We start from the raw sequence: 54,856 nt of genomic DNA on the forward strand, positions 1-54,856 counted from the left end.
GGTATCTTCGAATACATCGAGATCTTTTATAACCGCAAACGACGACACTCTGCTCTCGGCAATATCAGTCCAGCAGAGTTTGAGCGCAAATGCGCATAACAGTGTCTACTTTTTGTGGGTAGGACCACTCCACACGGTTACATTAAGCATCTAGGAACATGGAAAAAACAATTCAACAAATAACCAAAGCAGCTGAAGTGAAAGAATCTCACGCAGGTCATACTAAAATAATTAAAGAAGTCTACGAAGAACTTGAAGATATTTACTCAAAATTAGATATTGAAGAGGGTGAAGGGATAAAGTATCGAATTCAAAGAAGCCAAATTAGAGTTATTCTTGATGCTTTAACTAAAATGGTATCTTCTGTAATTACACTACTGGATTCAAAGCTGTATGAAGGTGTAGATCCGCTTGCTAGAGTTGTAATGGAGCACGCGGTAAATGTAATGTATATAGCTGAAAGTAAAGAAAATGAGCGACCAAAGCAACTAATTAAGCATTATATTGAGACAACTATAGATAAATCTGAGAACTGGCATAACTCTGCAAGAAGTAGAGGAGATACGGTAGCTAGTGAAATATCTCTAAAAAAGTTAAACCTTCTTGAAGAGCTAAAAAAAGGTCATTCAGGACTATATGAACGCGCTGTTGGTAAATGGCCTAATCCATTTAGAAGATTTGAAGCTTTAGGCCTAGAAGATGAGTATGCGACCCTATACTCAATGAGCTCTGACTCCATACACAGTCTTTCAGAAGATGTATATAACTTTTGTACTATAGAAAACTATCCTGATGAGTTGAAACCACATGTATTTAGAAACTTTAAGGCTTTGAATCTTTCTATGTCAGTGTACCTAGGGATGAAATCTGTGGCTTTCTATGCTTTAGCACTTGATAAAGTCATTACGTTATTAAAAGGTAAGTATGATGTTTTTCAAATACTAACAAAGCTAAATGAAGTAGCTTTAGAGCACGAAGGTGAAAATCTTGAAAGGTGGAGCTAACAAGCCGCTGTAGTCGTTCGCTAACGCTCACTGGGACAAAAATACGCAGGCTTCCAGTCGCTCCGCTCCTAGTGTTAGCCTGCGTATTTTAGCCCCTAAGCGGGGCGTTATGTTTCTGTGCTCTACCACCAACCACCTTCCTCCCCAAACGACAACTTGAAACTGTAGGAGAGAATTTCTTTGTCACTTAGAAAGCTAGGAATAAAGAAAACATTTATTATCTTCGGGATAATTTTGTTTATACCGCTGGCGATTTACACTTATCAATTCGGCCTAGGGATTTGGCCCACCCATGATGACTGGGCAAAGATGGGGAGCGCACTGGGAGGGATATATGCCCCGATACTCTCGGCACTAACTTTGTACATGATATACCGGCAGCTAAGATTGCAAGCAGTAATACACGTCGATCAAATGGATTGGCAGAGGTTTCAAACATCACGCCAGCATGGATTGTACTTGTGTGAAAAGCTCAAGGAATTAATCAAAATCCCGCTAAGCCAAAATAACTTCATGTATACCTTAGAGCAGACTGGGGTTTATGAGGAGCTATCCAAAGACAAATATCTTGAGCTTGTAGGTAGAGACGAAACATCAATGCTGATTCATCAGCTGATTGTGCTCTTGCGAAAACTTAGATTTTGCGAAACTGGCAAAGAAATTAGATATCACCTGAAGGGGCTGGCACTTGCATCGGTAGGCGCAGAAAATCTAAATGGATTTGAGGTGCGAATGTGTAGGTGGCACGATATTGCGTATGAGGGCTTCAGTAAAGATCTTTGCGTATTTACGGATCAGTCAGACTTGGACTTTCTTGCACAATTTAAAACATAACAAGTGGTTCAAATCGTTCGCTGCGCTCACTGGGACGGGCTAAAGCCCGCCCTTTAACCAAACGTTATACGTTTCAGGAGATTCGTCGATGAGCAGCATTGGAATTCTCGCCTACGGATCTTTGATCGAGGAGCCAGGCAAGGAGATTGAGCCGATCATTCTTGAGCGACGACAACGCATCGAAACGCCATTTTCCATCGAGTTCGCCCGTTCGAGTTCCACGCGCGATGGCGCACCTACCGTCGTGCCCGTTGAAAGCGGCGGTTGCCCCGTCTATGCCACTATTTTTGTCTTGGAGGCAGGCGTCAGCCTGGATAAGGCTGAGGATTTATTGTGGCGACGAGAGACGAGGAATGAGTGTTCTGATAAGCACTACTCCCCGCCGACCACGCCAAGTCCGAACAGAATGGTAGTGAAGACACTTCGGGATTTCGAAGGAATCGATGTTGTGCTCTACACGAAGCTTGGCGTGAACATCTCTGATATCAACGCCGAGAAGCTAGCTGATCTTGCTATTGAAAGCGCCAAGTCCGAAGCGGGGAGGAATAGAAAGGACGGTATCAGCTATCTCATTTCGGTAAAACGACAAGGAATCTCAACGCCGCTGATGTCGGGCTACGAAAAGGAAATTATGCGGAAGACCGGCGCTTCAGGACTAGACGATGCGCTGTCACGGTGTCGCGATGGAACCGTATAACCAGTCGCTCCAGCCGACCGCTCGCCCGCCGCGCGGTTTCGCGTCGGCTGAGCTTTATCGTTAGGTGTCTATATGGATTCAAATTTATTTCCGATAACAGTGATCGCTGCAATCTCTCTTTTTCTGATAAAAGAAATGGTCGAGTTGTATCGCAGAATTATGGCTGACAAGCGAAAGTCATCTGCTATAAAAAGACTATTATCCAGTGAAATAGAAAAAAACAACTGGGTTATAAAGTCCTTGCGGCGACACCTAAGAAGCGTCCAGGATGGGTGGCATGAAAGTGAATTCGTAGTCGTTAGCACACATCAAAGCGGGTATCGTATTGAAGAAAAGAGAAATGACGGCGGCAGCGGATATTCACCTCTTTTTCAAGTTTCTACCACAGTATTTGATAAAGTGGTATTTGAGCTTCCGGTATTAGATGAGGCTTTATTCAAACTAGCTGAAAATGCTTACGAAAGTTTGGCTGAAGTTAAGCATGTCAGTAACAGTTTGGTTGAGCATATTACTAATAAAGATGATCATATAGCTCATGATTTTATGGCTGGTTTTTGCGAGTATGCACTTGAAGAAATTGATGAAGCATATGAGCATCTATCGATTTTGTATAAGAAATGCACAGGGAAAGAGTTGAAATCTCATAAATTGAGATCATACACCTAACAATCGCAGTCACTGGGACAAAATTTCCACTGCGCTACAATTTTGCCCGTGCTGCGGGCGTTATGTTTCCGAGGGAGGTGTCTAGTTGGACGTAAGTTTGATTGTTGCACTCATTGGCATCATGGCTGGCGCTGCAGGTTACTGGATAGCTATGTTCTGGATGCAACCCATCCTTCGTTATCGTTCAATTCGAAACAGGGTACATTCGGATTTCATTTACTACGCTCAGGTTGTTAATGCAGATGGCCTAAATGAAGACATGCAAAAGATGTATCGAGAACGTATCCTCGCAAATAGAAAGGCGTCGACCGAGCTATCTGCCGCATATCTAGAGTTACCATCTTGGTATACATGGTGGTTGGAGCATCACAAGTTTGATCCCGCTAAGGCAGCGCAACATCTTATCGGCTATTCCAATACGCGAGAATACGATCAAGCTCATAAAGTTCAGGCCGCAATAAGGAGGCTTCTTGGGTTGCCACCAGAAACATAACAAGGCGCTGTTGTCGCCGCTATCGCGGCTGGGACGGCTTACGCTTCGCTCCAGCCACCCCAAAGCTTGTCGTTAGGTGCTTATGCAAACTTTCTACAAAGTACGACTTATGTTCGAGTGGGGTGGTGGCTCCATCTGGTGTGGTAATGATGCTGCACTCCAAAGATTTGATGTTGGACCTATCGAAGAAAAGCTATCGCTGTCAGAGGTCACGCTTCAAGAACTCGACACATTATCTACCTGGCACGATAAAGCACTTAATTGGGAATACCCGCCTGACCCAAGTCCTTGGAGTCAGGCGGAATTCAAGGAGTTTGAGGCGGCCGCACTGGCCATGCGGACAAAACTGCAAGCAGAGCTCGGGGCGAGTTTTGAGGTGATTTATGAGCCAATTCCGTGAATCAGCACCTAACAATCGCAGGCACAGCGACGGTTCTTTCGTTGCGGCTTCGCCTTCACTAAAAAACCGCGCGTGCTGCGGGCGTTAGGCGTTTTGAAAACCGTATACTCTACACCTGAAGGGGTTTTATCTAATGGCAATTTATGAGTTCAAAGTTGAAGAAGTAAATCGTGATGGTTACATAGCTTGGGATGCGATTGAGGAATCCACGGGAAATCGTATCGCCTTAAATACATCAGGAAAGCACAGCACTGGCTCTTACCCTGAAATTGGGAAGTACCTCGAGGATACATACGGTATCAACGTTGAACTGGAATATCAGGAAGATACCGCTGACGTATTTGACCAAGGAAAACAAGAATGGCGATTTGTCCGCGGAACTGATGAGATTGTAGTGAAAGATATTCTGCGTACAGTTTTTAGAATCGCTTGGGAGCGCTAAAGCCTAACCAAGCCATTAAGTTCGCGCACTTCGTGCGCCGGACCTCGTTTCACTCGGCCGCTTATGGCCCGCGTTAGGCTCTATAAGCATGGAGAAGCATTGATCACTGCGAGGCTATTGGTCGACAGAAGAGAGCGCAGGCTTCTAATTGTTGCCACAGGAGCTTTTCTTCTGTTGTGTTTAATCGAGGCAAGACTTCCTCTGCCAGTGAATTTATCGGGAACGGTTCTTGAACCACTTCTCTTAAGCGGTGCTGCACGCACCATAAGTGCCGGGGTTCTGGTTAGCCTTGTAGCGGCGTATGTCTTCTATCTTCTGATTGACTACTTCCCACGGTCAGCCAAGGAAGCCAAGTCGATTTTTGTACTCAATTCGTTGCTTGCAGCTGTGCTAGATTCTTATGATCGATGTCGTGTTTTCGGACACGAAACGGCTCTACCTCATGTTAAGAGGCATGTTCTAGAGGATGATTGGCTGGAGCAGGTGATCGTCGACATAAAGGATCGAAGAGCCAAATTTCTGCCGCTGAAGTTGGCCATGCAGACTGCGCACACTCGCCTAGATGACTTCAGGAATGCCTTGGTGTTGGCAGTCAATCTATCGCCAGAGCATGCGCTTCAATGGTTGGTCATCATAGATAAAGTAAGGCTCTTTGCCGAGAGCTACGGGGAGCAGCCAGAGGTGCCGGAGGATAAGGTACATCTGGCAGACAATGAGTCAGACGAAAACCCCCTCCGGTTGTACAAAGGAGATCTGAGGTTTCGTTTTATGGAACTTGTTGAAGAGTCTCAAAAATGGCTGCAACAGAATGACTCTAAAGCCTAACAAGAACAGTCACGGCGACGGCTTCTCCATTGCGACTTCGCTTCCATTACGCAGTCGCGCGTGCTGTTGGCGTTATGTGTAAGTAGAGAGTATGGAATTCAAAACAAATACAGAGCTATTTAAAGCCATTGAGAGCCTGCAGGAAGATCTGGCATCGTCCGGTCAAGCAGACGCGAGCGCTTTAATGTTGAAGGGTATATCGGGCTTAAATGGTCTCACAGATGGTTGGGCTTATTTACTTGAGCATTTGCATTCAGCTAAGCAAGAATATGGCGCCAGCTTTTCTCCGCAGCAAAGTCTGGCGCTTTCTAAAATCAAAAGCACGGTACATAAGATTGTATACCGTGCGTAAAACACATAACCAAGCGCAAGCACTACACAGCCTTCGGCTGTCGGACGCTCGCAAGCTCGCGCCGGTGTGCGCGGCGTTAGGCAGGAGTTGACGTGATCAAACCTCGCGATGAAAAGGAAGTGACTGACGACTGTGTCGTGCATGCTCACCCTGTTCCACCAGAAGAGCTCGCTAGATATAGCGTCGACCGAGATCCTTATTCTGAGGCCGATATAGCAAGCTATGTTGAGGGCCAGGCGCGTGATGAAGAAGTTCAACACGTTGAGCGAATAAAAACAGAGGTTGTGCTAGGTGATACATACGAAATGTGGGGTGTAACCACCGATAGTGACCGTTGGTGGGTCATAACGAATCTCACCAACCTTTATTCCCAAAAGCATTTTCCAAGCCTTGATTACACTCTGTCTTTTCATATTGGGCTTATGATGCGTCTGAGAAGCCGATCGGATAATGTCGACGCAGGCGAGCCCAGTCCATTCGATGAAGTGATTCGCCGCGAAGAGCAGGCTTCCCACAGGCATGAAACTGCTGTTGAGGCTGAGGATTACCAAACAGTCGGAATGTTGCTAAGGGAAGCACTAATTTCGTTGATTGGTGCGCTAAGGCGTAGAACTGAGATACCAGAGGAAATAGAGCGGCCGCAAGATGCCAATTTTATTGACTGGTCAAACGTTCTGATGAACCAGTTGTGCCCTGGGAGTAGCAATAAGAATCTAAGGCAACATTTGAAGAGTGTCGCGAAAGAATCGTGGCAGCTGGTGAACTGGCTCACGCACTCTAGAAATGCCAATAAGACAGCCTCTTCTATAGCAATTCATTCTTGCCAAACGGTGATTGGCCATTTCATCCAGATTTTGGAAAGGAGCCGGATTGATAAGAACGAGGAGTGCCCGGTTTGTAAATCACGGAACATTAGAACCCATTTCGATATTTCCATCGGTGACGATGGTGAATACTTCTCGAGTTGTGGGGTGTGTGACTGGACTGACTACCCAGACGTAGCGGGAGAATGAGCTGCAGCGACGAATTTATGCCTACCAGGCCAGTCACGGCGACGGCTACTGCATTGCGGCTTCGCCTCCATTCCGTAACCGCGCGTGCTGAGCGGCGTTAGGCTTAAGACAATATCGGAGATGTACTTTGAGTTTAGGGAAACAAGAAGGCATTAATGCCCAAGCTATTACAAAGCCCATACAGCTTTTGGCTGCATGGCTGGTCGGGCTGATCTTCGTAAACGGTACTTTTTTGATAACTGCTCAAGCCTTTAATTCAACAGAATGGCTCGCTGCGATATTAGTAATAGCATCAATTGTTAATGTTCCTTTATTCTTAGCTGCATTATTTTTACTGCAAACTAAGTTCAGGCCAGAGATACAGGAAGATCATTATTACAGTCAGTATATTAAGGATAAGCTCGGTCGTAATGTTACGGATAAATTGAAGAGCCCTGAGATAGTACATTTTACTGAAGCCACAGAAGATAACGTTGATGATGACTCTATCTGGTCGAAAGTAAAAATCATGTTCAACCCACACTTAAAACTGTCCGATGAAGTTCGCGCTAACCTTGAGAAAAGCGGCATCCCTATCACGGAAGAGTTTGGTGGCAAGCACTGGATTCCTGAATTTGTGGTATCCATAGGTAGATATCTTACCTACGAACAAATATCAACGATTTTAGAAAGCATTAAAAATCTACCTGAAGTTCGGATATCTTTTTCGGATGATGATGATGAGATATATCAATGGGATCGCACAGTACTGATAGGGTCATATTACTATGATGTAGATGAGAAATCGTATCCTATATCGAAGGCAATGGAATTATTGGAAGCATCGGGTGGTAATGTGAATGCGTTTTATCAAGAGCTTTTTGATCGTCAGCGTGATGAAGATGCCTAACAATCGCAAGCACGCGGAACAAATTTCCGCTTCGCCTCAATTTGTCCGGTGTTGCGGGCGTTATAAGGTAGAGCAATGAAACCGAAACAAGGGCGACAATATTGGAAGATTGTGGGCCGTGAAGGGTTCGAAACGCTCTTTGAACATAAGATTTACGTCGGGCAAATCACTGAGAATCAGCTACGAAACCTACTGCAAGTGCTGTTCGCTAAACTGGCCTTGACGGAAGGCGAAATAATAAAAAGCTATGCCAAGAAGGGCACCAAAGCCCACTCGAGCCATATCGATAAAGTACAGAAACTGGACGGGAAGAAATTCATGTATTCATGTGGCACCAACCCATACGTCACGGCAACCGCAGAGTATGAACCCGTCTTATAACAAGGCCACTAAGGTTGTTCCGGGCCGATGCCCCTCCACAGGACGCCCTTGTCAGGGCGCCGCTTATGGCTGCCGTTAGGCTTCAAAACCATTGAACATCATGCCAGAAATGAGAAAATTAATAGAAGAACATAAGGTAATGGTTCCTAGGTTCTTGTCACGTAACCTAGGCATGCCGAAGCATACATTTGATGTGATAGTGCAGGGAGAAAACATAAGCATACCCTCGCGGCTATATGGTGACGTTCCACCACCTTTGAACTGCTCTGACGCACAGCAATTAGTATGGTCGTGCCTTTATTCAAGAATGTCAGACGGTTTCGTAAGGGAGCGATTTTTGAGGGAATTTATTCATACCAATAGCCCGTATGTTGTTCCCTTTGTAATACAGCTATGTGGAGAGTATGTGATTGAGATTATCAGCATAATCCATAGCAATTTAGGTAAGTTAAACCGTGATATGTATATTGAGTTCTTTAACGAAAATCCAGGATTTATACATCTCACTAGGCAAAGGGCCACCAGCTATTGGAATTGCTTTTTTCAATACGAAAAACCACTTAATGAAAGCAGGCTTGCATTTGAAGTTCTCAGCTACTTTGAAGTACCTAAGCCTAACAAGGCGAGCAACCCGGCGCCGTAGGCGCGGGTTCTTTTGGCGTTAGCAGCTCCCTCCACCTACCTTGCTAAATGAGTAAAAAAGGGATAATTTATACTCATGAACGTTTTCGAGTTTGATGACAAGAAAAGTCAGGCGAATCGCTATAAGCATGGAATCGACTTCCATGACGCTCAAGCGCTATGGGAAGACCAAGACCTACTAGAAGTTCGGGCGAAATCATCTGATGAACCTCGTTACCTGGTTATTGGTCTTATAGGGATGAAGCACTGGTCTGCTGTTATCACTTATCGAGGTGAGAAGATTCGTCTTATTTCGGTACGACGCTCGCGCAAGAGAGAGGTAGAGTTGTATGAAAGCTAAAGATTTTGACACGAAATTTGATGAAGGTGCAGATGACATTATTGATGATCTGGACGTTAAGAGCGCACGGCGGGTAAACCAGGAAGCGAAACGTATTAACGTAGACTTTCCTGCTTGGGTAGTTGAGTCGCTTGATCGTGAAGCTGCTCGAGTTGGTGTTACTCGCCAATCAATTATTAAAGTTTGGCTGGTGGAGCGTTTGCGAGCTGAAGCTGCTAACAAGCCGCTAAAAAGTGACACCGCAAGCGGCGCACATTAGCGGGGCGTTAGAAGCCACAGGAGAGTTCATGCGATACATAAAAATTTTTAGCGCCATCCTTTTATTGGGAGTAGCTGGGTGTAGTGATAACTCGGCAGACGGGACACGACCTCAGGCATCAAGTGGCCCTGAACGGTATTCAGGAGGAACACTACAGCAAGCCACGCTTTCCGAGTGGCGGAGTGGCTCATCAAGGGATAGGCTTGCATCAAGTGCTGATTTTGCCGCCGTTGCTGCTAGGCAGCAGAATATGAACTTGAGAAATATGGATGAACTTCGACCTATAGCGGTAAACCTAGAGCGCTGCATTTCAGCGACGGGACGAGATGGAACGGCTGATAGCATGCGTGTATCGGAGGTTGCGGCTGCTTGCATAATTTTACAATCTCAGTAATGGCTTCTAACAAACCAAGGCAGCGGAAATATTTTGCTTCGCTGCGCTCAAAACGCAAAATATTCCCCTGCTTGGGGCGTTAGATTTACTCGCGGATAAGGAGGGAAGCATGCCAATGGCGAAGTACAAAGAAAAACTTCTGGATGAATTTGAGACCCGATCTGATGAGTGGACCTTTGCAGATTTCGAACGCAGACTTGGCGAGGTCCGGAAAGGTGCTAGCTATCATGATGCGAAGGGAATCATTAATGATGCTCATAGTGTAGGTAAGTGGCCGAATACCGTGAAACGATATTTGCTGACGAACTATAGAGCCCATGGAAACGTCAGCTCCGAATTCAGTGATACCTTCCGCGAGGTTTGCTCATCTGTGACCGACAGCGAAAAGGAAGCGTGGGGGGTAGAGTGAAATCTAACCAGTCGGTCAACCTGACGCCAAAAGCGTACCGCTTTTGGTTACCTCCGCTGGCGATCCGGCGTCGGTTGCCTCAGGGTTAGATTTATCTATGACATCTCCTCAGAACGAAGAAATATTTTCGTATCCGGACGCACTTCGTCAGTACGAACTGCTTATTCCGCATCTTGTTCGCGTATCTGATAGATCTAGTGGCGTTTACACCAGTACCCTAGGTATTGAAGGTACCAAGATCTATACACGGTTGGTCCTTAGTGCAATGACGATTGGTTTCATTCTTCCTGGAAACCAAGTCAATCACTCACAGCTATGGGACTTCTCATCCGTAGCTGTGTTAGCTAGGTCTTTGATGGAGGCAACGCACCGTTACTTGTACCTGATTGAGCCTAGTTTATCCTCCGAGGAATCTGATTTCAGACGGAAGCTTCATTTCTACCGCATCAACTGTGAGAAGTATCGGCTCTACTCAGAAAAACAGGATCACGAGATACTGAAAAGTTTTGAGGAAAATCTGCCAAAAGCCAAAGCGGAGATCACCTCGTCCTCGGTATATAGAGGTCTGGATAAAAACATGGCGAAAAAGGTTCGCTCAGGGAATGCGGATATGCACCTCACTGATGCTGAAGTGGCGAAGTTGACTGGCCTTATTGACGAACATTTTGGGTTTTATTATCGGCTGCTTTCTATACAGGCTCATGGCTCCCCGATGGCGACGAACTCGCAATCTAACACCAGAGGCCGAGGGCTTGAGAACGACGCTGAAAGTTTCTACTTGGCATTGGTTTTGCGCTTGCTATGCCGTTACTTAAGTAAATCACTGTTGTCTCAGGTGGAACTATTGTCTTTAGAAGACTCGGGGGCAGTGGCTTTTGCAAATACGGTGTTGTCCAGTGACGAGATCTAACAAGTGCAGGCACGGCGACGCCCATTACATTGCGCCTTCGGCTCCATTCCATGGGCGCGCGTGCTGCAAGCGTTATGTGCTTTCTCGAAAAACTACAGGATAGTGTAGACTCAGCGTTTTAATTCAATGGAAACTAGCATGTCTAAATCTGTTCAACAGCAAATCGGGTGTATTGCTCTAGTCGTTGAAAATTACGATGATGCTATCGAGTTCTACACTAAAAAACTTCAATTCACACTGGTTGAAGATACTGACTTAGGTGACGGTAAACGCTGGGTTCAAGTTTCTCCTCCTAATTCCAACGGAACGAACTTGCTTTTAGCTCAAGCGAGTACTCCTGAACAATCCCGAGCTGTAGGAAATCAAACAGGTGGTCGTGTCTTCTTGTTCTTACAAACTAGTGATTTTTGGCGAGACTATGAGTTAATGAAGGTAAATGGTGTCGTGTTTAATGAAGAGCCTCGAGTTGAAGAGTACGGAACTGTAGTGGTATTCGAAGATCTGTATGGCAACAAATGGGATTTACTACAGCTAAACAGTGGAACCAAGTAGCACGCACATAACAAACGGCTCAAGAGGGATTGCCAACGTGTGACGGCTTTAGTGCAAAATTGAAGTTCAGTGCTTACAATGTGTTTTTTTAAGTTCGGCGGTGCGTTGTCGACCCCTTAGCCGGGCGTTAGCAGAAAATAAGAAAAAGGAGAATCTTTTGAATCCAGAGTACATTGAGGTTGGTAGTCAATATTATATGGGTTGGGGAACATTAATGTTAATTAATGCAGTGCTCGTCCAAGGTAAAAATCGTAGCGGTTTAGCTTGGTTTTTCATTTCATTAATTTTGGGGCCGTTTGCTACTTTAATATTAGCCTTGGTTTCTAAGTTGCCGGAAAATCAGTAAGTACAATTGACTATTGATCCTACAAGGCTTTTTGTCAGTTCTTTTTAAATACAAGCAGCCGTGGCGTTGTTCGGGTTTGCCAAGCCGCGCAAGTTCTGTGAGGGCTGCTAACAAGCAAAGGCAGCCGACGCGTCCCGCGCAGCTGCTTTGGGCGTTATGCAGAAGGACGCACCGATGACTACTACACACTCCGTTAATACTCCACGACTCCGGCTCGGTCTATACATGTGGATCGCAGGCATGCTTGGTGTCGCCGTGCTTTTGGCCGAGGTGGTCCCACAGCTTTTGGCTGATGGGCCAATTTCTGCCCCACTTTGGTTGGTGTTAACAGCAAGCATTGCACAGAGTGCTCTATTACTTGCGCTTGCAGTATGGGTGGGCGTTGTGCTTGCGCCGAAAGTCGGGCTTCAGGCTACCGTTTTTGAGGCTGCGGTGACTACCAGATCAATCAAGTCCGCTCTGCGACCGCTACTTCTGCCTGGTCTTGTCGGCGGCATGCTAGGCGGCGTTGGACTCTTTGCAATTGGTAGTTACTTTTCTCCGGCAGCTCTAGCTGAAGTGGAGCAGCAATTCTCGCCGTCAATTCTTGCCCGCGTGCTCTACGGCGGAATTACGGAAGAACTGCTTTTACGATGGGGTCTACTGACAGCTTTGGTATGGCTGGCATGGAGGTTTCTGCAACACCGGAGCGGGAGTCCACGGCCAATCTATACTTGGTTTGCCATTGTTGTGAGTGCATTAATATTCGGAGCGGGTCATTTGCCCGCAGCAGCAACCCTCGTCGGTGAGTTAACGACCGATGTGGTGGTGTTCATTGTAACCGCTAATACCGTTTTCGGCGTTTTATTCGGCTACCTATATTGGCGCTACGGCCTTGAGGCGGCGATAATCGCACATGCGTCAGCACATCTAGTGAATTATTTCTTAGGTTTAGCGATAGCATAACAATGTGCTGTAGTCGCTGCGCTCGGACTTTCGTTCCGCAATCGCTTCACGACGGCCGCTAAGCACTGCGTTATGCGCCAGAAAGCGTGAGTCCTGTGCATGGCCAAATATGGAGGATCTTTTACGATGCTCGATGTTAAACATCTCAGCACCTATATTAATCGAACCCCGCAAGATGTTTATGCATTTGCTTCGAACCCTGAGAACCTGCCGATCTGGGCGGCGGGATTAGCCAGCTCTGAGGTCAAAAAAGATGGGGATGTATGGGTTGCTGACGCACCATTCGGAAAGGTAAAGATCAGGTTTGTGCAGGCTAACGCATTTGGTGTCATGGATCATGATGTTGAGCTTGATTCGGGCGTGGTAGTTCACAACCCAATGCGAGTCGTACCGAACGGTGATGGGAGCGAATTCATCTTCACCTTATTGCGGCAACCTGGAATGTCCGAAGAGCAATTCGTAGAGGATGCGCAAGCAGTTGAAAAAGACCTCCGGACGTTAAAGACATTTCTCGAGGACGACTCCTGAATGGAGTATCGCTGCGTTACTCAAAGAACTCCTAACGATGCCAAGCACGGCGACAGATTTTTCGTTGCGGCTTCGCCTTCACCGCAAAGCTGCGCGTGTTGGCGGCGTTAAATGCCCAGGGGGAATAGTGGAACACATAGAAAAAATCCTCGAATTTATTGTTGAGATTGAAAAGCTTAAAGACGTTCAGCGAAAAACAAAACCAGTGGGTCTTGAGCGATTTGAGAATTCAGCAGAGCACAGTTGGCACGTCTGTCTTACCGCCCTGATGTTGAAAGACTACGCTAATGAAGAGATTGACATCAACCGCGTTATAAAAATGCTTCTTATTCATGATCTTGGTGAGATTGATGCTGGTGATACCATTGTTTACGCAGGCCAGACAACCGAGTACAAAGCTGAGGAGGAGGCAGGTATTAGTCGGCTCTTAAGCATCCTGCCTGGTTTTATGGCCGATGAATTCATAGAACTATGGCGTGAATTTGAGGCGGGAGAAACGGCGGATGCTTGCTTTGCGAAAGCTATAGATAGGGTGCCACCTTTGCTTCACAACATTCACGGCGACGGCCATAGCTGGAGAACACATGGTGTCACAAAGGAAAAGGTGTTCTCAGTAAATCAGCGAATAGAGGCCGGTAGCAAAGATCTGTGGTCTGTTATGCGCGGCAAACTAGAGGGCGCTGTTAATGCTGGTATCCTTAAATAAAGCATTTAACCAAGCATTGCCGCGGACAAGCCGCTGAATACGGCGTTTGATACGCCCCCAAAATAGGAACGCTGATGCCAAATACTGATCACACGATTGTTCAATGCGCCTGCGGAAGCGTCGAGATTGAAGTCGCCGGTGTGCCAATCCTCGGTGCAGCTTGTTATTGTGACGACTGCCAGGAAGGAGCGCGTCAGCTTGAAGCCCTGCCGGGCGCCTCTCCGATTATGGGTCCAGATGGCGGAACCGATCTACTACTCTTCCGGAAAGACCGCGTGCAATGCTCAAAGGGTATCGCTCTCTTACGCGACTACCGGATCAACGACGACTCCCCCACTCGAAGAGTTGTTGCGACATGCTGTAACTCCGCCATGTTTGTCGATTTTCAGAAGGGGCATTGGTTCTCTTTCTTCCGCGCCAGATTCGGAAGTGACGCGCCACCAATACAGGTCCGAATTCAAACTAAGTACAGACCTGATAACAGCTCTGTTGTAAGCAAGGTACCTGAATTCAAGTCGTACCCTTTGAAGTTTATAGCAAAGCTCATGGCGGCTAGACTTGGTATGTTATTGGGCCGGTGAAACTTAGAACCGCGTATAACAAGTCCAAGCTGGCGTAGCTTGCCGCGCTATGCGTTAAGGAAAACTCGTGGAAATAACTGAAGAAAATCAACTGGAAGAGATTTTACGCTTGGCGGCGGGGGAGCCGGCTCATCGGCCGCAGTTTTGTGAAGTCCTGCTGAGTTCGAAGGTATTTGTACTCGGAGCGACCGCAAAGGCAGATGCTGACGGAGAAGTCTTTTTAGAGGCTGGTAGTAAAATCCAGATCAAACACTGGGAAAAGGCCGATGCGTCACCTGTCATCCCGTTCTTTTCATCGCTGGAAGTTCTGCAGAAATCGATTGAGCGCGAAGAATCATTCCTGGCTTTGCCGGCCCGTTCTTTATTTGAGATGACCGAGGGGGCCAGACTGGTTCTCAACCCTATGTCGGAGTATGGCAAGGAGTTTAGTCCCGAAGAAGTTGCTCAGCTGTTATCTATCGGCATTAGTCGGGCGCCGTCTCGAAGGGTGGTTGAGAAAGAAACCAAGGTGCTACTCGGCCAGCCGTCTAACTATCCCTCTAAAATGGTTGATTCTCTTACCCAGCTTTTAGCGAAGCACAGTAATGTTAAAAAAGCATACTTAGCGCTCATGCACGATACCTCTGTTGATGAAAGGCCACATCTAATAGTGGGCATTGAAGCAGAAGGTGATATTGAGAAGGTGATGAGAGAGGCTGGCAACGTGGCGGGTGATACCGCACCTGACGGTGAGCCAGTTGATTTATACCCGGTTAATGAGAATGAGTCGGGGGTGAGCGACTACTTTATCAATCAAACCAAACCTTTCTATGAGAGAAAATGGGGCTCCCGACTCCGCTCATGGCTTGGTTCGGGTAGGGCATAACATGGCGCTCCATGAAGCATAAAATTATCTGCATCCTAATACTCGCTCTTTTCCTTGGCTCTTGCAGTCAGGCTCCTGCAAGCCAGGAGTATATGCCGCTTGTCCTGGATAACCGGGAGGGCATAGTTGAAGACCCTGCGTTGCTTACTAAAGAGCATGTAGACCGGGTGGAGCATGTTTTACGGTTTTACGACGTGGAGTTTGATCGGGTGTCGGATACACGGCTGCTGATTAGTTCGTCTATTGATAAAGACAGCCTTTGGAATTTCACCAAAAAAGCAGAGGACAGCGAATGGCTCGAGAACCATCCGCTGTGAGTAGGGGCCGCTATGAGTGGGGGATAACCAACTGCGGCCCGTGTAGTTTCGAAAAAAGCTCGGTGAGCCGAGCATTCTAAATCAGGGAGAATAAAAATGAATAAAGCCAGAAAACAGGCTACTACAAGACGAAACATTGCGATCATATTTTTCGTACTGGCTGCTGGAAACATATTGATGAAAATATTTGGTCTTTCTTCACTCGATACTTCATCTGCCTCTACATTCAATGGTGCTATCGGCATTAAACTTGGCTACTACGCAGCTCCATTGATTCTGGTGGTTGTTGGCTGGTTTTTTCTTGATTCCAGCAAGAATAAAGCACTGGAAGCTGAGTCAATTGAAGCCCGTAAATGACCTTTAAGAAATCATTTACTATCGGAACACGGAGAAGGCATTGAAATATAAGAAAATATCGCGAACCTTATGTGTTTTGCTTCAAGTAGTTTTTCTAGCATCCTGTGCCTCAACGGCGGATAAAGATGAGGCGACGACGCCTGAGGATGAGTATAGAAACTTACTGACTGCAGCGGCATATATGAGGGTCCTTGAGCTTTTTATAGCCACAGTAGCTCATAGCTGCACGGATCTCCTTGGACAAGACGACGCGACAATGGATGGCATAGGTGATGGCTGGAAAAACAGAAATAGAGAATATATAAACGCTGGTAGGAAGTTAATCATGGCGCATGCCTACCTTAACATGCAACGAAAACAGGCAAAGTTAGGGGAGGAAAAGGGATTCACTGTAGCGCGCGCGGAGGCTGCGGAGTTTGGTGCTGCGATAGAGAGGGATAGTGCTCGGATGGTCAATGCCCGTCTTTCCGGGAGTCATAATGACCAGCTAGAAAGCTGCAATAACTTTGCGGATCAAGTTAGCACTGGACGCTATGACATAACTCCCCGGTTAGACCGTTATCTTCAGTTGCAAAGAATGGTACAGATAACGGAAAGATAACTACGGTATGTGTTAGCCATTCTTAGGAGTGATACAAATGAATAAAGTAAAAAGCGTCGTCAAAGGATACAAATCATTTTTACTCGTTATTTTCCTGATGCTGTTTTTCCGCACGGCCTATGCAGACTGGTCGCATGTTCCCACCAGTTCTATGGAGCCGACGATTCTTCCCGGGGATGTCATCTGGATTGATAAGACCAGCTTTGGTCCATCGCTCCCTTATTTTAATAAGCGGCTTTTTACATGGGACCAGCCTGAGCGTGGCGACATTATTACTTTCATTCCGCCGCATGAAGATGTGCTCTATGTGAAACGGGTCATGGGTGTACCCGGCGATAGTCTCTACATAGAAGACAATACCATCTATATAAATAATCATCGCCTGGAGCAGTCCGTGACCCATTCGACGGATGATATTATTCTCGGCACCGAGACTCTTTTTGAAGCCGAGCATGCTTTTAAAGTAATTAAGGGCAGAAGCTTTCCGCCCTCAGGAAGACGCGTTGTTGTTCCTGACGGGAAGTTGTTCGTGATGGGCGACTACAGGAACAACAGTGTGGATTCACGCGCTTGGGGATTCGTTGATGAAAATCGTGTGATGGGTAAAGTGTCTTCAGTTGCTGTTTCATTTTCAGGTGAAAGAGAGCGACTTGCAAGACTCGCCATTCCTATTCAGTAAGCTTCTAGCTGCGGCGTGAAAATGCAGGGTCTCGTATATTGCTACCATCGTTGGGAATATAGATCGGCTTAAATCACGTTATGGACCAGCCCAAGTTTGACCGCCTCGCGGCAATTGATATACCAGTTTTCGTGAGCCCGCTTGCAAACTGTGTCGAAATCCACCTTTGAGTTTTTGATGATCTCCTTGAAACCTTGTTGCTCAATAATAACCGAGTGTTCGATTTCGTGAAGTGTGGCCTTAAGCACTGCGACGCAGCTACGCAGAGGGCCGTCGAGGGGGATGGTTTTGTGCATCTGGCGGTCGTGGATCATTAGCCATGTCTCTTCGGTCAGGAAACGACAATCGACTGGGAAAGCTGCCATGAACGTGGCGCCGGCCGAATAAACCGCGACCTTACCGAGGAAGATTATCTCGCGTCCGTCTTGTTCCCGCAGTAAACGGACATCGTCGCCCATCAGTCGCGCTACCTCGGGATCACCACCGAGTGTGGTGATGGAAATAACGATGGGCCCCGCGGGGCAGGTTTCCAGCTGCTGACGGAAGCTGCTATACATCTCCTGATCAACAGAGCCCGACAGACGTATATGCGGATTGGCAAGCAAAGCAAGACAGTCAGTTTCAGGCATCAGGGGCTCCAGGGCGTTTAAAAAACAATCAATTGTTTCCTGAGTATAGGAAAGAGACACCATGTATTCCACAGCTGGTTAGTGAAGGTTCACTAACAAATGTCCAATACACTCATGGAGAAGCTATGCATTCTACTAACAAATATCTGATGGCAGCAGCGGTGTTCTGCGCTCTGGCGGCGCTGGGCCATCTGGGTTGCATTCTATTTGGTGGCGATTGGTATCGGTTTTTCGGTGCTGGTGAGCAGATGGCACGGATGTCCGAAGAGGGGCATTGGTACCCAGCTGCTGTGACCTCGGTCATTGTGATCGTACTCGCGCTCTGGTCGTTTTATGCTTTATCTGGCGCAGGTGTCATCCGGCGATTACCGTTGTTACGGACCGCCCTGTGCATCATTGCGTGCATCTTTCTGTTTCGCGGTGTCTCGTTCGTCGCACTGATGCCGATGTTTCCGGAAAACAGCCTGACGTTCTGGGTGTTGAGTTCAGCACTATGTTTAACCATTGGCATTTGCTTTGCTGTAGGCACTTACCAGGAGTGGCCGAAGCTAAGCTGTAAAAATGCCAGACAGGATTAGAAATCCAAATCCTATTCGCGTCAATCAGTGCGATCTTTAACTGGAATAATATGAAAAAGCTTAAAACCCACACCATCGCACTTTACGCTGGCATTATCGCACTAGTCGTCGGTTTAGCAGCCTTTACTCTCAGCTGGAATTTGTGGGATACATGGGGCGGGCCGATGCCGGGCGTTCAGATATTGTTGTTTCCCGGTAATTTGACCCTCGTGTGGGTCTGGCATCCATTGTTTACCGAAGAAATTAACTTCTGGCCTAAGCTAGCGATGCTGATGCTTGGGCAGTTTTCTGTGGTGGCATCCGTAGTTGCGCTGTTGACCTGTATCCTGAGGAAAATAAAGTTTCATGAAAGACACTAATCCACTAAAAATAATTGCCATATTCGCCGGGGTTGTTGAAGCACTGGCGCTTATCGCCTTAGTGGCGTTACCGCCGGAGATTCAGTCGATTTTTGTTTGGTTTGTCATGGCCTTTCCAGTAGCCATTCTCATATTGTTTGTTCACATGCTGTACTCTAAAAAGCTCGCTCAGATAACAGCGAGTAGCCCACAACTTCATAATAAGGATTGTTAAATGAATACAGTTATATTGGTAATTATTGCAGCACTGACACTTACCGCCAACAGTGCAGTTGCCCAGGATAACGTTGAACTCCAGCAGATGTTCGATGCGGATCAGGAAGCGCGGCGCAGCCAGGATCTGGATTGGGACGAGGTGAGCAGGCAAGACGCTGAGCGCAGAGAAGCGGTGTTGTCGCTTCTTGCTGAAGGTGAAATTAAGACCGGTCTGGATTATTTCAACGCCGCGTTGATTTTTCAGCACGGCGAAACGGTAGACGATATCCGTCTGGCGCATTCATTCGCCACTATCTCTGCTACCTTAGGCTATTCACGCGCGACCTGGTTAAAGGCTGCGTCCTGGGATCGCCTGATGATGTATTTCGAGCAACCGCAATGGTATGGCACGCAGTTCACCGTCGATGACTCGGGTGATTGGTATCTGTATGACGTTGAGCCCGACGTTGTTACTGACGAGCAGCGTGCCGAATGGTCTGTGCCTGCATTGGAAGAATCAAGAGCCAGAGCAGAGGCCAGGAATGAAAGCCGCTAGGATGGCTTTGCGAGTTATTTAAAAAGGAATCATAACGGATGTACGTCCCAAGGCATTTTGCGGCTCCCTCGTGGTATCCAACCAAGGCTGAGACGGGCAGAGTTGTACCGACCTGGAATTACCTGGCTGTGCGCATGCCGAAGGTAAGGCAATGGTGATTGAGAACTCTGTTTGGCTGCAACAGCAGCTGCGCTGCCCGATACCGGACTGTCATCTATCTGACATATTCTTCAGCTAGCATTCGCCCTGCTATTTACTCAGGCTTATTTAAAAAACTAACAATAGGGCTCGGCTATATGTCTTTGATTCGAATTCTTACTGCTATTTCCCTTATCGGGACCATTACTTTAACAAGTGGCTGTGCTGACAGCGCTGAGGCTGATACCGCTGATAATAACGTGGTACTGAGTTTCGCGGTGTTGGGGGATGCCGAACCCAAGCCAGAGGCGGAGTTCCCTGGCGTGTCAGCTGCAGTTGATGAAGTTAATCGATTAAATGAGCAGCGCAATTTCGATTTTGTTGCTGGCGTGGGTGACATTGCCCATAAAGGCACGACCATTCAATATGAGAATGTGACGCCGGTCCTGCAACGCCTGACACTTCCGTTTTACCCGATTATGGGTAACGAAGAGCACGGTGAGAGTGTAGAGCGTTACATGCGTTACGCTAACCTGTGGAATGAGGGCAAGGTTACTATTGAACAGCCAAGCTACGTACTTGAGCATGATTCTGTCGCTTTGGTATTCGCCTCGCCTGACTTCGGCCGCGATTTTGGTGACGAAGGTATTGCCTGGATGCATGAGCAGATTACCAACCTGGCGCCGAAGCCAGTTCTTCTCATTGTTCATGGTGCGCAAACGGGCGTCTATCCAGAGAATGCGGACAAAGGCATTACCCATGAAGGGTTCGCAGATATCGTTGCCCAGCCGAACTTAGCTGCGGTGATTTCGGGTGATCTGCATATGGACATGGAGCGGGTTGAGCATTCAAAACGCATCGACCATGTACACTACCTGCATATTCCGGCGCTAGAGCGGACCAAAATACCTGACGAAACGCGGCACACGCCGATGTATCGGGTGTTCAGCATTTTCGATAATGATGAAGTTCTGGTAGAGACGTTCCAGGTTGACGTGGAAGGACCACTGGAGCGACACGAATACCGTTTCGAGCTTCCTCGCTAGCGGCAAGTTCTAAAGCCTGCTGACTAAGTTGTTAGCAGGCTTTGTTTATCTCACTTTCCTCACTTCCCTCTTTCCATTCTTGAAATCCCACTGCATACATTCCCTGAAATCTTGCCCCGGCTCAAATATCCTGGTTATATTTACGATTGATTAATAATCATACAGTCGGAGGTTTGCCATGAATATCTATTATCGCCTTTGGCCATTGGGGCTGGCGTTTCTTAGCTCGATGACGTTTGCGGACTGTGGCCCTGAGCCGGAGGGGTTTGAGTCGTGGCCGGATGACGAGGCGGTCCCGGTGGAGTCAATTCCGCGAAAGCACTGGTTCAGGTCGGCGCAAGGGTGGGTGGTAGCGCCAAGTCAGTGTCAGGCAGTGGAGGCGGCGAGGGAACGAGAAGCGGCTTTTGAAGCCTTTACTCACTACTTTGCAAGGACGCCTTTGGACGGTGCCATCGTCGATGTTCAACATGCACCAGCGCTCGCCTCGATTCGTGCAGCCGGTTCTGCATGGGCTTTACCCTGGCGGTTTGCTGACGACACTGCTAGTGACAATTCGACCGACCCTCGTACGCAGGCGATTCGCGAGCAGATCGAGGCCCAGTTATCCAGCGCTGGGAGAACACCAGATCCAGAGCAAGTTGAAAGGCTGGTTGAGAGGGCGCTGGCGCAACATCCTCCAGCTGCGGCATCACCAGCCACCACACTTGAGCCCACGGCGTTACGGCATGAAGTAGCGCACAAGTTATTTATAGAAGGCGTCTGGCCATCGACCCGGCCAGGCGGAACACAGTATGGCGGCGATGCGCCTGACTGGCTTGACGAGGCAGCTGCAATTGCGGCTGAATCTAATGAAATGACGGCAGGGCGACGTACGGAATTTCGGCAGTTGGCGCGAGAAGGGAAACTGGTGTCGCTGGGTTCTTACCTGTCGATGACTCACCCGGTATTCAACAATAGTGACCTGCGTGAGTTGATGCGAGAAGCGCGGGAAAGAGCGACTGAGGAAGGCGCGGCAGTGCTGTCGGCGTCGGTGAGTGCAGAGCAAATTGCTGAAGGACGAATCTTTTACGCGCAAACTCGTGGCTGGTTGGACTATTTGCTGCAACAGACTGGAAACCCTCAAATTCTTGGAGACATGGCCGATACCATGAGGAACGGGCAGTCATTCGATGAATGGCTGGCTCAAGCTGGCTCGGACGCCGGACTTCCTGGCTCGATGGAAGCACTGGAGGCTGCATTTGAAGCCTGGGCATCAATGCCCGACTCCCTGCCACTAACTAAAAACCAATAGATAGCCATTGTGTACCGCGAAAGGGAAGAGTATGAGTTATGACTTGATGGTGTTTGAGCCGACAGCTGCACCGAAAGAGAGAAAAGAGTTCATGGCATGGTATGCCCACCAAATAAAATGGACAGAAGACCATGGCTATCAGAATCCCACCGTATCTTCACCAGGACTGCAGGCGTGGCTTCAGGAAATGGTAGAGCATTTTCCGGCGATGAATGGCCCGCTGGCAAACGAGGATTCGGATGACTCCAGAGTAACGGACTATAGCATAGGGCAGAATGTCATTTATTCTGCCTTTTCATGGTCTGTAGTTGAAGAGGCTTACCCTAAAGTGCGGGAGTTGGCGATAAAACATTCTGTAGGTTTTTTCGATGTCAGTGCAGATAACGGAGAAATAATATTCCCTGGTGATGGAACTAAAGAAAAGAAGCCTTGGTGGAAATTCTGGTGATTTCTATATAAATCAGCGTTTGTTAGCAGTGTTTCAAAGGTATCGGAGAGGATTTTGAAACTAAATAAAATATCGATAGTTACATGTTTCCTGTTGCAAATAATGTTTTTAACGTCCTGCGCTACAACATCTGTTGATGATGACTCGGCGGCGGGTGGTGATGCAATGGGGGCGCTAAATGCTGCTGCAGGATACGCTCTCGCACTCAACGTTTCCGTCCGTACAGTTGCTAGTAGGTGCAGTGACCTCCTTGGAAGAGACGATGAATTTACGCATGGCATAGTTGATGACTGGGAAATCAATAATGGCGAGTACGTCAATGCTGGTAGGACTTGGACTGCGGCTAGAGTGACAAGTATTAGACGCGAGACAGAGGAAGAGTTCGGTCAGGAAAAAGGACAAGCCGCAGGTGCAGCAGCGTTGACAGAACTGGCTGAAATCGCAGTTCGGACCGGGGCTAAGATGGCCGATACATTGCTGTCGGGGAATCGCGCTGAAAAGCTAAAGATCTGTAATGGGTTCCATGATGAAGTTAGGGGCGGGCATTACGATATAACCCCGCAATCAGAACATCACCTTCCGCTAACAGCAATAATAAATGTAAGGAATCAACAATGAAGTATTCAATCGAAGAAATGCAGCATGCGTATGCTGAACTCAATAAAAAAGAGCGTCCACTTGCCGCTTTTTTTGGCGCAATAGGCGGCGCGTTACCTGTGGCAGCACTTTATTTACTCTTTGGTGAAATGGGCGGTGTTCTTGCAGTTATGCTGTTATTGCCGCCGGTGGTTATTGGCCTGTTTGCCAGGTATACAGGGTTTCCCTACCGACTGAAAGTACGTCTGCCGATAGGCCTTATTGCGATGATTCTTCATATTGCGGGTTGCTGGCTACTCCAGTTAAATCCTCTTTTATACCTATTGGCGCCTGTATGCGCTGGAATTGCTATTTCAATGTCGAAAGTGAAGCTGAGCAAGCTGCAGGATCTTGCCATTGATCGAGCCAAAATGGGTGGGCTAGGCGTTGAAAAAGAAGCCTAGCCAATGTAAATAGCGCACGAACTTTTGGTCTGTTTTTGAAGTATAAGCTCCGCAGCTGAACAGCTGTGTATAAAAATAAAAAGGGTATCTAATGTTTAAAAATTCCACAATAATAGCTTTAGCGATGGTCGCGCTGTCCAGTTGTGCCGTTCTCCCCAAGAGTGCAGAAGCTGAGTTCGAATCTCTAATTCAAACTAATGGCTACTATTATTCAGAGGGTAACATCAGCGGGAGAAAAGCTCTTGAAGCTCAATTAACTGAGCACAGTATGAGCACGGACCGTCTCGATTCCATATTGGGCGAACAACACTATTATATTCTGACATTTGATGACTTGTCTTCAAATGAACTTACGAGTATTACGTTATCAAGTCCGGTCGTAGAAGGACGAATTCCTGAGCACGCAATTACGAGTAAAATAAGCAGTAAGTACAGTGTTCGCAGAACTGGGAATGGCGGTTATAGCATCAGATTTTCCGATTACAATGGTAACCTGCGACGTAGTTTTGTTTTACGAGCGAATAGTCGTGGCGAGATTAGGAATTATTCATTCATCGCCCAATAGTTGAAAGCGTTGGCTATCTGATGTCAATGTTCTTTGACGCCCGGCGCCGTGCCAACTAAAACGCTCCCTTAAGTTATTGAATGGGCGGATCATGATAGTAGGAAGGTCATTGAAAGTAGCTGTCAGTTACGTAGCCTTTCTGTCGGCGCTAACGTTTCCACTTGTTAGCCAGGCGGAGTCTATGTGCCCGCTACCGGATGGGATGCGAGCTTCTATAGAGATGACTAAGGAAGCGATTCGGGCACGACACCGAGGAGAGTCTAAGGTGTATCTTGAAAGGAATATTTCATCGGTAGCGTCTCGTCTGCCCTGGGCGGGACTGCTCATGCAGTCCATTTTAGATGAAGTTTATTCAACACCGGAACCTCTTGATATGCTGGTTCACGCGGCATACCGGATGGAAGTTTGCTACCTTTTGCATCATTATCCGGAATCAGAATCTTCCCTGGAGTTCGATTTGGCATATCCTTTACTGCAAGCCTGTGAATCGGAGGACGAGCAGGCGCAAACTCATTGCAGTATGAGGGTAGCGCACCAGGTTTCTGGCATTATGCTGGAATGACTCGCCGTATTCATGCGACCCCACCGAAAACTTCTTGACCTAAACCTAACTTCAACTATTAGCATTGCCGGCGTTACGAATTAATCGATAGCTTTGGTTGATTTACGCGGAGCTGTATCGATTAGTTGCTGGATAACATTCTGGAGAACTCAATGACGACAATTCTTGAAGTTAAAAACTTAAGCAAGCGCTATCCGTCCGGGCTGCAGGCTCTGAACGATGTCAGTCTGAGCATAGAGCGCGGCGAAATTCTTGCGCTGCTAGGGCCCAATGGTGCGGGAAAGACCACGCTGATTAGTATTATTTGTGGGCTGGTAAACCCCGGCAGTGGGTCGGTGTCCGTGGATGGTTATGACGTGGTGCGTGACTATCGTAAAACCCGCAGCAAAATCGGGCTGGTGCCGCAGGAGCTTTCTATCAATATGTTTGACACGGTTTGGAATACCCTGCGCTTTAGCCGCGGGGTATTTGGTAAACCGGCCAACGATGATTACCTGGAAGAGGTGTTGCGTTCGCTGACGTTGTGGGACAAACGGGATGAACAATTGCAGTCACTCTCCGGCGGTATGAAGCGACGGGTTCTGATTGCCAAAGCACTGGCCCATGAGCCTGAAATTCTCTTTCTGGATGAACCAACGGCGGGTGTGGACGTGGAGTTGCGCCGCGATATGTGGCGGCTGATCGCTAAGCTTCGTAGCCAGGGCGTCACCATTATTCTCACTACGCACTATATCGAAGAGGCGGAAGAGATAGCTGACCGCATTAGTATCATTCGTGGTGGGGAGATCGTGCTGACCGAGAACAAAGACCAGCTTATGAAACAGCTCGGCAAGAAGCAGCTTATTCTGCACTTGCAGACACCCGTGACGTCGTTACCTCCTGAGTTTGACGACTTTGAGATTGATTATGACGCTGCTGCGCAACGGCTGACCTATACCTACGACAGCAATAGCCAGAAAAACCGGGTGACTGAGGTGCTGGGAGCGCTGAATCGGGCGGATATTATGCTGAGTGATGTACGTACAGAACAGACGTCACTCGAACAGATTTTTGTCAACCTGGTGGAGGCACGCGCATGAACTGGTATGCGATAAAAGCGATTTACTTATCTGAACTGGCACGCACCTGGCGTACCCCGATGCAGAGCATTGCCTCGCCAGTGTTGTCCACCTCGTTGTACTTTATTGTATTTGGCTCGGCAATCGGCTCGGCGATGGCCAGCATTGATGGCATCAGTTACGGCGCATTTATTGTTCCGGGGCTTATTATGCTGATGGTCCTGACCGAGAGTACGTCGAATTCTTCCTTCGGTATTTACATGCCGAAGTGGTCCGGCGCGATTTATGAAATCCTCTCGGCGCCGGTGTCGGCGTTTGAAATTGTCGTCGGGTACGTCGGGGCGGCTGCCTCTAAGTCATTAATTCTCGGCGTCATTATTCTGTTAACTGCTCGGGTATTTGTTGATTACTCGATTATGCACCCGTTTTGGATGGTTTTATTCCTGTTTCTGACAGCTGTTACCTTCAGCCTGCTTGGTTTCATTATTGGGGTGATGGCAGATGGTTTTGAACGACTGCAGGCTATCCCACTGATGGTGGTCACGCCGCTGGCGTTTCTCGGTGGAACCTTCTACTCGATTAGCATGCTGCCTGATTTCTGGCAAAAGGTGACTTTGTTTAATCCGGTGGTGTACCTGGTAAGTGGTTTTCGCTGGAGCTTTTATGGGGTGGCAGACGTCAGCATTGTCTGGAGCCTGGTTATGATATGTTCATTCTTAGCGCTTTTCCTTGTGATAATCTGGTGGGTGTTCCGCACTGGGTACAAGGTTAAGGTCTGAATTCATAGACATAAGGAAATTTTTTGTTGAAAGCGCTTAGTGTTTTGTTGGCCGGCTTAGTTAACTTTCAAGTCGCGGCTTCGTCCATGCTTGAGCTTGATGGAGGGTCGATAGAATATGAAGTTAAAGAGGGCGGCGACAGGGTTGTGCTCTTCGATGCTGGTGCTTTATCCGGAATGGCGGGATGGGACTCAATATGGGAACGCCTGCCCGCCAATATTACTGCGGTCAGGTTTTCCCGCTTAGGCGAAGGTAATTCAAAACCTTGCAGTGGGCAACGTAGCGCGGCAGATTACGTCGATGAAGTCGATCAACTGCTTAACGCTTTGCATGTTGAGCGGCCAATTGTGTATGTCGGGCATTCGCTTGGCGGCACCACCGCTCGCAATTTCGCCGCGATTCATCAGGGAGACGTCGCCGCCATGCTGATGGTTGATCCGGAAAACCCTCGTGACATTGATATTGTTTATCAGCTAAACCCTGAAGAGGGGCGCGCGGAAATTGAGATGGTTAAACAAAACGATTACGCCGCAGGCGAAGGTAGATGGTGCTTCCTGGATATGATGTGGGACAAATCACCTGCCGCTGGCCTTGCCGAGATTGGTGATATACCGGTGACCTTAATTGCTGGGGTGAAAGTACCTGAAGACCCTTCTACTGCATTTGAAAGTGCAGAGGGGCGTCGGCTTTGGGGGCAAATACAAAGCGAGTGGGTAAACCAGTTTCCCCGGGGCGAGGCGGTGGTTACCAGCCAAAGCGGACACTTTGTGCAGGATGACGAGCCTGAGCTTGTGGTTAGCGAACTGGTTAAGCTACTGAACAATGTTCGGCCTTAACCATTGCCACACGGCATTGCATCACCATGCCGGGGCCAGATATGTCGTCTAGCAACGAGCTGACGCGGCTGCGTCGCATTGCTTTGGCTGCACAGGGGTTGGTGCAGGCTAAGCCTTATGGTCGCGGGGTATCAGGCGCGCGCAAGGCAATTAACCATATCGGCTATGTGCAGATCGACACCATTTCAGTGGTGGAACGAGCGCACCACCATGTTTTGTATTCCCGGGTGCCCGGTTTTACGCCGTCGATGACTAATCAGATGCTGCGGGCCGGTGATATTTTTGAGTACTGGTCCCACGCGGCGGCGTTTCTGCCGATCGATGATTTTCGTTTTTCGCTACCTTACAAACACGCGATTAAAAGCGGTCAGACCCACTGGAATCGAAACCCGGATCACAAGCTGATGGCTGAGCTGTTGGCACGGATTACATCCGACGGCCCGTTGCGTTCGCGTGATCTTGAAAACAACCCCACCAAACGAGCAGGATGGTGGGACTGGAAGCCCGCCAAAAAAGCACTTGAGCAGCTCTATATGCAGGGTGATCTGATGGTCAGTGACCGTGAAGGTTTTCAGAAAACTTATGACCTGACCGAGCGGGTGTTGCCAGCGCACGTTAATACCCAGATGCCCACTACAGAAGAATTGGCAGCCCATATGTTAGAGCAGCAACTGCGTTGTCATGGCTTGGTGTCGCTGAAAGGGCTGACTTATTTGCGGCGTAATTCTGAGCTGCGCAAAACGATGAAAACTCTGGTCAACGACAGGCTGGCGCAGGGTAGCTTAGATCAGGTTCTGCTTGGCAACGGAGAGGTTTTCTTGCTGCAAGCCGGAGGCCTGGAAAGGCCGTTGCCGCGCCTGAATAACCGCCTACAGATTTTGTCGCCATTCGACAACAGTGTGATCCAGCGCGACCGTCTAAGATCCTTATTTCAGTACGACTACCAGATAGAATGCTATGTCCCCGCCGCTAAACGCCAGTTTGGCTACTTCTGCCTGCCCCTGCTTTACCGCGACCAGTTTGTTGGCCGTATGGATTGCAAAGCCCACCGAAAAATAAGCCACCTGGAAATAAAGTCACTGCACTTTGAACCTCATAACTTTGATCATGATGCTGTTATTGCAGCCTTTGCCGATGCCGTGACGGAGTTCTGCCGCTTCCAGAACTGTGACTCGATATCGCTGACCCAGGCTTACCCAGAGCATCTGACCCAGAGTTTGCGCGCCGCCCTGTCGCATTTTTGACCAGTGGACCTATACTCCTTTCTGACATCTTAACCAGTTTCCGCTTGTAACGAGGGGGGAACCGCTATGGCTGCGCAGGAGCACACTGAGACAGCGTTTGGTTCACCCGATACTCCCGCCACCGCAGGACACCTGTAAATCGTCGAATTAACCCAACCAGAGACGACTAAGGATGGCTCGGCCATTCTGGCCGCAGCCTTACTTATTACAGTTGTAAGAAAACGGCGATTGGGAGAACGATGATGATTACAGTGTACGGATTTGGCAAGGTAGCGCCGCAGGTGATTGGTATTACACGCGACCTGCGTGTGCTATGGGCACTTGAGGAATGTGAATTAGAATACCAGGTGCGAGGGTTGGATGATTTCGCAGATGAGTTGCATGGTCCTGATTTTCTCGCCCTCAACCCATTCGGAAAAGTCCCTGCTATCGATGACGATGGTTTAATTCTTTTTGAATCAGGGGCTATAGTCAGTTATCTGGCAGAAAAGTCAGGAAAGCTTATGCCGGAGTCTGCGGCAGAGCGGGCAAAAGCTCTGCAATGGGCTTTTGCGGCGCTGGATACTGTGGAGGGGCCGTTAACGGAGATTGCCTCCATTGACTTGTTTGATGCCGAGGCCGAGTGGGCCAAGCTTCGTCGGCCGGCGCTGGTCGAGTTAGCGCATAAACGCCTTGAAGTTTTAAGTGACACGCTTGGCAAGACGCGCTATTTACTGGGAAGCGTTTTCACGTACCCGGACATTCTGATGGCGTTGGCTGTGCGTCAGATTCAGCATACAACTATTTTAGAAACCTATCCGAAGGTGACGGCATATTTAGCTCGCTGTTATGAGCGAGCAAGCTGGCAGACAAGTTTTGATGAATATTCGCGTCGCTTACAAGGGACTGGCGCGATGTAACGAAAGGAGAATACGCATGGAATATTTTCAGGGGGCTAACGAGTGTTGAATTTATTGTTGGTGGCGATCGGGGTTGTACTCCTAACCACTGGGGGTGAAGCGCTAATCAGAGGGGCACTGGCGGTTGCACAGCGGCTGGGAGTGTCGCCGCTGCTAAGTGGCCTGCTTATCGTTGGTTTTGGTACTTCCGCTCCGGAATTGGTGGTTTCTATTGATGCGGCGTTAAGCGAGCGGCCGGATATCGCTGTTGGTAACGTGGTTGGTAGTAATATCGGGAATATTTTGCTGATACTGGGGCTGTGTGCGCTGATAACACCGCTTGCTGTGCGGCCGCTTGTACTGCGGCGTGATGCAATTACCGTGGTGGCCGCAAGTATCCTCTTTCTGATACTCGTCGGCGGCAGTGCGTTGGCAAGATGGGATGCTGCGATTCTCTTAATTGTGCTGTTGGCTTATCTCACCTGGGCCTACCGGACGGAGCAGCTTGGCACGGCACCGTCCGCTGAGCTGCATAGGGCAGAAGGAGAGGAAGTGGCCTCCTTGCCACGAACCGTACTATGGATGATCACCGCAATAATACTGGGTTTACTGCTCTTAATTGTGGGCTCTCAGGTACTGCTAAGGGGAGCGGTCGGTATTGCCGAATCATTCGGTGTGTCCGAAGCGGTCATCGGGCTGACACTGGTTGCGGTGGGAACCTCGTTGCCGGAGCTTTCGATTTCAGTTATCGCTGCGTTCCGCCGCCATGCGGACGTTGCTATCGGTAACATTCTGGGTAGCAATATCTTTAACCTGCTTGGGATCCTTGGTATTTCTGCGTTGTTGCAACCGCTGCCGGTTCACCACCGAATTCTGCAGTTTGATCAGTGGGTGATGCTGGCCACTTCACTGGTTCTGCTACTGTTTCTTTATACTGGGAATCGTCTCAGCCGACTGGAGGGTGGCCTGCTTCTGTTAGGCTACGCGGCCTATGTGGGACTGAGCTTTACGGTCTTTGCTGGGTAGCCCGAGTGTGTAACCCTCTAGTTGCAGTGGCTCATATATCCGCGCTTGTCCGCCCGTATTAACTCTTGTAAAGTCAATAAGATAATAACGCTATCAGCGACACCACGAGGGATACATTATGTTTTCAAACCTGACCAATTTCGTTTATCAGCGATCTGCTAAGCAGGCCTTTGGTTTTTACCTGGCGTACGTAATTTTGGGTGTTCTTATTGGCGCCATAGCAGGGGGAATCGCGGGTACCATTGTCGGCAGTGAGAATGCCTTTGAGGCGGGTGCCAGAACAGGCACTATTGTGGCTGTGGTTTATACCCTGGTGCTGGGCTTGTTAATTGCTAAAAGCAAAGGACTATTGAACTCATTTCCTACCTTGCTGCTAATTGCCCTGGCGGGAGTAATTTGTTTCTTTATTGGTGCGCTTGGCGGTTTGATTCCGATTGCCTACCTGTCAACCAGACCCTCTGCTCTGGACCAGTCAATCCAGAACGTCCAGCTTGACTGACAGGATTACCCGGGGTTGAGTGGCAGCTTGCACGCTGTGGGTTGTCGAAACACGTAGTCCCGATCCGACTAGCATGCAGGCTAAACAGATCTGGACAGGAGTTTGCAATTGGCACATGTCATCCATTCAATCAATGTGACTGCAGGGGGTTTGTGTCACCATCAGGATAGCAGCATTGGTGACGCACACCTTGAGTATGCGACTCAACTTACGCGTTCCGCCGCTGCCATGTTGCTGGGCAGGCATACCTTTGAATTATTTATGCAGTTCTGGCCGCAAGCGGCTAGCCGCACTGACCTGCCAGCGGGCACGCTGGCGTTGGCGGAAGCCTTTCATACTATCCCTAAGCTGGTTGTCTCGGGTACGTCAGTAGCCTTGACCTGGCATAATACTTCACAGATTAAGCCTGGTCTTGAGAGCATTCGCAAAACGCTGGCGGGAATACAGGGTCGGGTGGTTATTTTCGGTAGCCCCAGCCTTGCCAGCAGCTTGTTAAACGAAGGGCTGGTGAATGAACTTCATATTGTTGCCCAACCCTATATTGGCGTAGCTGATCCGCGAGCATTTACGGCGATAAAACAACGAATTGGTCTTAGCCTGTTGGGCGTTGATTCGTTTGAGTCTGGTTCGGTACTCTTACGATATAAAGTGAATGAAATATAGCTGCAATGGAGTGTAAAACTGTATGACAGGGGTTTTTGTGGTTGACGAGGTACTCGAGGAACGAAAACGGCGCATGGAATTGCTGTCTTTATGGATTAAGGTGCCGGCCTGGTGGATGATGCTCTCTGGACTTTTTGCTTTGGGTTTATACGCGAATGCAATTTATTATGATGACCTGACCGTTGTGGTTGTATTCGGCTGGTCTTATAAAGGAACCGCGCTGGCGCTCGAGCCGTTGCTGATAACATCCTTCTGGATTGCTCAGTCTATTAGTGCGTACGCTGTGGTTCGCGGACGCACGCTAGGGCGGCTGACCGGCCTTATTTTCGCTTACCTGTACCTGGCTATAAAGCTTGGCAGCGAATTTTTTACGCCTGGCTTCGATATCGATATTTTCGATATCTTGCTGGCTATTTATATCTGTAAACTCCATAAACTAAAATCAGACTGGTAACAGACCCGCTTTGCTCAACCAACAGTGGCCCCGCAGCCTCTACTCTGCTGTGCAATGCGCGAAGTAGGTGGTGGTCGCAGGCCAGTCGGAAAAGACGCCTTCGACGCCGACATCGTGCTTCAGTACGTCCAGTAACTGCAGCACCATCGATGGGTCCTCTGTGATCTCGCTGATGCTTTGGTAGTACCAGCCACCACCGTCATACAGCGTCCCGGAACGTTCCACTGTCCATGCAATTAATTTCAGCCCGGCGGCCTTGGCGTGCTGGGCATACAGCGACGGAACAATGTTCCCGTCCTCGCTCGTCACCAGCATCCATAGCGGTGGGCCCAGATACCGCACTCCTTTGTCATACAACTCCTGCATTGAAATCTGCCAGCTCTGCGGTTGCTGGGGGTCAAAGTCGGGCAGGGTATGGCGACCGTCGAGCCAAATTGCCTGCTCTGCAAACTGCGGCCAATTGGCTAACCAGTGCTCAATGTCCTCGAGATGAAATGACTGCAGGAAGACGCGCTGTGGTTCTATATCTGCTTCTATATAGGCCTCGACGACTGCATCGGCGAAATCTGCACGACTAAAATCGTTAAAGGGCATTGCTACTTCAGCAGCTTTCAGCTCAGGTGTCATGGCACGACCATATTCGTCTATCAGCGCTATGCTGGATGCATGGGACATTGGTTTTTCACACTGCCCATGGAGCTGGGTGCGCCATGCTGGACCGCCACGGAGATAGTCTTGTGCTGTGGTCGCGGTGTCGTCAAAGCCTTCCATCACAGCACATAAGGATTCAATTTCAGCCAGCGTGAATTCGGATGTGCAGCACTGAGCTTGCGCGGCCTCGCCAGTTTGTGGGTCAAATGGGGTGAAGGGGACCCGGCAACGACTAGCCAACTCTGGACGCGCCAGAATATCGGTGGTGTGGTGGAGGTCACACTGGGAATGGCGGCACACGAGCTTTTTATCTTGGGTAAAGGTTACGTCGCATTCGACCACGCCGGCGCCCTGACGAATCGCTGCCAGATACGCGGCCTCGCTATGTTCGGGATAGAACAGGGACGCACCACGATGGGCAATAGAAAACGGTTGCGCTGCAATGGTGTTGAGGTCGCACGCCTGCAGCTTGGTCTTTAAAGGGCCCTGAGGCAGGCGGTCAGTTAAATACAGCGGACGTTCTCCAACCTGAATGTTGATGCTATCTGACTCATTCGCAGCCATGGCTGGTAACGATAAAAAAATCAGTAGCAGTAAGAGCAGCGTGCGAGTGGTTAGCATCAGAAAGATCCTCAGGGTCGGTGTCAGCACAGGACTAAAACCAGCTTAGCCTATGTTCTTTTAACTTTAATGACATTTATTCGGTGTTTGCTACATTTTCGTGAAAGTTGCGTAACTTTAGATTCATTTTTCTATCATAAAACTGCCGCTAATTAGTCCTAAATTAGGTCCGTATTACTCACATAGCTCTCTCATAACTTTCACATAATATGGACTTATAATAATGATAGTTAAATCACTACCCTTTGCTTATACCACGCTCAGTGCGTGCATTGCGGCACTGCTCTATGCACCGACTACCCAGGCTCAAACCGAGCCCGAAGCGACGGAAGAAATAGAGCGCATTATGGTAACAACCCAGCGCAGGACTCAGGCGATACAGGATGTACCCGCAACTATCAGCGCCTACTCGGGGGAGCTGCTGGAGGAACTTGGGATTGTCGAACTGGATGTGTTGTCTGATATTACACCGGGCTTGGTTATTCAGGAGCAAAGTCCGAATAACCCGGGTTTTGTCATCCGCGGTATTACCTCAGATAGCGGTAGCGCGCAGGCTGCGCCACGGGTTTCTATTTTCTATAATGGGGTCGATATCTCCCGATCACGGGGGTCTTATTTCGAGCTGTTCGATATTGAACGGGTTGAAGTGGTTCGTGGACCGCAGTCGACTCTGTTCGGTACGGCAGCAGCGGTGGGCGCACTGGCTGTTTCAACCAATAAGCCGCAGCAAGAGTTTGCCGCCAGCCTGCGTGCCTCCACTGGTAACTACAACGCCCGTTCGACGGAAGGTTTCGTAACCGGGGGCAACTCCAGGCTGCAGGGGCGGCTGGCGTTGAGTTACCGTGAGCGTGACGGCTATATTAACAACATTGCAGGTAGTGAAGCTTCGCAGAATCCCAATGGTATTCGCCAGGATGATATGAACGGTATTCAACGTCTCGGGGTGCGACCCTCGTTGCGCTGGTTGCCAACAGACGATGTGACTGTGGACCTGGTGTACACCTATGAGCGCAACGAAGATACGGGGACCTCATTTAAAAACGGGCTGTTTGCTCCAACCGGTGGTGACACCAGCCCGTATTCGTTCGTCGAAATGTCAGGTAGTCCGCTGTCGGCAGAGGTTCTTGGGCGGGAAAAGCTGGGCCTGGATCGAACCTTGGACGACCTTAACCTGACAGTGAACTGGGAGCTGAATGACAGCTTAACCTTTACCTCGATCAGTGGCTTGCGCTCTTTCGATTCGCTGGAGGTGTTCGATGCTGATGGTACCCAGGCCTGGTTCCTTGAATTTGCAGAAGACGCTGAGGGCGACCAGTTCAGTCAGGAGTTTCGTTTTACCCAAATGGGTGACCGCAGCACCATGTTATTCGGGGTAAATTACTTCAGCGAAGATGGGTCACAGCGCGTGCCGTTCAGCACAGAAGAATCAATTTTCCTCAATTGCATGGGAATGCTCGGTTCAGGTTTACCGTGCGTAAATGAAGATGGCTCGGTCAACCTGCTGACGCCGCTGTTAACCGGGGGCGCTGCCGAGGTACTGCCGTATCAGGCTGAATACACGAACTTTGGCGACAACAGTAGCTACTCGGCGTTCTTTGATATCGCCTACGATGTGTCTGAGACGCTGGAGCTGACTGCTGGCCTGCGTTACGTCGATGAATCAAAGGAAAGCGGTTACAGCTCTGCGTTACCGGCCTCTGTTCTGGCCGGCATACCCTTGCTGCCAATCGCGAGCACCGACGGTGAGCGCTTTACTGCCAGTGCTTCTTACAATGACTGGCTCCCGCGCTTTAACGCCTTGTACCGGATTAACCCGCAAATGAACCTGTATGCCACTATCGGTAAAGGCCGCCGTGCCGAGGTGCTCAGTGTTAGTTCTGCGCAGTCGGAACAGGGCACGGTGGTGCCGGATGTAACCGAAGTAGCGGCGGAAATTATCTGGAACTATGAAGCTGGGGTGAAGGGGTTTCTATTTGACCGGGCGATGAACTATACCGCGTCCGTGTTTTATCAGGATTACTCAGATTTTCAGGTCACTTTGCAGGATGATGCCGGAAATTTCTACACTGATAACGCTGGTGCGGCGCGCAATGTCGGCTTTGAAGCTGATCTACGTTATCGCCTGAGTGACCACACTCAGGTGTTTAGCAATATGGCTTACATAGATGCGCGCATTGACCGTAACAGCAGTAACGGTGATTTGGCGGGCAACCGGTTCCGCATGCAGCCGGAATGGACATTCAGTTCAGGTTTGTTCCATCAGCGTCCGTTGACCTCCACGCTCAACCTGACCAGCTCTTTGGTATACAGCTTCCGTTCTGATATCTATTTTGATCCGGATAATGAGCCAGTGATGGGCCTGGATATCGCAGAGGGCGCCGTCCAGCTGACTAACTTGCGGATTGGTATTGAACACCCGGAACAGCGTTGGTCGGTAAAACTCTATGCCAACAATCTGTTCGATAAGTCGTATCTGGTTGATGCCGGCAACACCGGCGGTTCATTTGGCAATCCAACCTTTATTGCAGGCTCTCCGCGTATGATAGGCATTGAGTTTCATAAGCAATTTGGCTTTTAAAAGTTCAGAGAGCAATAAAAAAGGGGTTGCCTGAGGCAATCCCTTTTTTTGTTTAGTCAGCGCTGCCTTAGCTACGATGAGTCAGTGCATGGCGACCTGCAACACTGTAGTCACGCTGGTGTACGCTATCGATGAAGACCCATTCTACGTCAATGGTATCAGGGCGGATATTCAGGGTCATAAAGCCCCGCTGATGAAGGTTGCAGTACTGTAAGTCATCGATCAGGGTCTGCATCGCCGCTGCGGTTTGCGACGCATTTTGCTGATCAAGCTTGAGATAATACTCCATACCGGGTGAGGAAACACTCGAGGTGGCAAACTCAACAGCAACCTGCTCACCTTGCTGGTTACGCAGTACATTGTGCCAGGCGTTGTGGGTGTCGCCAGCCAGCACAACCACAGGCTTGCCCGTAGCACTCCAGTCGCGATAAACCATTTCCCGCTCGACTGCATAGCCGTCCCAAGCATCGAGATTGTAGGGCATCACCTGCGAGATGCGTCTGCGTTCTTCATCGCTCAGGCTTTCGCCTGCCAGGGCACGCTGCTTGAGCGGCACCAAATCAGCTAGTAACTGCGGCACCCGGGTGAGATCCTGGTTGGCCATCATCTCGGCGGGGAGCTGCATTCGGCTCATTAGTACTTGCTGACCGATAATTTGCCAGTGGGCCGGTGAGGCTTCAATTTGCTGGCGTAACCAGTCGCGTTGTTGGTGGCCGAGCAAGGCCCGGTATTCGGCCATTCGGGTTTGAAAGCCTGAGGCGTCAAAGTGACCGTTTTCAGCATCCATGAAATTGCGGTATTCAAGTTGCTGGGTTCGCTTAATAATCCGCGTATCAAGCATATGCAGACTAAACAGTTGGCCAAAGTCGAAGCTGCGATATATGCGTAATGACTGTTCACCTTCAGGTGGACGGATCGGCATCCATTCATAATAGGCCTGGATAGCCGCTGCTCGCCGGGCGAAGAAGTCACCTTCACTGGCATCGTGATTTTCGGCCCCTGCAATCCAGGTGTCATTGCTGATTTCATGGTCGTCCCATACCGCTATACAGGGAGCGGCAGCGTGCATTAATTGCAGGTCCTGGTCTTGACGGTAGAGTTGATAGCGCTTGCGATAGTCCTGCAAGGTAAAGAGTTCGCCGTTATTGTCTGCAGCCAGCGACCGACCCAGTTCCGCCGCCTGTTCTGTGGCGTAGCCACCGCTGCCGTACTCATAAATGTAATCGCCAAGATGCAGGGTAAGATCGATGTCGTCGTTTTTAACTGCTTCGCGGTAGGCATGAAAATACCCGGCCGGGTAATTGGAACAGGAAAAGACGGCGAGCTTTAAGTGGTCGATACCGCGCTTCGCCAGGGTGCGGGTTTTACCGCTTGCCGAGTAACCGTTTTGCCCTTTAAACCGATAGAAATAGACCTGGTTCTCAGCTAATTCTTGAACGTCAATTTTTACTGTGTAGTCACGGTGGGGGAAGGTTGTCGCTTTGCCGCTACGGACAATCTGGCGGAAATCCTGATCGGTCGCAATGTCCCATTCAATTGTTACGCTGGAGGTTTCCGCTTTGGGTGTTGCCCGCGTCCATAGCATCACCCGGTCGCAGCCCGGATCGCCGCTGGCAATGCCGCAATCAAAATCGACGTCGGTGACGGGGACGTTCACGGACGCGCTATCGGCCCTGGCTCTGGAGACCAGAATAGGTGTCGAGAGTGCTAGCGACAATGCGCCGGATAATTTTAAAAAATGACGTCTTGAAATGCTCATAACCTGCTCCTTATTGTGTTTTGGACAGGCTAGAACAGGACTATGACAGTTTTAGGCGCTTGGATGAGTAGGGGGCGAAATGTGATGAACTGAGGTGAGCACGGGGGCTCACCTCAGACATGGAGGGCTAAAAGCTATAGCGGAAGTTTGCCATCACGGTGCGTTGTTGACCGTAGAAACAGTCGCCGCGAGCCAGACACGAACTGAGTACGGTTTTATCGGTCAGGTTGTCGATGTCCAGACTAAGGCTGTAGTTAGCCCATTCGTAACCAATCATAAAATCAAACAACGTATAGCCGGGGGTTTCTAACGGGTCATTTACCACGGTGCCATCCTGTTCCAGATACGCACTGCCGTCCATAGTATTGCCGACATAGCGCGCGCCGCCACCGATTTTGAAACCGTTCCAGTGCTGTGGCCGGTAGGTCGCCCAAATTGAGGCTTGCTGATCCGGTGTTGCAACCAGGGTAGCGCCTTGCTCCGTCGGGTTGTTACTTTTACTTACCACTGCATCGGTGTAGGCGTAACTGGCGTAAACATCTAATGAATCCCAGGCCAACTGGGCTTCAAGCTCGATACCTTCAATTTCAACTTCACCGGTCTGAACCTGGCCGTTGGGGTTGACAACCGTCGGGTCGGCAGCCTGTTCAGCGCTGAGTTGAGTGGTGCGGTTTTGTTCGGTGATCTGATAGATTGATGCGGTTAGCAGGTGTTCTGTGCCCTGGGGCTGGAACTTGACTCCGGCTTCCCATTGTTGCCCTTCGCTGGGGACAAAGGGGTTGCCAAATGCATTGGTGCCCAACACCGGTGAAAAGGACTCGCTGTAACTTAAGTAGGGCGACACGCCGCCATCCATCAGGTACATGAAGCCAAGTCGACCGGTGGTGGCGTACTGGTCGGTAGCCGTTCCACCTTCCGGATTGGTTGTGGCCCGATCGCGACGCATCGCCGCGGAAACCAGCCATTTGTCGTTAATACGCATATTATTTTGCGCATAGAGGCCCAACTGATACAGGGTGCTACCCGGATAATCGACAATATCAGCCTCGGTGGGCAGGCCTGTGGCCTCGCCATAGACCGGGTTGTAGAGATCAAGCGGGTTATTGGCACCATAGGCGTAGTCATTGTCGGTGTACGCGTCCTGGAAATCCACACCAAACACTAACTCATGCTCGACTGGTCCGGTATACAGCGATCCATGCAATTGAAAATCAGTGGTCCATGCCTGTGACTCTGCAAGCGCAAGATAGGAAACTCTGGATACGGTGCGGTTGTCGTCCTGAAACACAGGTGGCCAACCGTACATGGTGCGATAATCTGAATTGCTATCGCTGTAGCGGCTCGCCAAACGGACACGCCAGTCGAGGTTGATACGGTGGTCGATAATCGCCGTTAACGAGTTTTGCTCGGTGTCATAGGCATCGAAGCCTGGCTCTGAGACAAAGGTTGAACTGTCTATCGGGCCAAATTCATTCGGCAGCAGGGTACCTTGCCAGGGGAAAAACTGGGTGCTGGAGCCTGATTCATTGCGCTGAATATTACCAATCAGGGTAATCTGAGTGTCGTCGCTGGCATGCCAGGTTAGTGACGGGTTCAGTAAAAGACTGTTGTCGGGGACATAGTCAGTCTGAGTATCGCTGTCGCGGTACAAGCCAACAAAACGGCCAAGTAACGAGGCGTCATCATTCAGTGCCCCGGTAATGTCGCCAGCGACCTGAGTACGTGAATAGTTACCAGCCTGAGCCCAGAACTGGCCCTCAGTTTCAGCCTTTGGCCGCTTGCTGACCAGGTTGATAATGCCGCCGGTTGAACCTTGCCCGTACAGCACCGAACTTGGTCCTTTGAGGATTTCGATTTGACCCAATGAGTACGGGTTCACCCGCACGTTGTTGTAGTAACCGAACAGTGACTTTAAGCCGTCCAGATACTGCACCGGTGCAACGCCGCGGATCTGCGCCCAGTCGCCGCGGGTGTCTACTCCATAGGGTCCATTATAGAGGCCAGCTACATAGCCGATAGCGTCCTGCACGGTAACGGCGCCTAAGTCTTCAATCCGGGCTTCAGTCAGCACCGACACCGACATGGGGGTTTCCGTAATCGGCGTATCTGACTTGGCTCCTGTGGCGCTGACATAGGAAATTAAGCCGCGGGCGCTGACGGTAATGACTTCAATGTCGTCCTCGTCGGCCTGGGTTTGCTCGTCCTGAGCTGGCTGGTGGTTCTGAGTATCAGCCTGGGCGTAAGAGCCGGAGCTGTATAAAGCGGCTAGAATACCAGCCGCGAGTAAGGTTTTTTGAAAGTTCATCGGTCCCCTCAGCACTGTGCTGTTTTAATTTGAGGGGATCGTAAATGATAACGATTCGTATTTAAAGCTTTATTTTAACCAATCCGCCGGAAGCTCCCAGTTTCCCTGATACACATCGCCATCCCAGGTTTGTAAAGTGACCCAAACTCGCTGTTCTGCGCTGAAAGTTTTCGGTGCGATAGCGTGCACATGCTGCAATAGTTCACTGCCATGAAGAATTCCAACGTCGTCTTGCTCAAGCTCCTGCAACGGAATAGCGCTGGTGCCGATGTTAACGTACCCCTGGCGAATATCGCGGACTTCCCCTTCGTTAACGTAGGCGGAAAAGTCTTTCACCCAGTCGTCATGGTGAGCGTACGGAGGCTCATTATTCAGTGGCTGTATCGCGACTTTAAAAGGGCCTATGGTTTTCTCATCCCACACCGGCGGAAACTCAGGCGGTTGCAGCGACTGGTACAGGAAATAAATAGGCAGGAGCAGAATCAGGCCACTGAATTTAAATTTATTACGGTTCCAGAATGTGTTTTTGCGACGTGCCATTAGCGGGCTTCCTCTTGTGGTAACGGGTGGTGCAACTGGTCCTGAGTTTGCGTGCGTCGCGCTTTGGACGCTTTCACGGTGCGTGAGCCCCAGAGTAAAAAGCCAGTGATGGACATGGCAGACAGGATCAGGCCAAAGATGAACCAGATGACTTTGGTCCAGAGACCACCAATAGTGCCGTAGTGCAGGGGGTCGACAATATGCTGAATGGTTTGCAGTGTACCCATGCTATCCGGCGACACAGCCCGGGCGATTTCGCCGTTCCAGGGGTTAATATCGAGGCGGTAGGAATACTGATCAAAGAATATAAAATCGCCGCCCCCCATGATTTTAAACATGTCGCGGTTGTGCTCGGGCATCATGATAAAACTAGGGCGAATGTCGGGAAAACGCTGCTCAGCGATCTGCAGTGCCTGAGCAAAGGACACCGGCGGCTGAGCCTGTTCGCCAAGCGGAATGTCGGTGGTCTCAACCAGCGGCGGATGGCCTTCGATGTCGATATCGGCATGCCAGAACACTTGCTGGGTAAAGTACCAGAGGCCGGTTACGCTCATCAGAATCAAAAACCAAATAGACCAGGCGCCACCATGTTTATGGAGATCCGTAAGTAATGACTTTTTGCCTTTGCTGACGCGTATTTTGGGCTGGGTGTAAGCACGCCAGAACTTCTTGTAAATGACCAGGCCAGTAATCAGGGCTCCTATCATCACAAAGGACATCGCAGACACCAGATAGTAGCCAATGCTGTAGCCGTTTTGCCACGGGAACAACAGCCAGCTATGCAGCGAACGCATGAAGTTGATAAAGGTAATGCCCTGGTTTACTTCCTGCACCACCCCTGTGTATTGGTTGACATAGGCAATGCCGACCGGGATCTCGTCGCTGGAAAACATCACTGCATTGATAAGGTAGGGTTCAAACGTCATCACCGTGGTGATATGCGCGTTTGGAAACTGGCTCTGGACGATGCCAACAAGCTCTGAAACGGGCATAGCTGCAAGCCCATCTGGATTAACAGCGCGGGCATTTTCGTTGAACAGCCAGGTTAGTTCGTGGCTGAAGACGGCGATGGTGCCGGTAATACAGATGAAGCAGAACAGCATCCAGATGGGCAGCGAGCACCACCCGTGTAATTTAAACCATTGTCGCTGTGTCATGTTGAGTCCCCAAGAAAACTTTCGGGAATGATATTGAAAACGGGAACCATTATCAAATAGAATGTGCTGAGAATAATTCTCATTTGTGATTTTGGTTAGCGAAGAAGGGCAGGGGAAAGGTATGCAGGTTTTCAATAAAGGTGTTTTAGCGCTGGCGATAAGCTCAGCACTGTTTACGTCAGCCACGCTGGCACAGGTCGAACAGGACGCGGGGCAACAGTCTGAACCACAGACTGAATCACAGGGTGAAACGCGGGAGAAAATTTTCGAACGAATTGAAGTTACTGGCAGTTCGCTTGACCAGGCGACCACCGCTACCGGTTTGCCGCTCACCCTGCGTCAGACACCCCAATCAATTTCGATTATCGACCGCACTTTTATTGATAGTTTCTCCTTAAACTCAGTCGCTGATGTGATGCAGTTTGCGCCGGGTATTCACGCTCAACAGGCTGAAACGGACCGTTTTTTCTTCCGTGCTCGCGGACGTGATATTACCAATTTCCAGTTCGACGGTGTTCCCATCAGTTATGACAGCTTCTTCAGTGAAGCGGTGAATGATTCGGTCATGTTTGAACGTGTTGAAGTCGTGCGGGGGGCGACGGGCTTACTGACTGGTGCCGGTGAACCTTCTGCTGCTATTAACCTGATCCGTAAACGACCAAAAGTCGAGGATGGTGGCTACGCCAATGCTCAGTTCGGCTCCTGGAACAACCGCCGGCTGGAACTGGATCATTCGCAGACTCTTGCGGCCAGCGGTGATGTCAAAGGCCGCGTTGCCATGGCGTATGAAGAAGGCGAGAACTTCACTGACCTGGCGGAAAAAGAGAACCTTCAGTTATACGGCGTAGTAACCGCTGACTTATCTGCACGCACACGGTTGACCCTGGGTGCTGACTACAGTCAGCGCAATCCGCAAGGGAGTATGTGGGGCGCGTTACCGCTGTTCTATGCGGACGGCAGCCAGGCCGATGATTTGCCCGTTAGTACGACCACTGCTTCTGAATGGAGCAAATGGGACCGTGAAAGCATCAATGGGTTTGTTCAGTTAGAGCATGCCTTCGACAATGGCTGGGACGTGCAACTAGACGTTGAACACCGTCAGGATGAGATGGATGCGGATCTGGTTTACCTGTTTGGTTTCCCGGACCGTGAAACCGGGTTGGGGCTGGGTGCTTCGTCAATGATATACCAGTCTGACCGCGAACAGACGTCATTCAGAGCACTGGCGTCGGGTCCGTTTGAATTTCTTGGCCGCCAGCACCAGTTAACGGCGGGTGCACTGCGTTCAGAACAGGAGATCACGGCGGATTCGTTCTATGCGCAGAGCACGATTGAAGTTGGTAATCTGTTTGAGTGGGGAACTGGCATTGAGCGCCCTGTATTTGGCCAGACACCGGCAGTAAATTACGGCACTGAGACACAGACCGGTGTCTACGCTGCCGCGCAACTGAATGTGCACGATGACGTGACGGTCATACTGGGGAATCGTTTAAGTGAATATGATATCGATGGCACCACTGGTATTTATAAGCACAGTAGCGTCAACACGCCGTATGCTGGTGTGGTCTATGACCTGACTGACACACTGTCCGGGTACGTTAGCTACACCGAGATATTTCAGCCGCAGGCGGCAAAAGATGTCAATAACCGCCTTGTCGGTCCGGTCGAGGGGTCAAATATTGAAGCGGGCTTAAAAGGTGACTTTTTCAATGAAGCGTTAACCGCAAGTTTCGCCGTGTTCAAAGTAAAAGAAGACAACCTGGCGGTGCCGGACCCGGATAATACTGAGTTACTGCCCGGTGGCGTGGATTTCCCACACATTGGAATAGCTGGGGCTGAAAGCGACGGCTATGAGATTGAACTGACCGGTAAACCAACTGATTCGCTGAATATTTTCTTTAGTTATACCCATACTGAATCGGAAGATGCCAATGGTGTAGCCTATGCACCTTATTTGCCTGAAAATATGATCAAAGCGAGCGTTCTGTATGCGTGGAACGATGCGTTCCGCTTCGGCGTCAATGCGAACTGGCAAAGTGAGGTTTCGAACCCTGGGGTGGGGCCGAATGGAGAAACCTTTAACCAGGGCAGCTACACCGTGGTGAACGCAATGGCCAGCTACCAGTTAAGCCAGAACTGGGATCTCAACCTGAACCTGAATAACCTGTTTGATAAAAAATACTATTCCAGTATCGACTTCTTCAACCAGGGCTTCTTTGGCGCGCCGCGTAATGTGCAGCTGAGCGTGAAGTACGCCTGGTAAGCAGCGACAGGTTCATGCTAAAAAGGCAGTGTCAGTGCTGGCACTGCCTTTTTTATTCCATCATCGACCGTCTGCTATCAACCCTACACGAGGCCCTGAATGCGATATATTAGTTTACTGCTTTGCTTATTTACCTTGTCTTGCGCTGCAGCGGACAATGACTGGTATCTCGGTACCTGGGAGGTGTCGGGCGCTGAATTTCCGGGCATGAGCGCGATGGGAATGGAGCAGGCCGAAACCTGGTTTGGCTCAGAACTAACCTATACCGCAGCCAAGGTCGCCTTTCGTGACGAGCGCTGTGACAGCCCGACCTTTACCACTTCATCACTGACCGAGGGTGAATTTTACGCATCCTACAGAGCCACCTTGCAGGCACTTGGAATAGCCGGTGAGCAGGTTGAAATTGTTGAAGTTGGCTGCCCTGACAACTGGGTTGCTGCAGGTTCAAAAATGATCAAGGCGGGTAGCGATGCAGCGTATATACTCTGGGACGGGGTGTTTTTCAGAGTTGAGAAACAGGCTTACGGGTCGTAGAGCCTTGCTCACGAATGCCATGCAATCCCTCGCTGGAAAACAGTAGCGAGCGAGCCGTGGCGAGAACGGAGGAACTGCGAATGGAACACCAGGCAACAAGTTTGGCGTCGTTACCAGCAGCTCCGTTACGGCCATTCATTAGTCATTATTGGTTGAGTCGTAACAATACCTCGCCGACACATACGGTGCTGCCCGATGGAGCCGTGGACCTAGTGGTAGTGACTGGGGGTTCAGGCCGTCAGCGCGCAGACATGTTTGGCACCAGCAGATGTCGGACTCAACTGCTGCTTGAGCTCGGCGTGGAGTATCTGGGCATTCGCTTTAGACCCGGGCAGAGCAGGCATTTTCTTGATGCCACGGCAGCCGAGTTAACGAACCTTGCTGTGCCGGCGCACGGGCAGCTGGTCAACGATATTCTCGTTGCCAGCGAATGCATTGATGGCGACTCTATTTTTGCTCACCTGGATCGGATTCTGAGCACGCATTTAACCCACTGCTCACCCCAACAGAGCAAACTTGATAGCCTGATTCGTCAACTTAGTAGCTTTCAGGCCCTTTCCTGCAAAGAAGAGCATGCCGCAAGCCCCCATTCGGTAGCACGACTGGCTGCTACGTACGGTAAAAGCCGTCGTCAGTTTGAACGTGACTTCATCGAGATAGTGGGCTTGTCGCCTAAGCATTTTGCTCAGGTTATCCGTGTCCAGCGAGCAACCCGCTTGCTGACTCATTCTCAATTGTCGCTGGCCGACATAGCGTTCGACCTGGGTTATGTCGACCAAAGCCATTTCACCCATGAGTTCGTCGGATTTCATGGTCTGCCACCTTCGAAGGCACGTGCTGATGTCGCATTTTTACAAGACACCAACCAACCCGCTGACCACAATAAGCACTCTATTCTGACTTGAGGTGGTTAATATGAAATTTAACAGTGTTTACCCAGTGCTGGTGACCGAGGATGTGGCAGCGTCGAAAGCATTTTACACCCGTTACTTTGGGTTTGAAGTGACATTCGAAGCCGACTGGTATGTCAGCCTGCGCGCGGGGCAGGGGCAACCCTTTGAACTGGCGTTGCTGCAAGCAGGGCACCCGACATTACCTGAGAGTTTTCGTCAGCCACTGGCGGGTGGCTTACTACTTAACTTTGAAGTGGATGATGCAGACAGTCACTACCAACGCTTGTGCGAGGCAGGTTTAACCATGCACCAGCCGATTCGAAGCGAGGACTTCGGCCAACGCCATTTTATTACTGCAGACCCAAACGGCGTGCTGATTGATGTAATCCAGGTCATACCGCCCTCTGCAGAGTTCGCAGCCCAATACAGCTAAGTAGTATTTATTGTTGTAAATATTTTGTTGTGCTCGTAATCTCTGATTATTATCAACTGCTGACTGCATTAGCCGTTGACTGGAGATACCTAATGAAACTTATATTTACGCCCGATGCGACACCAACATTTGCGTTTGGCGGTCAGGTATTGTGGCGGGATTCTGTGGCCGCTCTCAAAGCGCTTGGGGTCTCCAGTCCGGCCTATATCATTCATCTGGTTTCGTCGCGGTGATGAACAGGCCAAGGATGGTTAAGGCAGTAATGATGGCAACGCTGTTTGTGAGTCCTCAAAGCTCGGCCGACTATATGGCTCCCTTGTTGGAGAGAGGTGCTTTCGGTGTGAGCTATGAACGAATAAAAGCGCTCGAACCCGCTGGGCTGAGTAACCAGATGGAGGCAACCTTCTATACCTTTGTTGGTCGTCAGGATCTGGCTGCTACTTTACAGGATATACCTGAGTCGCAGTCTTGTCTTACTGACGATGAAACCACTCGATTAACCCCTGCATCCTCGTGGTTAAGTGACGTGGTTGCTGATCATAAGGTGTTAATGTTCAATGAAAACCATTTTCGCATCGAAGCAAGAGTATTCGTGGCCAGTCAGCTTGAAATGCTGAAGTCTGCGGGCTTCACTCATATAGGTTTTGAGGCATTTCAGGCGGATCTGGCGGATAGTGAAGAGCTTTCTCCGGCACATGGTTTTTACACTCAGGAACCGACGTTTTCAGCGTTGATACGTCAGGCACAGGCTATGGGTTTTCAGGTATTTAGCTATGAATCGACGAGAGCAATAGCCGAGGGTGAGTCGGCATTCGAGGTGCGTGAAAGAACCCAAGCAACAAATATTCTCAGTCAAATTGAGCAAGCGAACGAAGACGCTCGGTTCGTAATCTTCGCCGGCTGGGACCATATTGCGGAAGCCGCAAAGGGGCCCGACGAACTTCGCTGGATGGCAGCACGATTAAAGGAACGGTCGGCTATTGATCCATTCACTATCGACCTTACCAGCTGTGGATATGCTGGCAGCGATTCTGCGTTGGCAAATTCTGGGATGGTGTTAGTAGATGATACCAATCATGCGCGGGTAACTGGTCAGTACCGAGGACTTGTCGACGCTCAGATCCATCTTCCGTTGCCTGGGTCGGACAGTTTGAAAACAGGATTCTATCGTCAGACTCTGGGCAACCCGGTGGTTATTGCAGATGAACTGCGACTTAGTGACGAGCCAGTCCTGGTCAGAGCTTACCAGCATGACACGGATGAGGTGGCTTACGACCAGGTTTTATTGTATCCCGGCGAGCATTTTCCGCTGTATCTGGCGCCAGGACATAGTTATCTACTCCTCAGTTATACCGCTGACGGCAGCATAGTTGGGGAGTTGGAGTACAATGAGCTGGCTGATATACAGCCTTAGCGTTGACTCTACATATAGAGCTTTAACAGGACTTTTTTATGAAATTAATTATTCTTTTTCTGGCATTAGGCCTGACTGGCTGCACGACTCAGGCATGGTATGAAGAGATTCGCTCGCGTCAGTTGCAGGAGTGCCGTAACGGGAATATTGAGGATTATGACGAGTGCCGTCAGCGGGTTGATAAATCGTATCCGCAGTATGAGCGGGAACGACAGAAAGTGATGGGTAAAAAATAAAAATCTTACTTAAAGGACTATGCTGATGAAAAGGAATCTGGTGTTTAGTTGTATTGCGCTGGCGCTGTTAGTGGGCTGTGATAGCTCGAAAACGGATGAAGAAATTCTGGCGAGCGGAGGCTATGTACTTGAGTATGAGCTTGACGGCGAAGCCTATGAAGTTCGTCGGGCAAATGCCGGGCAGTTCAACATTGCATGCCCGTCAGGGGTCACCTGTGACAGGGACTTTACGTATCGGGCACACAGCTTTAGTGACGAGAACCTGATGATGTATATGTCATTTTCGCCACTGTTAGTGGGGAATTATTCCTACGCCAGTATTATTCAGAACTTCAACTATGCATCGATGCGCATCGAGGTTCCATCGCTTAGCTCTGGTAATAGTGAGGTTTATTTCCAGCCGTTAAACCCGCTTCGGGAGCTCAATTTTGACGCGGATGTGTTTCGCACGTCCAGATTTGAACTTAGCCTCAACGCTTTTGAAGATGGGTACCTGAGCGGTACCTGGTCGGGTACAGTGACTGAACTGACGAAGAAGACTGAAGATCAGTCAGATGAGGATTGCTATGTGGATGACATCATGGGGGAATGCTACGAAGCGATTCCTGTGACCATGCCGTTCACCCTGCGTTTTAATATCGAGGTTGAACACTAAGCCAGGCCGGCGGGCTATCTGCCTGCCTTAACGTGCATCGAGGGTCAGCGACAGAATTTTAGACAAGTGTGCATAAGGCAGTTTTGTCTCCTGATGCCATTGGTTAAAGACCTGCTGTGCCTGTTTGAGACCTTTTTGGGTACCGGGCGTGGCATCCATAAGGTTGTGGTTTTGCAACGCAGTCACCACGTCTGCGGAAAGAACGAACCCGTCATAGCCGACCATGCGTAAAAAATACTGAGCGCTGGCGCCGCCCAGGCGCGAGCCGTTTTTCTTGAGCCAGAGCAGCAAGCCTGCCTGGTCGCTTGATGGCCATTGAGCGAGAAAGCTACCAAAGCTGCCATGGGTTTCTGCTGCTTCCATAATCATAAAGGCGTTACGCGGTACCGTGGCAATTTTCTGCATATTACGCACAATGCGCTCGTCGCGTGCCAGTGTTTCTAACCGCTCGGGCGGCACCTGTTGCCAGTAGGCTGGTACAAAGCCGCTGAATGCCTGTTCAAAGCCTGGCCATTTATTTTCAATAATGCGCCAGACGAAACCTGCCCGAAAGACACACTTAGTCAGTGCCGCCAGGTAGCGGTCATCGCCGAATTCGGTTAATTCGCGGGCGTTTGCGACATGCGGAAGACGCTCACGAACTGCTGCTTTACTGCCTTTTCGCTCGATCGCGAGCTGGTAAAAATGGTCGAACTTCATAGACGCCTCAACGGTAACTGTCGTTTTGCCAGGTAAGGAGAATACAATGGAAACGTCCGGGATTGTAGGTATGGTTTTTTTGCTAAACCAATGTGCAAACGAATCGCAGACAGGTACTCTTTACTTCACAGAAGGAAATACTCACCGTAGAAGGAGTGAACGGACCGATGAACGTTAGAGCAATGCAGGTAGTAGCTGGAGCCCTGTTGCTGGGACTAGCCGTGGGGTGTAGCCCACAGACGGAGATGACCGTACAACAACAAATCGAGCAACGTTTGCAGTTGAATGAGCGCCGATATGATGCTCTGCGTCAGCTTGATGATCAGGAACTGGCCCGGTTACTGTGGGAGGCCGAACAGCAGAACTATTACTGGGCGTTGGAAACGCTGGCTTTTGACTCAAAACCTTATGAAATTGAATATGCCCAGCCGCGCATGCATCGGCTGGGTGATTACGCGAGCATCGAGTCGATGACCGATGCTTATCTGGGGAGCTTATTGGTGAGTACCCAGTCAAGCTCCCGAGCGTGTTTTCGCTCTTCAAACGGGCAGGGCTTGTCACTGCATGAAGGGTTCTCGTTGCCGTTGGCACATCGTCTCAGATTGCAGAGTGTGCAGCTAGAAAGCGGAGAGTTACTGCAGGTAGCGGATGAGGACAGTAGCCAACAAGAAACAGCGGATATTATCCGTATGCGGGACGGCTATTGCTTTACCAAACCACGCGAAGAGAATGCCCCGCGAGCTGTTTCTGCGACAGCCGAGTTTTATGCTCAGTTGCCACAGGATGTTATTGAACTCGAACTGACCGCAGCGAATATTGGGCAGCCAGTTGAACAGAACGGGTACGTGGTGACCTTGCTTGAACTGAACAACTACTCGTATGCAATTGAAATTGAGAGCACTGACGGTGAGCCTACTGGGCTGCGCGAGGATGAGGTGATTGGCGAAGCCATTACTGCAAGTGGTCAATATATTCAGCGACGGGTTACCGGCCGCCAGCGTGGCGATCGGCAGCCGCGAATGAGTGAACTGCTTGGTCAATTGATTAGTAAGGCCGCTGACGGTGAGTTGAGCGTAAAGGATGCTCAGGCTGAGCTAGAAACATTTAATCAGTCTATTGAACAGAATGAAGGCGCTTCCTTGTATAACGCGTACGCTTTCCATGGTCCGGTGGAGACGGCTAAGGTGACCTTGCTGGCTGGCGAACACCAGCGGCGTGAGGTAAAGCAGACGATTGAGCTGCCGGTGTACTCATTCACTTCACCGAGCGCAGCAGAGCAGGTCAACCTGACGTCGTTGCCGCAGCTTCCTCTGACCCCGCCAGTTTATAACCATCGTAAGGAAGTGCGTGCTGAATATAGCGATTTGGATGCAGCAGCGATGTCGCAGCAGATCGAAATTCGCCAGCGTCGTATTTCACAGGCATCAGATCCGAGTATTACTTATCCCGCTCAGGTATTCTTCCATTACCCAGTGGTGCAAAGTGACCTCTTTATCCCTATTTTTGAGCGCTACAATAAGCCGAATGCTGGTGACGTGCATTTTTTTGCTGCAAGTGGAGAGCGGGTGGAGGTTGTCGAGGCTGATGACGATGGTGCGGACAGCCTGCCGTTTAGTTTTATGGTCAGCCGAATAGAATACGATCCCGCTCGCTTTGCGGTCACGCCGACCAGGTTGAAGGCGACCATTCCGGTTCTCACCGCCCCTGGGATTGTTAAAGACAGTTATCAGAAGGACCAGTTACCAGCGGGCCTCAGCTTGAATGGGAACCAGCTTATTATTGATTATGCTGAATTCACCCCCCGGGAAGTTGCCGATATGAACGAACGCATGGTTGAGCGACGAAACCAGGTCTTCACTCGGGACGAGCATGGCTATCTGGCGGAAATTGCTACATTGACGTTACCTCGTCGGGATGGGGAGCCGGTCGATGTGTATTATTTCCATGGCGAGCCGAACACGGTCGAGATTTGGTATCGAGGTGAGACTGAAACGGTGCCGTTCACAGTTGATATTGAACTTGCTCAGCCAGATTGAAGCTGTTTTTTGATATCAACGGTTTGTTTTAGTGGATGATAAAAGAAGCCCCGGCAACCTTGGTTACCGGGGCTTTTTAGACAGTAGATTAACTTACTCGACGTTGGTTTTCAGACCACGACGAATTAGCAGTGCTTCTGTAGTTGGCTCCTGACCACGGAATTCAATGTAAGATTCCATTGGTGGACGAGAGTTACCGGTTTCCAGAATAGCGCGGCGGTACAGGTTACCGTTCTCGCGTGACAGACCACCTCTGCTTTGTACGTAAGCAAAGGCATCCGCAGCCAGAATTTCACTCCACATATACGCGTAGTAACCTGCTGAATAACCACCACCAATGGAGTGGTTAAAGTAGGTCGACTTGTAGCGTGGTGGAACTGCCGGCATATTCACACCGTGCTTCTCTAACGCTGCAGCTTCGAACGCTTCTACGTCGTCGACGTTAGCGTCTGCATCCAGCATATGCCATTCCATATCGAGGAAAGCTGCCGCAATGTACTCAAGGGTATCGAAACCCTGGTTGAAGCTGCGCGACTGCATGATTTTTTCCAGCAGTTCGTCCGGGATAGGTTCGCCAGTTTCGTAGTGCTTAGCATAGTTGCTTAACACGTCAGGGTAGGCTGCCCAGTCTTCTTCAAAGGTAGACGGGAACTCAACAAAGTCACGCGAGACCGAGGTACCAGCTAACGACGGATAGTTCACGTTTGACAGCATACCGTGGATACCGTGACCCAGTTCATGGAACATGGTAGTGACATGGTCATAGGAAATCAGCGTCGGTTCACCCTCTGGACCTTTTGGAATGTTCATAACATTCACAACCACAGGTTTTTTCTCAAGCAAGTGCGACTGGCCAACAAAAGACGTCATCCAGGCGCCGCCACGCTTACCTTCGCGGGCAAAGTAGTCCGCGTAGAAAATAGCCAGGCTGGTACCGTCGTGATCAAATACTTCGTAGACTTCGACGTCCGGGTGGTAGGTAGGCAGGTCATCACGCTCTTCGAAGGTCAAACCATAGAGGCGGTTCATGGTGTAGAAGACGCCGTCATGCAATACACGGTTAAATTCAAAGTACTGACGTACTTCTTCTTCGTCTAAGTCATAACGTTCCTGACGCACCTGTTCAGCATAATAAGCCCAGTCCCACGGCTGGACCTCAAAGTCGCCACCGTCACGGTCGATCAGGGCCTGAATATCGGCCTGCTCAAGCTCGGTGTTGGCCACAACTGCTGGCACCATGCTGCTAAGCATTTCCAGTACGTTGCCAGGGTTTTCTGCCATGGTGTCTTGTAATTGGTAATCAGCCCAGGTGTCGAAGCCCAAAAGCTCAGCGCGTTCAGCGCGGATTTCGGTCAGGCGCTTCACCAGTGGACGGTTATCCAATTCACCTGAAGTACCACGATAGGCAGACGCTTCCCACACACGCTGACGCAGTTCGCGGTTATTCAGCGAAGACAGCACCGGCTGGCGGGTTGTGTTGGTGATGCTAAGCAGGTACTTACCTTCGTGACCAGCGTCCTGGGCAGCATTTGCAGCGCTGCGAATTTCGCTGGCTGACAGACCGTCGAGCTCTTCTTCGGAGTCAACCACTACAGCAATATCGCTGGTAATAGCTAGTTGGTTTTGCGCAAATTGAGTGGTCAGGTTAGCGTGTTCTTCGTTCAGCTCACGAATTTGCTGACGCTCTTCTTCGTTGAGCTTCGCGCCCGCACTGACAAAACGGTCATAGTAGACTTCAAGTAAGCGCTCAGCTTCAGAGTCCAGACCCAGTTCGTCCCGTTGGTTGTAAAGTGATTCAACGCGGGCAAACAGGTCAGCATTCAGATTAATGTCGTCTGAATGCGCTGACAGTTTCGGTGACAGCGTACGCTGAATGTCACGGCGCTGTTCATTGCTGTCGGTGCCAGTCAGGTTGAAGAAGACACGCGATACACGGGTTAATAACTCACCGCTTTTCTCCATCGCGACGATGGTATTTTCAAAGGTTGCAGGCTCTGGATTGGTCGCAATAGCTTCAATCTCGGCCATATGATCCTGCATGCCCTGTTCAAAGGCAGGTAAGAAATGGTCATCTTCGATGATGCTAAAGTCAGGGGCTTCGTACTGAAGTTCTGACGGTTGAGCGAATGGGTTGCTGGAATCCAGTTGAGCCGTGTCGTTGCCGGCAACCTGGGATTGAGTATTTTCAGAACCAGTATCGGCAGACGCATTGTCTGCCTGGTCTGAACATGCAGCGAGTGTTAACGCTGCGCTGACCGCGATAGCGGTTAGAGTCTTTTTGCGCATAAACATAAGAGCTTCCTGATAGTTACTTCGAACAAAACGTAAAGACTTTCCCCTATTTGGGTAAGAAATACAACCTGGATTAGACAGCGAAGCGACTAATCAGTGCGAAAAAGGGATAGATAACAAGCTAACTTAATCAGCCATGTTGATAATGATTCTCAATTACACTAAAGTTTGAGGACAGCATGGGAGTCATCACAATGAACAACGGTAAAGTGAGTTACACAAATTTTCTCAGAATTGCGACCCAGGAGCTGGAGTGCGGGCTGTATAAAGCGGCTGAGGTTTCGCTGGCGCGCTGTGTCCGGCTGGCGACCTCGTTTGTGACCCAGCAGCCCCCCAGCGATACTAACCTGGAAGCTTATTGCAAGGCGGTTATTTTGCTGGCGGCGACTAGACTGCGCATGCACCAGCAAGCCGCCGCGTTAAATGACTTTAGCCAGTCGCTGCATACCCTGAATCGACTCTATACAAGCAGCACCGAAAGTGACGCTCGAACGCTTATTCGGCGCTACCAGTGTGTACTGATTAGAGCGAATCAAAGCGCCTGTGCGTTGTCACGTCTGCACAGCTCGATGGGAGGGCACAATGATGGCAAACAAACCCCGTCACCCTTATATCATTGAGCCCGGCGCTCAGAACTCCGCTGCGGATGAAGAGGTAACGATCTGCATCAGCCGCTCGCGTCTACGGTTCTTAATGAGCAATGGCTATCTGGTGGCGAGTGACTTTAAATGCATAAATAACTGCGCCAAGTGTGTGGTCCGAGAACTGTTGATGGAGTGTGCCGCCAGTGATCTGGCAGCCAATGAATAAACAGGCCTGGGTATTACCTTTCAGGAATTCAGTTTTCCGGCGAGTAGTATTCAACACCGATTTGGATTCGTTCGCGGCCGTTTTCCATTCGCCAGCGGTTGGTGTCGCGTAAGGAATAGACGCAGCCACAATATTCCTGTTGATAAAACCGTTCGCGCTTCGCGATTTCGACCATCCGCGCGGCGCCACCCTGTTTGCGCCAGTTAAAGGTCCAGTAATGCATACCAGGGTAGCGAGCCACTGCACGTTGTCCGCAGTCGTTAATTTGCTCCATGTTCTTCCAGCGGGAAATCCCCAGGCAACTGGTGATGGTATCGAAACCATGTTCATGGGCGTAGAGTGCGGTGCGCTCGAAGCGCATGTCGAAACAGACGGTGCAGCGTTCACCGCGTTCAGGTTCCCACTCCAGCCCTTTGATCCGTTGAAACCAGTTTTTGCTGTCGTAATCCGCATCGATAAAGGGTATCCCAAGCTTTTCAGCAAAACGGATATTTTCCTCTTTACGCAGCAGGTACTCTTTTTCCGGGTGAATATTGGGATTGTAAAAGAAAATAGTAAAACGGATACCAGCGTCAGCCATGCGTTCCATTACTTCCCCGGAACAGGGGGCGCAGCATGAATGCAGCAGTACATGATCAGAACCGGTTGGGGTTTCTAATACGATAGATTCTGGTTTTTTCTTACTCATGGGCTCGCCTGCTGATTTTCC

General features: G+C 49.7%; 69 protein-coding genes. 60 read left to right on the plus strand and 9 right to left on the minus strand.

From position 1 onward, the window contains the following. From CWE14_RS13790 to lepB, 28 genes are all read left to right on the plus strand, one after another. Positions 1-99: IS3 family transposase (locus CWE14_RS13790; RefSeq protein WP_133306997.1), on the plus strand; the 99-nt coding region annotated here is incomplete at its 5' end. A 59-nt stretch (positions 100-158) separates the two neighbouring features. After that, positions 159-1,004, plus strand: coding sequence for a DUF5677 domain-containing protein (locus tag CWE14_RS13795; RefSeq protein ID WP_126799914.1), 846 nt, complete (start codon positions 159-161; stop codon positions 1,002-1,004). 180 nt (positions 1,005-1,184) lie between these two features. After that, positions 1,185-1,838: a hypothetical protein gene (locus CWE14_RS13800; protein ID WP_126799915.1), complete on the plus strand. Its 654-nt coding sequence runs from the start codon at positions 1,185-1,187 to the stop codon at positions 1,836-1,838. An 88-nt stretch (positions 1,839-1,926) separates the two neighbouring features. After that, entirely contained in the window at positions 1,927-2,535 is a 609-nt protein-coding gene (locus CWE14_RS13805) for a hypothetical protein (RefSeq protein ID WP_126799916.1), read from the plus strand. A 72-nt stretch (positions 2,536-2,607) separates the two neighbouring features. Continuing rightward, positions 2,608-3,201 carry a hypothetical protein gene (locus tag CWE14_RS13810; RefSeq protein WP_126799917.1) on the plus strand — a complete coding sequence of 198 codons (594 nt, stop codon included), beginning with the start codon at positions 2,608-2,610 and terminating at the stop codon, positions 3,199-3,201. Positions 3,202-3,286: 85 nt separating this feature from the next. Continuing rightward, on the plus strand, positions 3,287-3,694 hold the full coding sequence (locus tag CWE14_RS13815; RefSeq protein ID WP_126799918.1) for a hypothetical protein: 408 nt from the start codon (positions 3,287-3,289) through the stop codon (positions 3,692-3,694). Positions 3,695-3,776: 82 nt separating this feature from the next. Then, a complete protein-coding gene (locus tag CWE14_RS13820; protein ID WP_126799919.1) occupies positions 3,777-4,094 on the plus strand; it encodes a hypothetical protein in 318 nt (105 codons plus the stop codon). 133 nt (positions 4,095-4,227) lie between these two features. Continuing rightward, on the plus strand, positions 4,228-4,536 hold the full coding sequence (locus CWE14_RS13825) for a hypothetical protein (RefSeq protein ID WP_126799920.1): 309 nt from the start codon (positions 4,228-4,230) through the stop codon (positions 4,534-4,536). A gap of 99 nt (positions 4,537-4,635) precedes the next feature. Then, positions 4,636-5,361: a hypothetical protein gene (locus CWE14_RS13830; protein WP_241972421.1), complete on the plus strand. Its 726-nt coding sequence runs from the start codon at positions 4,636-4,638 to the stop codon at positions 5,359-5,361. Positions 5,362-5,452: 91 nt separating this feature from the next. Beyond that, the gene (locus CWE14_RS13835; protein WP_126799922.1) at positions 5,453-5,713 is read left to right on the plus strand and encodes a hypothetical protein; all 261 of its coding nucleotides are present in this window, start codon (positions 5,453-5,455) and stop codon (positions 5,711-5,713) included. Positions 5,714-5,805: 92 nt separating this feature from the next. Continuing rightward, on the plus strand, positions 5,806-6,726 hold the full coding sequence (locus tag CWE14_RS13840; protein ID WP_198676603.1) for a beta/alpha barrel domain-containing protein: 921 nt from the start codon (positions 5,806-5,808) through the stop codon (positions 6,724-6,726). A 127-nt stretch (positions 6,727-6,853) separates the two neighbouring features. Continuing rightward, positions 6,854-7,615 carry a hypothetical protein gene (locus tag CWE14_RS13845; protein ID WP_126799923.1) on the plus strand — a complete coding sequence of 254 codons (762 nt, stop codon included), beginning with the start codon at positions 6,854-6,856 and terminating at the stop codon, positions 7,613-7,615. Between the two features lie 75 nt (positions 7,616-7,690). Next, complete coding sequence (locus CWE14_RS13850) at positions 7,691-7,996, plus strand: hypothetical protein (protein ID WP_126799924.1); 306 nt, start codon at positions 7,691-7,693, stop codon at positions 7,994-7,996. A gap of 718 nt (positions 7,997-8,714) precedes the next feature. Then, the gene (locus tag CWE14_RS13855; RefSeq protein WP_126799925.1) at positions 8,715-8,978 is read left to right on the plus strand and encodes a BrnT family toxin; all 264 of its coding nucleotides are present in this window, start codon (positions 8,715-8,717) and stop codon (positions 8,976-8,978) included. Then, a complete protein-coding gene (gene brnA / locus CWE14_RS13860; protein ID WP_126799926.1) occupies positions 8,968-9,237 on the plus strand; it encodes a type II toxin-antitoxin system BrnA family antitoxin in 270 nt (89 codons plus the stop codon). Before CWE14_RS13855 ends, brnA begins: the two co-directional genes overlap by 11 nt. A 503-nt stretch (positions 9,238-9,740) precedes the next feature. Further along, entirely contained in the window at positions 9,741-10,040 is a 300-nt protein-coding gene (locus CWE14_RS13865; RefSeq protein ID WP_126799927.1) for a hypothetical protein, read from the plus strand. Positions 10,041-10,137: 97 nt separating this feature from the next. Then, on the plus strand, positions 10,138-10,950 hold the full coding sequence (locus CWE14_RS13870) for a DUF5677 domain-containing protein (protein WP_126799928.1): 813 nt from the start codon (positions 10,138-10,140) through the stop codon (positions 10,948-10,950). A gap of 138 nt (positions 10,951-11,088) precedes the next feature. Beyond that, a complete protein-coding gene (locus tag CWE14_RS13875; RefSeq protein WP_126799929.1) occupies positions 11,089-11,502 on the plus strand; it encodes a VOC family protein in 414 nt (137 codons plus the stop codon). A 157-nt stretch (positions 11,503-11,659) separates the two neighbouring features. After that, complete coding sequence (locus CWE14_RS13880; RefSeq protein WP_126799930.1) at positions 11,660-11,848, plus strand: hypothetical protein; 189 nt, start codon at positions 11,660-11,662, stop codon at positions 11,846-11,848. 240 nt (positions 11,849-12,088) lie between these two features. After that, positions 12,089-12,793 (plus strand): CPBP family intramembrane glutamic endopeptidase, encoded by a 705-nt coding sequence (locus CWE14_RS13885; RefSeq protein ID WP_198676604.1) that lies wholly within the window; start codon positions 12,089-12,091, stop codon positions 12,791-12,793. 126 nt (positions 12,794-12,919) lie between these two features. Beyond that, positions 12,920-13,321 (plus strand): SRPBCC family protein, encoded by a 402-nt coding sequence (locus CWE14_RS13890; protein WP_126800056.1) that lies wholly within the window; start codon positions 12,920-12,922, stop codon positions 13,319-13,321. Positions 13,322-13,358: 37 nt separating this feature from the next. Beyond that, positions 13,359-14,027 carry an HD domain-containing protein gene (locus tag CWE14_RS13895; protein ID WP_241972422.1) on the plus strand — a complete coding sequence of 223 codons (669 nt, stop codon included), beginning with the start codon at positions 13,359-13,361 and terminating at the stop codon, positions 14,025-14,027. Positions 14,028-14,101: 74 nt separating this feature from the next. After that, positions 14,102-14,608 (plus strand): GFA family protein, encoded by a 507-nt coding sequence (locus CWE14_RS14925; protein ID WP_126799933.1) that lies wholly within the window; start codon positions 14,102-14,104, stop codon positions 14,606-14,608. Positions 14,609-14,675: 67 nt separating this feature from the next. Further along, positions 14,676-15,473 (plus strand): enhanced serine sensitivity protein SseB, encoded by a 798-nt coding sequence (gene sseB, locus CWE14_RS13905; RefSeq protein WP_126799934.1) that lies wholly within the window; start codon positions 14,676-14,678, stop codon positions 15,471-15,473. 92 nt (positions 15,474-15,565) lie between these two features. Then, a complete protein-coding gene (locus tag CWE14_RS13910) occupies positions 15,566-15,790 on the plus strand; it encodes a hypothetical protein (protein ID WP_126799935.1) in 225 nt (74 codons plus the stop codon). A 96-nt stretch (positions 15,791-15,886) separates the two neighbouring features. Continuing rightward, on the plus strand, positions 15,887-16,147 hold the full coding sequence (locus CWE14_RS13915; protein WP_126799936.1) for a hypothetical protein: 261 nt from the start codon (positions 15,887-15,889) through the stop codon (positions 16,145-16,147). 40 nt (positions 16,148-16,187) lie between these two features. Next, on the plus strand, positions 16,188-16,748 hold the full coding sequence (locus CWE14_RS13920; RefSeq protein WP_126799937.1) for a hypothetical protein: 561 nt from the start codon (positions 16,188-16,190) through the stop codon (positions 16,746-16,748). A 37-nt stretch (positions 16,749-16,785) separates the two neighbouring features. Further along, positions 16,786-17,427: a signal peptidase I gene (gene lepB / locus CWE14_RS13925; RefSeq protein ID WP_126799938.1), complete on the plus strand. Its 642-nt coding sequence runs from the start codon at positions 16,786-16,788 to the stop codon at positions 17,425-17,427. Positions 17,428-17,495: 68 nt separating this feature from the next. On the opposite strand, the gene CWE14_RS13930 is transcribed toward lepB, so the two are convergent. Continuing rightward, complete coding sequence (locus CWE14_RS13930; protein WP_126799939.1) at positions 17,496-18,056, minus strand: ATP-dependent Clp protease proteolytic subunit; 561 nt, start codon at positions 18,054-18,056, stop codon at positions 17,496-17,498. 125 nt (positions 18,057-18,181) lie between these two features. On the opposite strand from CWE14_RS13930, the gene CWE14_RS13935 reads away from it, so the two are divergent. The 21 genes from CWE14_RS13935 to CWE14_RS14035 all read left to right on the plus strand — a co-directional run bounded on the left by CWE14_RS13935 (position 18,182) and on the right by CWE14_RS14035 (position 32,271). Next, positions 18,182-18,634: a hypothetical protein gene (locus tag CWE14_RS13935; protein ID WP_126799940.1), complete on the plus strand. Its 453-nt coding sequence runs from the start codon at positions 18,182-18,184 to the stop codon at positions 18,632-18,634. A gap of 50 nt (positions 18,635-18,684) precedes the next feature. Beyond that, positions 18,685-18,993 carry a hypothetical protein gene (locus CWE14_RS13940; protein WP_126799941.1) on the plus strand — a complete coding sequence of 103 codons (309 nt, stop codon included), beginning with the start codon at positions 18,685-18,687 and terminating at the stop codon, positions 18,991-18,993. Beyond that, a complete protein-coding gene (locus CWE14_RS13945) occupies positions 18,980-19,207 on the plus strand; it encodes a hypothetical protein (RefSeq protein WP_126799942.1) in 228 nt (75 codons plus the stop codon). Before CWE14_RS13940 ends, CWE14_RS13945 begins: the two co-directional genes overlap by 14 nt. After that, the gene (locus CWE14_RS13950; protein ID WP_126799943.1) at positions 19,208-19,744 is read left to right on the plus strand and encodes a hypothetical protein; all 537 of its coding nucleotides are present in this window, start codon (positions 19,208-19,210) and stop codon (positions 19,742-19,744) included. 38 nt (positions 19,745-19,782) lie between these two features. Then, positions 19,783-19,902, plus strand: a complete 120-nt coding sequence (locus CWE14_RS14815) for an FMN-binding negative transcriptional regulator (RefSeq protein WP_241972423.1) — start codon at positions 19,783-19,785, stop codon at positions 19,900-19,902. A 138-nt stretch (positions 19,903-20,040) separates the two neighbouring features. Further along, on the plus strand, positions 20,041-20,928 hold the full coding sequence (locus tag CWE14_RS13960; RefSeq protein WP_126799944.1) for a metallophosphoesterase family protein: 888 nt from the start codon (positions 20,041-20,043) through the stop codon (positions 20,926-20,928). A 178-nt stretch (positions 20,929-21,106) separates the two neighbouring features. Beyond that, positions 21,107-22,219: a hypothetical protein gene (locus CWE14_RS13965; protein WP_126799945.1), complete on the plus strand. Its 1,113-nt coding sequence runs from the start codon at positions 21,107-21,109 to the stop codon at positions 22,217-22,219. A 31-nt stretch (positions 22,220-22,250) separates the two neighbouring features. Next, on the plus strand, positions 22,251-22,667 hold the full coding sequence (locus CWE14_RS13970) for a hypothetical protein (RefSeq protein ID WP_126799946.1): 417 nt from the start codon (positions 22,251-22,253) through the stop codon (positions 22,665-22,667). Positions 22,668-22,721: 54 nt separating this feature from the next. Next, positions 22,722-23,285 carry a hypothetical protein gene (locus CWE14_RS13975; RefSeq protein ID WP_126799947.1) on the plus strand — a complete coding sequence of 188 codons (564 nt, stop codon included), beginning with the start codon at positions 22,722-22,724 and terminating at the stop codon, positions 23,283-23,285. After that, the gene (locus CWE14_RS13980) at positions 23,282-23,707 is read left to right on the plus strand and encodes a hypothetical protein (RefSeq protein ID WP_126799948.1); all 426 of its coding nucleotides are present in this window, start codon (positions 23,282-23,284) and stop codon (positions 23,705-23,707) included. Before CWE14_RS13975 ends, CWE14_RS13980 begins: the two co-directional genes overlap by 4 nt. A 91-nt stretch (positions 23,708-23,798) precedes the next feature. After that, positions 23,799-24,272: a hypothetical protein gene (locus CWE14_RS13985; RefSeq protein ID WP_126799949.1), complete on the plus strand. Its 474-nt coding sequence runs from the start codon at positions 23,799-23,801 to the stop codon at positions 24,270-24,272. 325 nt (positions 24,273-24,597) lie between these two features. Next, positions 24,598-24,834 carry a hypothetical protein gene (locus CWE14_RS13990; RefSeq protein WP_126799950.1) on the plus strand — a complete coding sequence of 79 codons (237 nt, stop codon included), beginning with the start codon at positions 24,598-24,600 and terminating at the stop codon, positions 24,832-24,834. A 152-nt stretch (positions 24,835-24,986) separates the two neighbouring features. Then, positions 24,987-25,913 (plus strand): ABC transporter ATP-binding protein, encoded by a 927-nt coding sequence (locus CWE14_RS13995; RefSeq protein ID WP_126799951.1) that lies wholly within the window; start codon positions 24,987-24,989, stop codon positions 25,911-25,913. Beyond that, positions 25,910-26,671 carry an ABC transporter permease gene (locus CWE14_RS14000; protein WP_126799952.1) on the plus strand — a complete coding sequence of 254 codons (762 nt, stop codon included), beginning with the start codon at positions 25,910-25,912 and terminating at the stop codon, positions 26,669-26,671. Before CWE14_RS13995 ends, CWE14_RS14000 begins: the two co-directional genes overlap by 4 nt. A 23-nt stretch (positions 26,672-26,694) precedes the next feature. Continuing rightward, on the plus strand, positions 26,695-27,507 hold the full coding sequence (locus CWE14_RS14005; RefSeq protein WP_126799953.1) for an alpha/beta fold hydrolase: 813 nt from the start codon (positions 26,695-26,697) through the stop codon (positions 27,505-27,507). A gap of 41 nt (positions 27,508-27,548) precedes the next feature. Then, positions 27,549-28,751: a winged helix-turn-helix domain-containing protein gene (locus CWE14_RS14010; RefSeq protein WP_126799954.1), complete on the plus strand. Its 1,203-nt coding sequence runs from the start codon at positions 27,549-27,551 to the stop codon at positions 28,749-28,751. 239 nt (positions 28,752-28,990) lie between these two features. Then, entirely contained in the window at positions 28,991-29,650 is a 660-nt protein-coding gene (locus CWE14_RS14015; RefSeq protein WP_126799955.1) for a glutathione S-transferase family protein, read from the plus strand. 42 nt (positions 29,651-29,692) lie between these two features. Continuing rightward, positions 29,693-30,655: a calcium/sodium antiporter gene (locus tag CWE14_RS14020; RefSeq protein WP_126799956.1), complete on the plus strand. Its 963-nt coding sequence runs from the start codon at positions 29,693-29,695 to the stop codon at positions 30,653-30,655. 118 nt (positions 30,656-30,773) lie between these two features. Beyond that, positions 30,774-31,154, plus strand: coding sequence for a hypothetical protein (locus CWE14_RS14025; RefSeq protein WP_126799957.1), 381 nt, complete (start codon positions 30,774-30,776; stop codon positions 31,152-31,154). Positions 31,155-31,262: 108 nt separating this feature from the next. Next, on the plus strand, positions 31,263-31,817 hold the full coding sequence (locus tag CWE14_RS14030) for a dihydrofolate reductase family protein (RefSeq protein WP_157981833.1): 555 nt from the start codon (positions 31,263-31,265) through the stop codon (positions 31,815-31,817). 22 nt (positions 31,818-31,839) lie between these two features. Further along, positions 31,840-32,271: a hypothetical protein gene (locus CWE14_RS14035; protein WP_126799959.1), complete on the plus strand. Its 432-nt coding sequence runs from the start codon at positions 31,840-31,842 to the stop codon at positions 32,269-32,271. 39 nt (positions 32,272-32,310) lie between these two features. Here CWE14_RS14035 and CWE14_RS14040 read toward each other — a convergent pair whose 3' ends face one another. Beyond that, entirely contained in the window at positions 32,311-33,543 is a 1,233-nt protein-coding gene (locus CWE14_RS14040) for a glycerophosphodiester phosphodiesterase family protein (protein ID WP_126799960.1), read from the minus strand. Between the two features lie 223 nt (positions 33,544-33,766). Between CWE14_RS14040 and CWE14_RS14045 the strand changes: the two genes are divergently transcribed. Next, the gene (locus tag CWE14_RS14045) at positions 33,767-36,121 is read left to right on the plus strand and encodes a TonB-dependent receptor (RefSeq protein WP_126799961.1); all 2,355 of its coding nucleotides are present in this window, start codon (positions 33,767-33,769) and stop codon (positions 36,119-36,121) included. Between the two features lie 67 nt (positions 36,122-36,188). Here the strand turns inward: CWE14_RS14045 and CWE14_RS14050 are convergent, their stop codons facing one another. From CWE14_RS14050 to CWE14_RS14065, 4 genes are all read right to left on the minus strand, one after another. Then, complete coding sequence (locus CWE14_RS14050; RefSeq protein ID WP_126799962.1) at positions 36,189-37,880, minus strand: alkaline phosphatase D family protein; 1,692 nt, start codon at positions 37,878-37,880, stop codon at positions 36,189-36,191. 127 nt (positions 37,881-38,007) lie between these two features. Further along, the gene (locus tag CWE14_RS14055) at positions 38,008-40,185 is read right to left on the minus strand and encodes a TonB-dependent siderophore receptor (protein WP_126799963.1); all 2,178 of its coding nucleotides are present in this window, start codon (positions 40,183-40,185) and stop codon (positions 38,008-38,010) included. Between the two features lie 69 nt (positions 40,186-40,254). Further along, positions 40,255-40,725, minus strand: coding sequence for a hypothetical protein (locus CWE14_RS14060; protein WP_126799964.1), 471 nt, complete (start codon positions 40,723-40,725; stop codon positions 40,255-40,257). Continuing rightward, positions 40,725-41,882 carry a PepSY-associated TM helix domain-containing protein gene (locus tag CWE14_RS14065; RefSeq protein ID WP_126799965.1) on the minus strand — a complete coding sequence of 386 codons (1,158 nt, stop codon included), beginning with the start codon at positions 41,880-41,882 and terminating at the stop codon, positions 40,725-40,727. Before CWE14_RS14065 ends, CWE14_RS14060 begins: the two co-directional genes overlap by 1 nt. Positions 41,883-42,003: 121 nt before the next feature. Between CWE14_RS14065 and CWE14_RS14070 the strand changes: the two genes are divergently transcribed. From CWE14_RS14070 to CWE14_RS14100, 8 genes are all read left to right on the plus strand, one after another. Then, a complete protein-coding gene (locus CWE14_RS14070; RefSeq protein WP_126799966.1) occupies positions 42,004-44,145 on the plus strand; it encodes a TonB-dependent siderophore receptor in 2,142 nt (713 codons plus the stop codon). A 99-nt stretch (positions 44,146-44,244) separates the two neighbouring features. Then, entirely contained in the window at positions 44,245-44,679 is a 435-nt protein-coding gene (locus CWE14_RS14075; protein ID WP_126799967.1) for a hypothetical protein, read from the plus strand. Positions 44,680-44,759: 80 nt separating this feature from the next. Further along, complete coding sequence (locus CWE14_RS14080; RefSeq protein ID WP_157981834.1) at positions 44,760-45,584, plus strand: AraC family transcriptional regulator; 825 nt, start codon at positions 44,760-44,762, stop codon at positions 45,582-45,584. Positions 45,585-45,594: 10 nt separating this feature from the next. Next, on the plus strand, positions 45,595-46,005 hold the full coding sequence (locus tag CWE14_RS14085; RefSeq protein WP_126799969.1) for a VOC family protein: 411 nt from the start codon (positions 45,595-45,597) through the stop codon (positions 46,003-46,005). A gap of 92 nt (positions 46,006-46,097) precedes the next feature. Then, complete coding sequence (locus tag CWE14_RS14730; protein WP_157981835.1) at positions 46,098-46,238, plus strand: hypothetical protein; 141 nt, start codon at positions 46,098-46,100, stop codon at positions 46,236-46,238. A gap of 107 nt (positions 46,239-46,345) precedes the next feature. After that, positions 46,346-47,419, plus strand: coding sequence for a hypothetical protein (locus tag CWE14_RS14090; RefSeq protein ID WP_126799970.1), 1,074 nt, complete (start codon positions 46,346-46,348; stop codon positions 47,417-47,419). Between the two features lie 38 nt (positions 47,420-47,457). Continuing rightward, positions 47,458-47,655 carry a hypothetical protein gene (locus tag CWE14_RS14095; RefSeq protein WP_126799971.1) on the plus strand — a complete coding sequence of 66 codons (198 nt, stop codon included), beginning with the start codon at positions 47,458-47,460 and terminating at the stop codon, positions 47,653-47,655. Positions 47,656-47,680: 25 nt separating this feature from the next. Continuing rightward, on the plus strand, positions 47,681-48,310 hold the full coding sequence (locus CWE14_RS14100; protein ID WP_126799972.1) for a hypothetical protein: 630 nt from the start codon (positions 47,681-47,683) through the stop codon (positions 48,308-48,310). Positions 48,311-48,337: 27 nt separating this feature from the next. On the opposite strand, the gene CWE14_RS14105 is transcribed toward CWE14_RS14100, so the two are convergent. Beyond that, complete coding sequence (locus tag CWE14_RS14105; RefSeq protein ID WP_126799973.1) at positions 48,338-49,009, minus strand: DNA-3-methyladenine glycosylase I; 672 nt, start codon at positions 49,007-49,009, stop codon at positions 48,338-48,340. Positions 49,010-49,176: 167 nt separating this feature from the next. Between CWE14_RS14105 and CWE14_RS14110 the strand changes: the two genes are divergently transcribed. Continuing rightward, complete coding sequence (locus tag CWE14_RS14110; protein WP_126799974.1) at positions 49,177-51,045, plus strand: hypothetical protein; 1,869 nt, start codon at positions 49,177-49,179, stop codon at positions 51,043-51,045. A gap of 93 nt (positions 51,046-51,138) precedes the next feature. Here CWE14_RS14110 and CWE14_RS14115 read toward each other — a convergent pair whose 3' ends face one another. Beyond that, the gene (locus CWE14_RS14115) at positions 51,139-53,331 is read right to left on the minus strand and encodes a M3 family metallopeptidase (RefSeq protein WP_126799975.1); all 2,193 of its coding nucleotides are present in this window, start codon (positions 53,329-53,331) and stop codon (positions 51,139-51,141) included. Between the two features lie 200 nt (positions 53,332-53,531). On the opposite strand from CWE14_RS14115, the gene CWE14_RS14120 reads away from it, so the two are divergent. Beyond that, entirely contained in the window at positions 53,532-53,957 is a 426-nt protein-coding gene (locus CWE14_RS14120) for a hypothetical protein (RefSeq protein ID WP_126799976.1), read from the plus strand. Positions 53,958-54,175: 218 nt separating this feature from the next. On the opposite strand, the gene CWE14_RS14125 is transcribed toward CWE14_RS14120, so the two are convergent. Beyond that, a complete protein-coding gene (locus CWE14_RS14125; protein WP_126789040.1) occupies positions 54,176-54,835 on the minus strand; it encodes an epoxyqueuosine reductase QueH in 660 nt (219 codons plus the stop codon). Positions 54,836-54,856: the final 21 nt, after the last annotated feature.

Origin of the sequence: Aliidiomarina soli (genome assembly GCF_003986975.1) — a bacterium.
Taxonomy (GTDB): Bacteria; Pseudomonadota; Gammaproteobacteria; order Enterobacterales; family Alteromonadaceae; genus Aliidiomarina; species Aliidiomarina soli.

What these genes read in the sequence shown, in the direction of transcription:
- CWE14_RS13890 (WP_126800056.1), top strand. Translation starts at nt 12,920, where the DNA reads ATGCTCGATGTTAAACATCTCAGCACCTATATTAATCGAACCCCGCAA.
- CWE14_RS13995 (WP_126799951.1), top strand. Translation starts at nt 24,987, where the DNA reads ATGACGACAATTCTTGAAGTTAAAAACTTAAGCAAGCGCTATCCGTCC.
- CWE14_RS13820 (WP_126799919.1), top strand. Translation starts at nt 3,777, where the DNA reads ATGCAAACTTTCTACAAAGTACGACTTATGTTCGAGTGGGGTGGTGGC.
- CWE14_RS13810 (WP_126799917.1), top strand. Translation starts at nt 2,608, where the DNA reads ATGGATTCAAATTTATTTCCGATAACAGTGATCGCTGCAATCTCTCTT.
- CWE14_RS14015 (WP_126799955.1), top strand. Translation starts at nt 28,991, where the DNA reads ATGATGATTACAGTGTACGGATTTGGCAAGGTAGCGCCGCAGGTGATT.
- CWE14_RS14045 (WP_126799961.1), top strand. Translation starts at nt 33,767, where the DNA reads ATGATAGTTAAATCACTACCCTTTGCTTATACCACGCTCAGTGCGTGC.
- CWE14_RS14040 (WP_126799960.1), bottom strand. Translation starts at nt 33,543, where the DNA reads ATGCTAACCACTCGCACGCTGCTCTTACTGCTACTGATTTTTTTATCG.
- CWE14_RS13805 (WP_126799916.1), top strand. Translation starts at nt 1,927, where the DNA reads ATGAGCAGCATTGGAATTCTCGCCTACGGATCTTTGATCGAGGAGCCA.
- CWE14_RS14010 (WP_126799954.1), top strand. Translation starts at nt 27,549, where the DNA reads ATGTCGTCTAGCAACGAGCTGACGCGGCTGCGTCGCATTGCTTTGGCT.
- CWE14_RS14120 (WP_126799976.1), top strand. Translation starts at nt 53,532, where the DNA reads ATGAACAACGGTAAAGTGAGTTACACAAATTTTCTCAGAATTGCGACC.
- CWE14_RS13915 (WP_126799936.1), top strand. Translation starts at nt 15,887, where the DNA reads ATGAATAAAGCCAGAAAACAGGCTACTACAAGACGAAACATTGCGATC.
- CWE14_RS13885 (WP_198676604.1), top strand. Translation starts at nt 12,089, where the DNA reads ATGCTTGGTGTCGCCGTGCTTTTGGCCGAGGTGGTCCCACAGCTTTTG.
- CWE14_RS13910 (WP_126799935.1), top strand. Translation starts at nt 15,566, where the DNA reads ATGCCGCTTGTCCTGGATAACCGGGAGGGCATAGTTGAAGACCCTGCG.
- CWE14_RS13960 (WP_126799944.1), top strand. Translation starts at nt 20,041, where the DNA reads ATGTCTTTGATTCGAATTCTTACTGCTATTTCCCTTATCGGGACCATT.
- CWE14_RS14050 (WP_126799962.1), bottom strand. Translation starts at nt 37,880, where the DNA reads ATGAGCATTTCAAGACGTCATTTTTTAAAATTATCCGGCGCATTGTCG.
- CWE14_RS14115 (WP_126799975.1), bottom strand. Translation starts at nt 53,331, where the DNA reads ATGCGCAAAAAGACTCTAACCGCTATCGCGGTCAGCGCAGCGTTAACA.
- CWE14_RS13935 (WP_126799940.1), top strand. Translation starts at nt 18,182, where the DNA reads ATGCATTCTACTAACAAATATCTGATGGCAGCAGCGGTGTTCTGCGCT.
- CWE14_RS14000 (WP_126799952.1), top strand. Translation starts at nt 25,910, where the DNA reads ATGAACTGGTATGCGATAAAAGCGATTTACTTATCTGAACTGGCACGC.
- CWE14_RS14105 (WP_126799973.1), bottom strand. Translation starts at nt 49,009, where the DNA reads ATGAAGTTCGACCATTTTTACCAGCTCGCGATCGAGCGAAAAGGCAGT.
- CWE14_RS13950 (WP_126799943.1), top strand. Translation starts at nt 19,208, where the DNA reads ATGAATACAGTTATATTGGTAATTATTGCAGCACTGACACTTACCGCC.
- CWE14_RS13865 (WP_126799927.1), top strand. Translation starts at nt 9,741, where the DNA reads ATGCCAATGGCGAAGTACAAAGAAAAACTTCTGGATGAATTTGAGACC.
- CWE14_RS14080 (WP_157981834.1), top strand. Translation starts at nt 44,760, where the DNA reads ATGGAACACCAGGCAACAAGTTTGGCGTCGTTACCAGCAGCTCCGTTA.
- CWE14_RS13825 (WP_126799920.1), top strand. Translation starts at nt 4,228, where the DNA reads ATGGCAATTTATGAGTTCAAAGTTGAAGAAGTAAATCGTGATGGTTAC.
- CWE14_RS13985 (WP_126799949.1), top strand. Translation starts at nt 23,799, where the DNA reads ATGTTTAAAAATTCCACAATAATAGCTTTAGCGATGGTCGCGCTGTCC.
- CWE14_RS13835 (WP_126799922.1), top strand. Translation starts at nt 5,453, where the DNA reads ATGGAATTCAAAACAAATACAGAGCTATTTAAAGCCATTGAGAGCCTG.
- CWE14_RS13895 (WP_241972422.1), top strand. Translation starts at nt 13,359, where the DNA reads ATGCCAAGCACGGCGACAGATTTTTCGTTGCGGCTTCGCCTTCACCGC.
- CWE14_RS14125 (WP_126789040.1), bottom strand. Translation starts at nt 54,835, where the DNA reads ATGAGTAAGAAAAAACCAGAATCTATCGTATTAGAAACCCCAACCGGT.
- CWE14_RS13855 (WP_126799925.1), top strand. Translation starts at nt 8,715, where the DNA reads ATGAACGTTTTCGAGTTTGATGACAAGAAAAGTCAGGCGAATCGCTAT.
- CWE14_RS13980 (WP_126799948.1), top strand. Translation starts at nt 23,282, where the DNA reads ATGAAGTATTCAATCGAAGAAATGCAGCATGCGTATGCTGAACTCAAT.
- CWE14_RS14110 (WP_126799974.1), top strand. Translation starts at nt 49,177, where the DNA reads ATGAACGTTAGAGCAATGCAGGTAGTAGCTGGAGCCCTGTTGCTGGGA.
- CWE14_RS14100 (WP_126799972.1), top strand. Translation starts at nt 47,681, where the DNA reads ATGAAAAGGAATCTGGTGTTTAGTTGTATTGCGCTGGCGCTGTTAGTG.
- CWE14_RS13945 (WP_126799942.1), top strand. Translation starts at nt 18,980, where the DNA reads ATGAAAGACACTAATCCACTAAAAATAATTGCCATATTCGCCGGGGTT.
- CWE14_RS13990 (WP_126799950.1), top strand. Translation starts at nt 24,598, where the DNA reads ATGCAGTCCATTTTAGATGAAGTTTATTCAACACCGGAACCTCTTGAT.
- CWE14_RS14060 (WP_126799964.1), bottom strand. Translation starts at nt 40,725, where the DNA reads ATGGCACGTCGCAAAAACACATTCTGGAACCGTAATAAATTTAAATTC.
- brnA (WP_126799926.1), top strand. Translation starts at nt 8,968, where the DNA reads ATGAAAGCTAAAGATTTTGACACGAAATTTGATGAAGGTGCAGATGAC.
- CWE14_RS13970 (WP_126799946.1), top strand. Translation starts at nt 22,251, where the DNA reads ATGAGTTATGACTTGATGGTGTTTGAGCCGACAGCTGCACCGAAAGAG.
- CWE14_RS14085 (WP_126799969.1), top strand. Translation starts at nt 45,595, where the DNA reads ATGAAATTTAACAGTGTTTACCCAGTGCTGGTGACCGAGGATGTGGCA.
- CWE14_RS13795 (WP_126799914.1), top strand. Translation starts at nt 159, where the DNA reads ATGGAAAAAACAATTCAACAAATAACCAAAGCAGCTGAAGTGAAAGAA.
- CWE14_RS14925 (WP_126799933.1), top strand. Translation starts at nt 14,102, where the DNA reads ATGCCAAATACTGATCACACGATTGTTCAATGCGCCTGCGGAAGCGTC.
- CWE14_RS13870 (WP_126799928.1), top strand. Translation starts at nt 10,138, where the DNA reads ATGACATCTCCTCAGAACGAAGAAATATTTTCGTATCCGGACGCACTT.
- CWE14_RS13850 (WP_126799924.1), top strand. Translation starts at nt 7,691, where the DNA reads ATGAAACCGAAACAAGGGCGACAATATTGGAAGATTGTGGGCCGTGAA.
- CWE14_RS14070 (WP_126799966.1), top strand. Translation starts at nt 42,004, where the DNA reads ATGCAGGTTTTCAATAAAGGTGTTTTAGCGCTGGCGATAAGCTCAGCA.
- CWE14_RS14035 (WP_126799959.1), top strand. Translation starts at nt 31,840, where the DNA reads ATGACAGGGGTTTTTGTGGTTGACGAGGTACTCGAGGAACGAAAACGG.
- CWE14_RS14055 (WP_126799963.1), bottom strand. Translation starts at nt 40,185, where the DNA reads ATGAACTTTCAAAAAACCTTACTCGCGGCTGGTATTCTAGCCGCTTTA.
- CWE14_RS14065 (WP_126799965.1), bottom strand. Translation starts at nt 41,882, where the DNA reads ATGACACAGCGACAATGGTTTAAATTACACGGGTGGTGCTCGCTGCCC.
- CWE14_RS14730 (WP_157981835.1), top strand. Translation starts at nt 46,098, where the DNA reads ATGAAACTTATATTTACGCCCGATGCGACACCAACATTTGCGTTTGGC.
- CWE14_RS13940 (WP_126799941.1), top strand. Translation starts at nt 18,685, where the DNA reads ATGAAAAAGCTTAAAACCCACACCATCGCACTTTACGCTGGCATTATC.
- CWE14_RS14095 (WP_126799971.1), top strand. Translation starts at nt 47,458, where the DNA reads ATGAAATTAATTATTCTTTTTCTGGCATTAGGCCTGACTGGCTGCACG.
- CWE14_RS14025 (WP_126799957.1), top strand. Translation starts at nt 30,774, where the DNA reads ATGTTTTCAAACCTGACCAATTTCGTTTATCAGCGATCTGCTAAGCAG.
- lepB (WP_126799938.1), top strand. Translation starts at nt 16,786, where the DNA reads ATGAATAAAGTAAAAAGCGTCGTCAAAGGATACAAATCATTTTTACTC.
- CWE14_RS13930 (WP_126799939.1), bottom strand. Translation starts at nt 18,056, where the DNA reads ATGCCTGAAACTGACTGTCTTGCTTTGCTTGCCAATCCGCATATACGT.
- CWE14_RS14075 (WP_126799967.1), top strand. Translation starts at nt 44,245, where the DNA reads ATGCGATATATTAGTTTACTGCTTTGCTTATTTACCTTGTCTTGCGCT.
- CWE14_RS13875 (WP_126799929.1), top strand. Translation starts at nt 11,089, where the DNA reads ATGTCTAAATCTGTTCAACAGCAAATCGGGTGTATTGCTCTAGTCGTT.
- CWE14_RS13965 (WP_126799945.1), top strand. Translation starts at nt 21,107, where the DNA reads ATGAATATCTATTATCGCCTTTGGCCATTGGGGCTGGCGTTTCTTAGC.
- CWE14_RS14815 (WP_241972423.1), top strand. Translation starts at nt 19,783, where the DNA reads ATGTACGTCCCAAGGCATTTTGCGGCTCCCTCGTGGTATCCAACCAAG.